This is a genomic window from Chryseobacterium edaphi, from assembly GCF_025628985.1.
Taxonomy (GTDB): Bacteria; Bacteroidota; Bacteroidia; order Flavobacteriales; family Weeksellaceae; genus Chryseobacterium; species Chryseobacterium edaphi.
This window is the reverse complement of record NZ_JAOTEM010000004.1, coordinates 346,029-394,104: the sequence shown is the minus strand read 5'-3', so window position 1 is coordinate 394,104 and position 48,076 is coordinate 346,029. Positions and strand designations below refer to the sequence as shown.

Annotated in this window: 45 protein-coding genes and 1 other RNA gene (1 of these 46 running past the window's edge); 32 read left to right on the top strand and 14 right to left on the bottom strand. The window is 33.3% G+C overall.

Annotation, left to right across the window (positions count from 1 at the left end):
* The first annotated feature begins 602 nt into the window (after nucleotides 1–602).
* Nucleotides 603–2,066: an RNA polymerase factor sigma-54 gene (rpoN, locus tag NZ698_RS16270; protein WP_263004258.1), complete on the top strand. Its 1,464-nt coding sequence runs from the start codon at nucleotides 603–605 to the stop codon at nucleotides 2,064–2,066.
* A 61-nt stretch (nucleotides 2,067–2,127) separates the two neighbouring features.
* Here the strand turns inward: rpoN and NZ698_RS16265 are convergent, their stop codons facing one another.
* Both NZ698_RS16265 and NZ698_RS16260 read right to left on the bottom strand, forming a co-directional pair.
* Nucleotides 2,128–2,802, bottom strand: a complete 675-nt coding sequence (locus NZ698_RS16265; protein WP_263004257.1) for a DUF8845 family protein — start codon at nucleotides 2,800–2,802, stop codon at nucleotides 2,128–2,130.
* Nucleotides 2,795–3,286 (bottom strand): RNA polymerase sigma factor, encoded by a 492-nt coding sequence (locus NZ698_RS16260; protein ID WP_263004255.1) that lies wholly within the window; start codon nucleotides 3,284–3,286, stop codon nucleotides 2,795–2,797. Before NZ698_RS16260 ends, NZ698_RS16265 begins: the two co-directional genes overlap by 8 nt.
* A 132-nt stretch (nucleotides 3,287–3,418) precedes the next feature.
* Here NZ698_RS16260 and rnpB point away from each other — a divergent pair.
* An RNA gene (gene rnpB / locus NZ698_RS16255) (RNase P RNA component class A) lies at nucleotides 3,419–3,746 on the top strand.
* A gap of 88 nt (nucleotides 3,747–3,834) precedes the next feature.
* Here rnpB and NZ698_RS16250 read toward each other — a convergent pair.
* Complete coding sequence (locus tag NZ698_RS16250) at nucleotides 3,835–4,704, bottom strand: polyphosphate kinase 2 family protein (RefSeq protein ID WP_263004254.1); 870 nt, start codon at nucleotides 4,702–4,704, stop codon at nucleotides 3,835–3,837.
* A 125-nt stretch (nucleotides 4,705–4,829) separates the two neighbouring features.
* Nucleotides 4,830–5,297, bottom strand: coding sequence for a DUF1573 domain-containing protein (locus tag NZ698_RS16245; RefSeq protein ID WP_263004253.1), 468 nt, complete (start codon nucleotides 5,295–5,297; stop codon nucleotides 4,830–4,832).
* Between the two features lie 215 nt (nucleotides 5,298–5,512).
* On the opposite strand from NZ698_RS16245, the gene NZ698_RS16240 reads away from it, so the two are divergent.
* From NZ698_RS16240 to NZ698_RS16215, 6 genes are all read left to right on the top strand, one after another.
* Nucleotides 5,513–8,143, top strand: a complete 2,631-nt coding sequence (locus NZ698_RS16240; RefSeq protein WP_263004252.1) for a valine--tRNA ligase — start codon at nucleotides 5,513–5,515, stop codon at nucleotides 8,141–8,143.
* A gap of 72 nt (nucleotides 8,144–8,215) precedes the next feature.
* Nucleotides 8,216–8,857, top strand: a complete 642-nt coding sequence (locus NZ698_RS16235; RefSeq protein WP_263004251.1) for a DUF4241 domain-containing protein — start codon at nucleotides 8,216–8,218, stop codon at nucleotides 8,855–8,857.
* Between the two features lie 60 nt (nucleotides 8,858–8,917).
* The gene (locus NZ698_RS16230; RefSeq protein WP_263004249.1) at nucleotides 8,918–9,808 is read left to right on the top strand and encodes a ribokinase; all 891 of its coding nucleotides are present in this window, start codon (nucleotides 8,918–8,920) and stop codon (nucleotides 9,806–9,808) included.
* 89 nt (nucleotides 9,809–9,897) lie between these two features.
* Nucleotides 9,898–10,740, top strand: coding sequence for an alpha/beta hydrolase family protein (locus tag NZ698_RS16225; RefSeq protein WP_263004248.1), 843 nt, complete (start codon nucleotides 9,898–9,900; stop codon nucleotides 10,738–10,740).
* 83 nt (nucleotides 10,741–10,823) lie between these two features.
* Nucleotides 10,824–11,468, top strand: a complete 645-nt coding sequence (locus tag NZ698_RS16220; protein WP_263004246.1) for an HD domain-containing protein — start codon at nucleotides 10,824–10,826, stop codon at nucleotides 11,466–11,468.
* A gap of 38 nt (nucleotides 11,469–11,506) precedes the next feature.
* A complete protein-coding gene (locus NZ698_RS16215) occupies nucleotides 11,507–12,097 on the top strand; it encodes a hypothetical protein (RefSeq protein WP_263004245.1) in 591 nt (196 codons plus the stop codon).
* 125 nt (nucleotides 12,098–12,222) lie between these two features.
* Here the strand turns inward: NZ698_RS16215 and NZ698_RS16210 are convergent, their stop codons facing one another.
* From NZ698_RS16210 to NZ698_RS16170, 9 genes are all read right to left on the bottom strand, one after another.
* A complete protein-coding gene (locus NZ698_RS16210; RefSeq protein WP_263004244.1) occupies nucleotides 12,223–13,113 on the bottom strand; it encodes a DUF72 domain-containing protein in 891 nt (296 codons plus the stop codon).
* Nucleotides 13,114–13,176: 63 nt separating this feature from the next.
* A complete protein-coding gene (locus NZ698_RS16205) occupies nucleotides 13,177–13,587 on the bottom strand; it encodes an endonuclease domain-containing protein (RefSeq protein ID WP_263004243.1) in 411 nt (136 codons plus the stop codon).
* A gap of 917 nt (nucleotides 13,588–14,504) precedes the next feature.
* Nucleotides 14,505–14,705, bottom strand: coding sequence for a helix-turn-helix transcriptional regulator (locus NZ698_RS16200; protein WP_263004242.1), 201 nt, complete (start codon nucleotides 14,703–14,705; stop codon nucleotides 14,505–14,507).
* Complete coding sequence (locus NZ698_RS16195) at nucleotides 14,702–15,151, bottom strand: hypothetical protein (protein ID WP_263004241.1); 450 nt, start codon at nucleotides 15,149–15,151, stop codon at nucleotides 14,702–14,704. Before NZ698_RS16195 ends, NZ698_RS16200 begins: the two co-directional genes overlap by 4 nt.
* Before the next feature lie 280 nt (nucleotides 15,152–15,431).
* A complete protein-coding gene (locus NZ698_RS16190) occupies nucleotides 15,432–17,090 on the bottom strand; it encodes a ribonucleoside-diphosphate reductase subunit alpha (RefSeq protein ID WP_263004240.1) in 1,659 nt (552 codons plus the stop codon).
* Between the two features lie 399 nt (nucleotides 17,091–17,489).
* The gene (locus NZ698_RS16185) at nucleotides 17,490–17,777 is read right to left on the bottom strand and encodes a hypothetical protein (protein ID WP_263004239.1); all 288 of its coding nucleotides are present in this window, start codon (nucleotides 17,775–17,777) and stop codon (nucleotides 17,490–17,492) included.
* Nucleotides 17,778–17,869: 92 nt separating this feature from the next.
* On the bottom strand, nucleotides 17,870–18,361 hold the full coding sequence (locus tag NZ698_RS16180; protein ID WP_263004238.1) for a hypothetical protein: 492 nt from the start codon (nucleotides 18,359–18,361) through the stop codon (nucleotides 17,870–17,872).
* A gap of 45 nt (nucleotides 18,362–18,406) precedes the next feature.
* Nucleotides 18,407–18,610, bottom strand: coding sequence for a YodC family protein (locus NZ698_RS16175; protein WP_263004237.1), 204 nt, complete (start codon nucleotides 18,608–18,610; stop codon nucleotides 18,407–18,409).
* 17 nt (nucleotides 18,611–18,627) lie between these two features.
* Complete coding sequence (locus tag NZ698_RS16170) at nucleotides 18,628–19,602, bottom strand: ribonucleotide-diphosphate reductase subunit beta (protein WP_263004236.1); 975 nt, start codon at nucleotides 19,600–19,602, stop codon at nucleotides 18,628–18,630.
* Nucleotides 19,603–20,034: 432 nt separating this feature from the next.
* On the opposite strand from NZ698_RS16170, the gene NZ698_RS16165 reads away from it, so the two are divergent.
* From NZ698_RS16165 to NZ698_RS16145, 5 genes are all read left to right on the top strand, one after another.
* Nucleotides 20,035–20,724 (top strand): ABC transporter ATP-binding protein, encoded by a 690-nt coding sequence (locus NZ698_RS16165; protein ID WP_263004235.1) that lies wholly within the window; start codon nucleotides 20,035–20,037, stop codon nucleotides 20,722–20,724.
* A gap of 166 nt (nucleotides 20,725–20,890) precedes the next feature.
* Nucleotides 20,891–22,120: an ABC transporter permease gene (locus tag NZ698_RS16160; protein WP_263004234.1), complete on the top strand. Its 1,230-nt coding sequence runs from the start codon at nucleotides 20,891–20,893 to the stop codon at nucleotides 22,118–22,120.
* A gap of 153 nt (nucleotides 22,121–22,273) precedes the next feature.
* A complete protein-coding gene (locus tag NZ698_RS16155) occupies nucleotides 22,274–23,545 on the top strand; it encodes an ABC transporter permease (RefSeq protein ID WP_263004233.1) in 1,272 nt (423 codons plus the stop codon).
* 71 nt (nucleotides 23,546–23,616) lie between these two features.
* A complete protein-coding gene (locus tag NZ698_RS16150; protein WP_263004232.1) occupies nucleotides 23,617–24,813 on the top strand; it encodes an efflux RND transporter periplasmic adaptor subunit in 1,197 nt (398 codons plus the stop codon).
* A 27-nt stretch (nucleotides 24,814–24,840) separates the two neighbouring features.
* Nucleotides 24,841–26,256: a serine hydrolase domain-containing protein gene (locus NZ698_RS16145; RefSeq protein WP_263004231.1), complete on the top strand. Its 1,416-nt coding sequence runs from the start codon at nucleotides 24,841–24,843 to the stop codon at nucleotides 26,254–26,256.
* A 75-nt stretch (nucleotides 26,257–26,331) separates the two neighbouring features.
* On the opposite strand, the gene NZ698_RS16140 is transcribed toward NZ698_RS16145, so the two are convergent.
* A complete protein-coding gene (locus NZ698_RS16140) occupies nucleotides 26,332–26,679 on the bottom strand; it encodes a hypothetical protein (protein WP_263004230.1) in 348 nt (115 codons plus the stop codon).
* Nucleotides 26,680–26,734: 55 nt separating this feature from the next.
* On the opposite strand from NZ698_RS16140, the gene NZ698_RS16135 reads away from it, so the two are divergent.
* The 19 genes from NZ698_RS16135 to NZ698_RS16045 all read left to right on the top strand — a co-directional run.
* A complete protein-coding gene (locus tag NZ698_RS16135) occupies nucleotides 26,735–27,058 on the top strand; it encodes an ArsR/SmtB family transcription factor (RefSeq protein ID WP_263004229.1) in 324 nt (107 codons plus the stop codon).
* A 58-nt stretch (nucleotides 27,059–27,116) separates the two neighbouring features.
* On the top strand, nucleotides 27,117–27,587 hold the full coding sequence (locus tag NZ698_RS16130) for a DUF6428 family protein (protein ID WP_263004228.1): 471 nt from the start codon (nucleotides 27,117–27,119) through the stop codon (nucleotides 27,585–27,587).
* Nucleotides 27,588–27,714: 127 nt separating this feature from the next.
* Complete coding sequence (locus NZ698_RS16125) at nucleotides 27,715–28,131, top strand: arsenate reductase ArsC (RefSeq protein WP_303649276.1); 417 nt, start codon at nucleotides 27,715–27,717, stop codon at nucleotides 28,129–28,131.
* Nucleotides 28,132–28,240: 109 nt separating this feature from the next.
* Nucleotides 28,241–29,506 (top strand): serine hydroxymethyltransferase, encoded by a 1,266-nt coding sequence (gene glyA / locus NZ698_RS16120; protein WP_263004227.1) that lies wholly within the window; start codon nucleotides 28,241–28,243, stop codon nucleotides 29,504–29,506.
* Nucleotides 29,507–29,643: 137 nt separating this feature from the next.
* Nucleotides 29,644–30,111: a regulatory protein RecX gene (locus NZ698_RS16115; protein WP_263004226.1), complete on the top strand. Its 468-nt coding sequence runs from the start codon at nucleotides 29,644–29,646 to the stop codon at nucleotides 30,109–30,111.
* A gap of 73 nt (nucleotides 30,112–30,184) precedes the next feature.
* The gene (locus NZ698_RS16110) at nucleotides 30,185–33,850 is read left to right on the top strand and encodes a beta strand repeat-containing protein (RefSeq protein WP_263004225.1); all 3,666 of its coding nucleotides are present in this window, start codon (nucleotides 30,185–30,187) and stop codon (nucleotides 33,848–33,850) included.
* A 12-nt stretch (nucleotides 33,851–33,862) separates the two neighbouring features.
* A complete protein-coding gene (locus tag NZ698_RS16105) occupies nucleotides 33,863–34,096 on the top strand; it encodes a hypothetical protein (protein WP_263004224.1) in 234 nt (77 codons plus the stop codon).
* Nucleotides 34,097–34,532: 436 nt separating this feature from the next.
* Nucleotides 34,533–36,515: a polysaccharide biosynthesis protein gene (locus tag NZ698_RS16100; protein WP_263004223.1), complete on the top strand. Its 1,983-nt coding sequence runs from the start codon at nucleotides 34,533–34,535 to the stop codon at nucleotides 36,513–36,515.
* A gap of 79 nt (nucleotides 36,516–36,594) precedes the next feature.
* A complete protein-coding gene (locus NZ698_RS16095; protein WP_263004222.1) occupies nucleotides 36,595–37,422 on the top strand; it encodes a polysaccharide biosynthesis/export family protein in 828 nt (275 codons plus the stop codon).
* A gap of 24 nt (nucleotides 37,423–37,446) precedes the next feature.
* Complete coding sequence (locus NZ698_RS16090; protein ID WP_263004221.1) at nucleotides 37,447–39,825, top strand: GumC family protein; 2,379 nt, start codon at nucleotides 37,447–37,449, stop codon at nucleotides 39,823–39,825.
* Between the two features lie 44 nt (nucleotides 39,826–39,869).
* On the top strand, nucleotides 39,870–41,174 hold the full coding sequence (locus NZ698_RS16085) for a nucleotide sugar dehydrogenase (RefSeq protein ID WP_263004220.1): 1,305 nt from the start codon (nucleotides 39,870–39,872) through the stop codon (nucleotides 41,172–41,174).
* Nucleotides 41,175–41,265: 91 nt separating this feature from the next.
* Nucleotides 41,266–42,702, top strand: coding sequence for a lipopolysaccharide biosynthesis protein (locus tag NZ698_RS16080; protein WP_263004219.1), 1,437 nt, complete (start codon nucleotides 41,266–41,268; stop codon nucleotides 42,700–42,702).
* On the top strand, nucleotides 42,699–43,781 hold the full coding sequence (locus NZ698_RS16075) for a DegT/DnrJ/EryC1/StrS family aminotransferase (protein WP_263004218.1): 1,083 nt from the start codon (nucleotides 42,699–42,701) through the stop codon (nucleotides 43,779–43,781). Before NZ698_RS16080 ends, NZ698_RS16075 begins: the two co-directional genes overlap by 4 nt.
* A 1-nt stretch (nucleotide 43,782) precedes the next feature.
* Nucleotides 43,783–44,502 (top strand): WbqC family protein, encoded by a 720-nt coding sequence (locus NZ698_RS16070; RefSeq protein ID WP_263004217.1) that lies wholly within the window; start codon nucleotides 43,783–43,785, stop codon nucleotides 44,500–44,502.
* Nucleotides 44,490–45,452: a hypothetical protein gene (locus tag NZ698_RS16065; protein WP_263004216.1), complete on the top strand. Its 963-nt coding sequence runs from the start codon at nucleotides 44,490–44,492 to the stop codon at nucleotides 45,450–45,452. The genes NZ698_RS16070 and NZ698_RS16065 overlap by 13 nt, the downstream gene beginning before the upstream one ends.
* Nucleotides 45,443–45,991, top strand: a complete 549-nt coding sequence (locus NZ698_RS16060; RefSeq protein WP_263004215.1) for a GNAT family N-acetyltransferase — start codon at nucleotides 45,443–45,445, stop codon at nucleotides 45,989–45,991. The genes NZ698_RS16065 and NZ698_RS16060 overlap by 10 nt, the downstream gene beginning before the upstream one ends.
* Nucleotide 45,992: 1 nt before the next feature.
* Nucleotides 45,993–46,985: a 3-oxoacyl-ACP synthase III family protein gene (locus NZ698_RS16055; RefSeq protein ID WP_263004214.1), complete on the top strand. Its 993-nt coding sequence runs from the start codon at nucleotides 45,993–45,995 to the stop codon at nucleotides 46,983–46,985.
* A 16-nt stretch (nucleotides 46,986–47,001) separates the two neighbouring features.
* The gene (locus NZ698_RS16050) at nucleotides 47,002–47,682 is read left to right on the top strand and encodes an SDR family oxidoreductase (RefSeq protein ID WP_263004213.1); all 681 of its coding nucleotides are present in this window, start codon (nucleotides 47,002–47,004) and stop codon (nucleotides 47,680–47,682) included.
* Between the two features lie 2 nt (nucleotides 47,683–47,684).
* A protein-coding gene (locus NZ698_RS16045; RefSeq protein ID WP_263004212.1) for a glycosyltransferase family 2 protein crosses the window boundary here: on the top strand, nucleotides 47,685–48,076 show its beginning. The gene runs 490 nt beyond the window's last position; only the first 392 of its 882 coding nucleotides appear in the window; its start codon is at nucleotides 47,685–47,687; its stop codon lies beyond the right edge, outside the window.

The window sequence follows — 48,076 nt, the reverse complement described above, 5'->3', positions numbered from 1 at the left end:
GCGCCGATGGTACTGCGAAAGCGGGAGAGTAGGTCGCCGCCAGTCTTTTTAAATCCTCAATCATTTATTTGATTGAGGATTTTTTTTGCGATAAACTCTAAAAGTAAAACTGAAGCTTTAAAAATCCAAACTCAATACTTAAGTTTCTAATATATACCCAAACAATTAAACTTATAATAATAGTATCATACATTATTTAATGAGAATTTTGTAGCTAATAAATATGAGACATTGAAAAGGCAATCTTAAGCAGAGAAGGCCAAAAACCATAAAAAGTACATAGTGACTTACTTCAATTTAGAAATTTTCTTGAAGCTAATTATACTGAGATCCATTTATATTATATCTGAAAAGTATTAACGAATAGACAAACTTTAAAAAAGATTAAAATAAGTTCAATTCAAAGTTCTAGTATTCGAAGTGAAAATAGTTTATCGAAAATTAATACCGTTTATGTGAAAGTATAAAATTGAAAAAATCTCAAGCTACTTGCTTGAGATTTTTATTATATGATCACTATAGCAAAAATCGTGCTAAAAATTATTATTATCAAAAAATATTTACTAAATTCGTAGAATACCAATTGGTAAATCACAGTCGATATGCTAAAACAACATTTACAACTTAAGTTAGGTCAAAAACTTGCCCCTCAGCAAATCCAACTGATGAAATTGATCCAACTTCACACTTTAGAATTTGAAGAAGAATTGGAGAGAGAACTAGAGGAGAATCCTGCTTTAGAAGTTGCAAAGGAAGAGTCTAAAGAAGAAGAATTTTCTTCATTAGAGGATTCTTATGAAACAGAAGGTACAGAAAGTATCGAAACTGATTTTGATGTAAATGATTACATTTACGATGATGAGCCTAATTATAAAACTGCATCAAGTAATTATTCTGCGGATGATGAGGATTTTGATAACGAAAGTCTCTTAACAGAAGGTCAATCTTTATATGATTATCTGATGGAACAAATCAATTTGATTAATATCAATCCGGAAGATTTAAAGATTGCAGAATATATTATAGGAAATTTAGATACTGATGGCTATTTAAGACGTGAAGTAAAGTCTATCGTAGATGATTTGGCTTTCTCTCAGGGAATTTATACTTCAATCGATAAAGTCGAAGATATTCTGGAAAATTATATTCAGAAGCTTGATCCTTCTGGTGTTGGAGCGAGAGGTTTACAAGAGTGTCTTCTTTTGCAGATTGAGAAGAAAATAAGTTCTGACAAGGCTGTCTCGTTGGCTGCAAATATATTGAGATACCAATTTGATGCTTTGACCAATAAGCATTACAATAAGATCATCCAAAAATATGATATTGAGGAGGAGGATTTGAAAGATGCTTTAGAAGAAATTTCCAAGCTTTCTCCAAAGGTAGGCGGAAATTTTGATACACAAACTATCACCATCAATCAGGAAATTATTCCGGATTTTGTAATTTCGGTAAAAGATGGGGTGGTAATTCCTATGTTGAATAGTAAAAATGCTCCGACTCTGAGAGTTTCTGAAGAGTACAAAGATATTTTAACCACATATTCTCACGATAAAAATTCTTCTGAACACAAACAAGCGGCATTATTTATTAAGCAAAAATTAGATGCGGCAAAATGGTATATTGATGCAATAAATCAACGTCAAAATACTTTATTGCAGACGATTAATGCGATTGTAAAATTCCAACATAATTATTTTATTACAGGTGACGAAAAATCTTTGAGACCTATGATTCTTAAAGATATTGCTGATATTACAGGATTTGATATTTCTACCATTTCAAGAGTTGTCAAGAGCAAATATGCAGATACGCCGAATGGAATTCTTTATCTTAAAGATCTGTTTTCTGACAGTTTGACAAATGATGATGGTGAGGAAGTTTCAACAAAAGAGATCAAGATGCATCTGCAGGAAGTCATCAGTAGAGAAAATAAAAGAAAGCCACTTACTGATGATGCTTTGGTTGTGATTTTGAAAGAACAAGGTTACAACATTGCAAGAAGAACTATTGCGAAGTATCGAGAACAACTAAATATCCCAGTCGCAAGATTGAGAAAAGAATTATAAAGATAAAAAGCATTTCAAATTATTCTGAAATGCTTTTTTTATGTTTTGATTTTGTTTAATTTTATTTTTCTTGAGAATCAATTTCTTTGAGTTGATGAAGATTTTTATCAAGTCTTTTTATTAGAATTCCGTAGACTAGTCTGTAATATGCCCAGATTAAAACCACACAAAGTACAGTGCTGATTATAAAACTTACTGTAAAGGCCACTATCGACGTGTTGGCAAGTGCCGCATTTTGATTTTGAATAGCATAAATTCCAAAAACCGTAAGGGCTGATGTAAATACTATGACAATTAAAATATTTATTAAAATAAAAGCATTGACTGTTTTTTTAAATCGGATTATTCGCGAAATAAATTCTTTTAAATCTTCTTCAACTTTTATTTTTCGGTAATTCTCATAAAATTTAATAACAAAATAACCCGTGACGAATAACGTAAGTACTTTTATAACCAAATAAATATTATCAAGAATATCTTGTAACTGTTCGTTTTTTTCAACTCCTAATTTTTGTAAAGAAGTAAAAAAAGTATTAGATTCTTTATTTTGCAAAATGTAAAACAATCCAAAAACGGTGAAAAATAAAAATTCGATCACGCTTATCCAAAATATATATTTCACATAATTACGTGATTTTGTATTCAACATCTGAAGAATCTCAGCGTTGTCATATTTTGGCTCTACAGGTTGTTCTTGCCAGGTTTTCTTAAAGTTATCTAAATCAAATTCAGGCATGTTTTTCCATTTTTTCTTTAAGGACTTTCTTTAATCTGTTCATTTTTACACGTGCATTTACTTCGGTAATCCCGAGGTTTTCTGCAATGTCTTTGTAAGGAAGATCATCCAAATACATCATTACAATAGCTCTTTCAACGTTCGGAAGGGTTTTTATCACCATATATAACAACGAAATCTGCTGTTGCTTATCGTCATCATCTTCAATGAAATCTCTGTGATTAATATCCAGTTCGTTTGTGGGTAAGCTTTTGCTCTTTTTTCTGAAAAGTGTGATTGCGGTATTAAGTGCAACACGATACATCCAGGTAGATATTTTTGAATTTCCTTTAAATGAATCGTAACTTCTCCACAATTGCAGTACAATTTCCTGGAAAAGATCTTCTTCATCTTCGAGAGAATTGGTGTATAGCCGCGAAACTTTTATAATCAAACCTTGATTATCTTTTATTAGCTGGGCAAATTCTTTCTCTTTAGAAATCAAAATGATGTATAATTGGCACGAAGATAAAATTTTTTTAGGAAATAGATGATAGGTTTAGGATTTAGATTATAAATAATGAAACTATTGTCTAATAACTAAAACCTAAGACCTAAATTCCTATCTTTGCAGCCACGAGAAAGTCGGCTTGTTGATTCTTACTTCGGTAAGGGTAGGAAAGTCCGGACACCATAGAGCAGCAAAGCGGATAACATCCGTCATCCGTGAGGATAGGACAAGTGCAACAGAAAGCAGGTACAGTTCGGCTGTAGTGAAACCAGGTAAACTCTTTGCGGTGCAATGATAAGTATATCGGTTCTTTTCAGTAATGAAAATAGGGGCGGCTCGTCCTGAAAGCCGAGGGGTAATCAGCTCAAGTTTTGCAGCAATGTAAAACGTAGATAAATAACAGGCATCCCGATTCTTCGGGATACAAAATCCGGCTTATAGATTTTCTCGTGATTTTTTTTTAAGCTGGAAGTTTGAAGCTGGAAGTTTTTAATATAATGTTTTTTGACTCCCATCTTCCTACTCCCATCTTCCATCTTAATTTATTCGCTTTCTAATAGCTTTTTAGCGTCATCCAAACCAGCTTTATCTTCTTTCGAAAGTTGTGGAAACTGTAAATCCATTTTTTCTAAAGTATCGATAATGATCTGTATTGCAGACAATCTTGCAAACCATTTGTTATCGGCCGGAATTACATACCACGGTGCTTTATCTTTTGATGTCTCGTTGATGGCAGTTTCGTAGCAATTCATATATTCATCAAATAAAGCTCTTTCGGGAAGATCTGCAGCTGAGAATTTCCAGTTTTTTTCCTGTTCGTTGATTCTATCAAGAAGTCTTTTCTTTTGTTCGTCTTTTGAAATATGAAGAAATATTTTAACGATTGTTGTTCCGTTTTGGGCAAGATGCTTTTCGAAATTTCTAATGCTTTCATAACGATTTTCCCAAAATGTTTTATCAAAATCTTTTACGGAATCCCAAGTTTTTTCGCTTAAATTATATTCAGGGTGTACTTTACAAACCAAAACGCTTTCGTAATGTGAACGGTTGAAAATCCCGATCATTCCTTTTTGAGGTAAAGCCCAATAATGTCTCCATAAAAAGTCATGCGAATATTCTTTTGAACTTGGAGTTTTAAAGCTGGTCACATTGCATCCTTGAGGATTTACTCCTCCGAAAACGTGCTCTATTAAACTGTCTTTTCCAGCTGCATCCATCGCTTGAAGCACAACTAAAAGAGATTTGCTGCCATCTGCATAAAGTTTCTCCTGAAGTTCACGAAGTTTTTCTTTTTCCTGAATTAAAATTTGAGTTCCTTCTTCTTTGGTAAGTTTACCCTTATATTCCGTTGATGCTTTTTTTATTGAAAACTTTCCTTTTATTTGAAAATCGTCTGAGAAATTATTAGCCATATTATTATGATAATTAAAAGAGTTAAGTAGTTTGAGCTTAAAATTCATTTAAATTTCAAACATTACATAAATATAACAAAAAAACCGCCTCTGTTGAGACGGTTAAGTATTATTTTAAAATAATATTAACTTTTTACAGCTACTTTTTTTGCAGCCTTAGCAGCTTTTTTGTCAGCTTTAGCTTTCGCTTTCAATTCCTCAGGAGTCAATGGTTTTGTCTCAGGAGCATTTGCATTTACATCACCTTTAATATAAATTACGCTTCTGCTGTTTACCGGGTCATTAGAAAATACTTCAATCATTTTGTTGAAAGCTCCAGGATTAGCTGTAGCATATCCAACTTTAATTTTAGCAGATTTTCCCGGTGCGATAGGATCTTGGCTAAATTCAGGAGTTGTACATCCGCAAGATGCTTTTACATTTGAAATGATCAAAGGCTTGTCACCTGTATTGGTTACATTGAAAAATCTTGTACCGTCAGAACTTGGTTTGATAGTACCATAGTCAAAAGTAGTTTTATCGAATGTTATTGTTTGCGCAGATGCCAAAGCAATCGTTCCGAATAATGCAATTCCTGCAAATAATGTTTTCATAAGTAGATATTTATTAAATTTTGAGACCATATGTTATCGCCTTTCTAACTTGATTTTTGTTTTACAAGTCGGCTTTGGAGATTTCATATTCTTGAATGTTAATATGTTTGTTAGATAAATTTTGAGAAACAAAGTTAAAAATTATTTTAATTAATGCTTACATTTTTTTACTTTAAACTATTTTTGCAAATTATAAGTTAAAGAAACCAGAATTTATGCAGATTTCAGAAAAATATAACCCACAAGATACAGAACAGAAATGGTACAACTACTGGCTGGAAAACAAATATTTCCATTCAGAACCTAATGAGAAGCCGCCTTATACGGTTGTAATTCCGCCGCCAAACGTCACAGGAATTCTTCACATGGGACATATGTTGAATAATACCATTCAGGATGTTTTGGTGCGCCGTGCAAGAATGCAGGGTTTCAACGCTTGTTGGGTTCCGGGAACAGATCACGCTTCGATTGCTACTGAAGCGAAAGTTGTTGCTAAATTAAAATCTGAAGGAATCAATAAATCTGATATTACCCGTGAAGAGTTTTTGAAACATGCATGGGAATGGACTGATAAATACGGTGGAACAATTTTAGAACAATTGAAAAAACTAGGTTGCTCTTGCGATTGGGACAGAACCCGTTTTACTTTAGAAGATAAAATGTCTCAACAGGTTATTAAGAGTTTTGTTGATCTTTATAATAAAGGACTTATTTATAGAGGATACAGAATGGTAAATTGGGATCCGGAAGCAAAAACTAATATTTCTGATGAGGAAGTAATTTTTAAGGAACAAAACGGGAAACTTTATTATTTAAAATATAAAATTGAATCTTCGACAGGCTCAGATACCGATGAATATTTGTCTGTTGCTACAACGCGTCCTGAAACTATTTTTGGTGATACAGCTGTTTGTATCAATCCAAATGACGAAAGATATGCTCATTTAAAAGGTAAAAACGTAATTGTACCGATTGTAAACAGAGTAGTTCCGATTATTGAAGACGAATATGTTGATATCGAATTCGGAACAGGTGCCTTGAAAATCACTCCGGCTCATGATATTAATGATTATGAAATCGGACAAAAGCACAATCTTCAAATGATTGATTCGTTGGATGACGACGGAAATCTGAATGATCATGGTTTACATTATTCCGGAAAAAACAGATTTGATGTAAGAAAGCAGATCGCAAAAGAATTAGAAGAAAACAATCTTTTGTTGAAAGCAGAAGATTATGTAAATAAAGTAGGAACTTCGGAAAGAACAGGTGCAGTTATTGAGCCTAAAGTTTCTGCTCAGTGGTTTTTAAAAATGTCTGAAATCGCAAAACCTGCATTGGATGTTGTGATGAATGACGAAGTGAAATTCTATCCTGAGAAATTTAAAAATACTTATAAACATTGGATGGACAACATCCGCGACTGGAATATTTCACGTCAACTTTGGTGGGGGCAGCAAATTCCTGCATTCTACTATGGTGATGGAGAAAATGATTTCGTAGTTGCAGAAAATATCGAAGAAGCTTTAAATTTAGCTAAAGAAAAAACCAACAACCAACAACTGACAACCAACAACTTAAAACAGGATGAAGACGCTCTTGATACATGGTTCTCATCTTGGTTGTGGCCAATGTCGGTTTTCGATGGTTTGCTTGATCCTGATAACAAAGATATCAACTATTATTACCCAACTTCAGATTTAGTTACAGGTCCGGATATCATTTTTTTCTGGGTTGCCAGAATGATTATGGCCGGATTAGAATTTAAAGGGGAAGTTCCTTTCAAAAATGTTTATTTTACAGGTATTGTAAGAGATAAGCAAAGAAGAAAAATGTCTAAGCAATTGGGGAATTCTCCCGATCCTTTGGATTTGATTTCTCAGTACGGTGCAGATGGCGTTCGTGTTGGAAGTCTATTAAGCTCTGCTGCAGGAAACGATCTTTTGTTTGACGAAGATTTGATGGTTCAGGGAAGAAATTTCATGACTAAAATTTGGAATGCATTCCGTTTGACTCAAAACTGGAATAAAGAAGATAGATCATTGATTTCTTCAGATACTCAGGCGATCGAATGGTTTGATAATCAATTAAATAAATCAATTGCGGAAATTAATGATCAGTTTGACAAATTCAGAATTTCTGATGCGTTACATCTGATTCAAAAATTAGTGAAAGATGATTTCTGTGGATGGTATTTGGAAGCAATTAAGCCAAATTACGGTGAAGGAATTTCGAAAAAAGTATATGATCAGACGATTGTTTTCTTCGAAGAACTAATGAAACTTCTGCATCCGTTTATGCCATTCTTGTCAGAAGAATTGTGGCAGTTGATTTCAGAAAGAAAACCTGAAGAAGCTTTGGTCATTGCTCAACAGAAGAAAGCTGAAGGATTTGATCAAAGTATCATAGAAAAATTTGAAACTGCAGAAGAAATTATTTCCGGAGTGAGAAATTACCGTCAGACAAAAGGAATTTCGCCAAGAGAAGCCGTTGAAGTTTATACAAACGCTGCAAATTTTGAAAACGAAGCGGTTGTTAAAAAGTTAGCAAGTATTTCTGAAATTCACTTTGGTGAAAAAACAGATAAACCGAGCTTCACTTTCTTGGTTGGATCGACTGAAGTTTCGATTCCTCTAAGTGAAAAATTAGATTTAGAAGAAGAAAAAAAGAAAACAGAAGAAGAAGTAAAATATCTGGAAGGATTTTTAATCTCTGTTGACAAAAAGCTTTCCAACGAAAAATTTGTAGCCAATGCAAAACCAGAAGTGGTAGAAGTGGAACGCAAGAAACAAAAAGATGCGCAGGATAAAATTGCGATTCTTGAAGAGAAATTGAAAAGTTTATAATTGAGGTTGAGACTTAGGCTAAGGTTGACATACATCTTAATCTTAGCCTCAACCTTAACCTAAAAATTAAAAATGACACACCTAGAAAACATAAAAAAACTATTCTCAAAAAATTTTGTAGAAAGTCCGCTTCTCGAAAGTTTTGATGTTGGGAAAATATATCTTCCGACCGGAAAACTGGTTGCCTGCGATCCTTTGATTACAAATGATATGCAAGCTTTTACCGATGATTTTCCCAAAGGAGACTTTGCTGTTTTACTTCATAAAGAGAGAGAAAGCAATTGCGTAGCTTATGCCGAAATTATTTTCAGTGATGCTGAAATTGCATCATGGAAATTAGCGACAACCAAAAGTCAAAATATCAAAGATTTGGCTGAAGGTGAAGTTTTCGGGTATCCTGTCGAAAGCGGAATGGGCTGTTTTATGGATGTCGAAACACAGAAAAGTCTTAATGATCTGGAGCAAAAACTATATCAGAGAAAAGGAGATGATTTTATGGGAATTTACGAAGAATTTTTCCATGAACATTTTTTTGACGAAAACGGTGCGATCGACCAGTACGCATTTCTAAAACCCTCAGAAGAACTTCCGGGAACTATTTTCGGTTTTGAAACAGGCTATGGAGAAGGTTTTTATGCAAGTTATGTTGCTTATGATAAAGCGAATCAACCTGTCAAAATCGTAACTGAATTTATTGAGATTTTAGTGAATTAAAAATATTTAGCTTTTGTAAGGCTAAGTTGTTTATTTTTGTTTTATACTAAAGTACAAAATATGAATTTTACTTCGACACAACCCAAAATAGTCGTTGTTGGCAGCTGCTCATTAGATTTGGTTTTATATACCGAGAAAATTCCGTCTTCCAACGAAACGGTCATGGCAAGTCACTGTGATAATTATTTTGGGGGTAAAGGTGCGAATCAGGCAGTCGGAACTGCGAGATTGGGAGCAAATGTTTACTTTATAGGTTGTGTTGGGGTTGATCCTCTGGGACAGCAAATCATGAGAAATCTTGTCAGTGAGAACGTGAATGTTGGTTTTGTTACTGAAACAGATCAGGATTCTACAGGAACGGCTTATGTTACAAGTTCAGAAGGCGATGCCGCAATCGTGGTGGTTCCTGCTGCGAACAAATATCTTACGACTGAAAACGTTGAAGAGGCAGATCGATATATTCATTCTTCAGATATGATTCTTCTTCAATTGGAAATTCCTATGAATGTTGTGGAGTACACTGTCAGAAAAGCAAAAAGCTATGGTAAAATGGTAGGCATATACGCGTCTCCGGGATTACCCTTAAGCAGTGAAGTTATTGAAAGTGCTGATTTCATCATCGCCAAAAGCAGCGAATTGGAAATTATTTTCGGTGAAGATCAGAAAGAAAAGATTCTGAAGAAATATTTTAACAAAGTTTTTATCAGAGACGAAACCAATTCTACCATTTATTTTGATGGAACAGAAATGAAGTATTTCAGAAATGAAAACGAAAGTATGGTCTACAAAATGGGAATGGGCGATGCTTTTACGTCCGGTTTTGCAATGGCGCTATGTCACCAAAATTCTATTGAAGACTGTGTAAAGTTCGGAAATGAAGTTTCATCAAAGGTTTCATTAGGAAAAGGAGCGCAGACTGCTCTTCCAAAGCTTTCAGATTTTTTTCCTTAAATTATTTACTGCATATCGAAAATTTTAAAATGACTCCAGGTTCATCATAAAAATATCCACTTTTACAGTGGATATTTTATTTTAATCCTATGGAAAAACTGATTCTCCAAACCGATGACGAAATTCAGATTGTCGGGCATCTTTTTAAACCTGAAAAAAGCAATCACAAAGTTTTATTAATTAATTCTGCTACCGGTGTAAAACAGCAAATATACTTTTCATTTGCTCAATTTTTCGCGGAAAAAGGGTTTACCGTTATCACCTATGATTATCGGGGAATTGGTCTCTCAAAGCCACAAAAAATGAGAAATTTCAAAGCTTCCATGCGAGTTTGGGGAAGTCAGGATTATAGAGCTTTAAGTCAATTTGTCATTAAGAATTTTCCCGATCATCAAAAATTTTGTCTCGGACATTCTGTTGGAGCATTAATTCTTGGAATGAATAAAAATTCTGAAATTTTCGATGAATTTTTCTTCGTTGGAACTCAAAATGCATATATCGGACATTTAAATTGGCGTACGAAAATTGAAGCTTTGTTGGGTTTTGGGATTGTTCAGCCGATATTTACAGAACTGTACGGTTATTTTCCAGCACATTGGTTCGGACTGGGAGAAAGTCTGCCAAAAAATTGCGCTTATGACTGGAGAATCTTAATTTTGAACCGGAAATCTACCAACAAATTATTGCTTAAAACTGAGGATTTTTCGAAAGATTTAAAACAAAAGGTTTTTGTGATTCAAGCTGAAGATGATGTTTGGTTAACTGAAAAAGGAGTGAAATCATTATTAAATGAAACTTATCCGAATTTAAAGCCAATATATAGATTAATTAAAACTTCAGAATCTGAAAAAGGAGAAATAGGACACATCAATTTTTTCAGAAGCTATAATAAAAATCTTTGGGAAATTATCTTACAAGAATTTAAGCATTAAAATTCCCCTCCTCCGGAAGGATGGCGAAAATTCAAAGAATTTTTGACGGGTGGTTTAAGAGATAAAATATAAAAAATCAAATAATGAGCAACACTATACAAAACACAGTACAATTCGTAAAAGAAAAACTCGAAGGCGCAGAAGCAGGTCACGATTGGTTTCACATTGAAAGAGTATGGAAACTTTCCAAAAAAATTGCAAAAACTGAAAACTGCAATCTTGAAGTTGTTGAACTTTCCGCTTTGCTCCATGATATTGCCGATCCAAAATTCCATGATGGTGATGAGACTTTAGCTTTAAAAATCTCAAGAGATTTTTTAGAAGGTGAAAATGTGGATGAAGAAATTATTCAGCAGGTTTTATTTGTAATTCAGAATATTTCTTTTAAAAATAGGGGAGAAGCACCTAAAGACTTACCAATCGAACTGAAAATTGTACAAGATGCAGATCGTATTGACGCTATCGGAGCAATCGGAGTTGCCAGAACATTCAATTTTGGAGGTTTTAAAAATAATTTGATGTATCATCCTGATCTCAAACCTCAGTTGAATATGTCAAAAGAAGAATATAAAAAATCAAACGGAACAACGATTAATCATTTTTATGAAAAGCTTTTGCTGCTGAAAGATTTAATGAATACTGAAGAAGGGAAAAAAATAGCCAAAGAGAGACACAATTTCATGTTAAATTTCCTCGACCAGTTTTATAAAGAATGGAATGTTGATTAACATTCCCTCAAAACATCTCTAATGATTATCTTTGCAGTATGGGATTTATCATTTCTATCATTTTTTTTTCATTGATTTTTTCGCTTTTCCTTTATAAAGTGAAATCCGGACAGTTTGCTAAATGGGCGAAGATCTTTCGGATTTTTACTTTGGTATTTTCTATTTCGCTTTTTACATATTGGTTCATTAAAAAAAGTTCGATTGGTATTGTAAGCAATTCTGTTTCATTGCAAGTGATCAATAAACTTCCACAACCGTTGGATTTTTATGTGATCAATGTCAACAATCTTGATAAAAGCGGAACTTTTGAAACGAAACATATCGGTAAAGTTCGTCCCGAATATTATAGAATTGAACACCTCAAACTAACCAAATCTGATCAGTATTGGATTGTCGGCTATCTAGGTAAGAAAAATTTGGTTTACTTTTCCCAACACGCTGTTCCCAACAAAAATATGGATCAGATCGTCGAAGTTCAAAACTACATCATTCAAAGTGAAAAGCTTTCCGAACAGGCAAAAAAGCATGTTGAAACCTATAATTTTGAAAATATGCAGACCGGAATTTGGGTAACGCTTTGTTTTCTTCTCATATTTTTGAATGTTTCTCTGATGGTGAGGAAGAAGTGAGTTTTTTCTAAAAACATCCCAATTTATATAAAAAATGCTCCGTAGGAGCAATATCTGTGTAGAAATAATTAACCATAAAAAATAAAGCGCTCCGTAGGAGCGCTATCTTATTGAGTCAATATATTTTAAAACAAACTCGGCATTTTTTCCTGCCCCATTTTTGGAACGATGATCTCCGTTTTCCATTCTTTATTCATATTCTCTATCAAATATGCCGAAAGCAGTGGCGAAGCTTTTTCAAGATTTTGGTGCACAAAGAAATACAAGTTTTGTAAACCTTCTTTTTTCCATTTTGTAAGATGTTTCAACCAATTATCCAATCTTTCATAATCACTTTCCGCATTGGCTCCAACATATCTGATGAAAGCATTTGGAGTAGTCAGCCTCATGTGAATCATATCTCTTCTTCCGGCGGTGTCGACGATAATGTTTGTAATGTTGTTGTCTTCAAATAACTGACAGGTTCTATCAAAAATTTCTTCATCAGTAAACCATTCCGTGTTTCTGAGTTCTATTGCGAGAGGAACTTCTTTGGGCCATTTATTAACAAACTGTTCAAGTCTTTCGTAATCTTTAGGCTTGAAATTATCGTGAAGTTGCAAGAAAACCATTCCCAATTTTTCATCAAAATTTAAAACAGCTGTTGCAAATTGAGTTACAACATCATCAATATTCAAAAGTCTTCTAAAATGGGAAACCGTATTTGTTATTTTTGGAAAAAACTTAAAGTCAGCCGGAGTTTTTTCTTTCCACGTCAAAACCTGTTCGGAAGTCGGCATTCCGTAAAACGTTGCGTTCAGTTCGATTGAATTGAATTGTGTGGCGTAATACGTCAATTCGTCTTTTGTTCCTTTTGGATAAAATCCTTTTAGGTCTGTTTTATTCCATTTTGCACAACCGATGGAGATGTTTTCAAGACCTTTTTTATTTTGTTTTAAAATTTCTTTTGTTCTTGAATGATCTTTAGGTAATGTAAAATCTATCTTTGACGGGTCTTCTACTTTTCCGAATTGCATTTAACTTGGTTTTAGGAGTTATTGAATGATGCTTCAAACAAAGATAATTAAATTGTAAGAAAACTACTTTTGATTTTCAGCTAAAATTTCATCAATGATTAAACTGATATCAGTAATTACTTTAGATATATCCGTTTTGATTTCATGATTTGTTATCCTGATAATTTTGATACCATTATCCTGTAAAATTTGAGTTCTTTCTTCATCTTTTTCTAGTTGTTCCGGAGCGTTATGATATTCTCCATCAACCTCAATTATTAATTTTAGTTGATGACAATAAAAGTCAGCAATAAACAAACTGATTGGATGTTGTCTTCTGAATTTATAACCTCTAAGTTGATTATCTCTAAGTCTTTCCCAAAGAATTTTTTCTTCCTTTGTTTCATTCTTTCGTAAAGATTTTGCTTTTAGAAAAGAACTTGATGGAGAGCCTTTCCACATTCCATCATCGTAATTGGATTTAAATTTTTTCATACGAAGTGTTTATTCTAAAATACAAAATTTTCTATACACAAATCTAAAATCATTTTCCCCAACCCTAAAGGGAGTGATTTTAGATGTGGGAAATACAACTTTTCATTAAAGATTTTAGATGTGGGAAATACAACTTTTCATTAAAGATTTTAGAAGTGGGAATATTTATTTTTCATAAAACATTTTTGATTACAAACTAAGTTCGATATGAAATTTGCTCCCTTTAGGGTTGGGGAAAACAAATTTCAGGTCTCATAGTATTTTAAATTTTACCCACATCTAAAATCATTTTCCCCAACCCTAAAGGGAGTGATTTTAGATTGTGAGAAATACAACTTTTCATTAAAGATTTTAGAAGTGAGAATATTTATTTTTCACAAAACATTTTTGATTACAAACTAAGTTCGATATGAAATTTGCTCCCTTTAGGGTCGGGGAAACAAATTTCAGGTCTCATAGTATTTTAAATTTTATAGAAATCTAAAATCATTTTCCCCAACCCTAAAGGGAGTGATTTTAGATTGTGAGAAATACAACTTTTCATTAAAGATTTTAGAAGTGGGAATATTTATTTTTCACAAAACATTTTTGATTACAAACTAAGTTCGATATAAAATTTGCTCCCTTTAGGGTTGGGGAAAACAAATTTCAGGTCTCATAGTATTTTAAATTTTACACAAATCTAAAATCATTTTCCCTGACCCTAAAGGGAGTGATTTTAGATGTGGGAAATATAACTTTTCGTTAAGAATTTATAGGTGTAAAATTATTTTCAGATATGAAAAATCTATATAATTCTTAAAAGGTAAATCTTTGATCAAAAAACTAAGTTCGATATGAAATTTGCTCCCTTTAGGGTCGGAGAAACAAATTTCATTGACCAAATTTTCTATTTACTATTCCGGATAGAATAAATTTTAATCCTCATCTTCCAACTCAAAAATATCCTCAACATTCTTACCAAAATATCTCGCAATTTTTAAAGCTAAAACTGTCGACGGAACATATTTCCCCGCTTCCATAGCATTGATAGTTTGCCTCGAAACGTTGATTATTTTGGCTAAATCTTCCTGCGTAATGCTTTTTAAGGCTCTTTCAATTTTAATTGTATTTTTCATTTTTTAAACAATAAATAGTTAAATCTGAAAATATACAAAACCAAAGGCAAAAACATAATAAGAATCATAACCGTAAGAAAAACGCTTCCAAAAACAGTAACAAATAAAATAAAAACGATAGAGTAGGAAACAATTAAACTCCAGAAGACGGATTTTAAACGCAGACTTGAAATATATTCATCCTCAATTTTTTCTTTGGAAAATCCAACCAGAATTCCGCCGACGATAATTAAAAGACCAAATAAATTCGGAAATAAATCAATCTCAGCAGTTTTGAAAAAACCTTGATTTTCATCACTAAAAAATCCTGAATTATAAATCACGGGCAAGGAGATTTCAAAATTCATTACGCCCGAAAGAGAAATCAATCCAAGAATTAATGACGGAATAAAAATAATCCAACCAATCTTTTTAAAGCGGTTTGGGAAAAGTTTTAATGTATTCATGTTTATAAATTTTTAATAAAACAAATGTAAAGAATATTTTACAATGTGTAAAGTTTATTTTACTTTTTTGTTGTAAACATTTTGATTTATTGATCATCATAATACATCGTATCTTTGCTGAGTTTACGTCTTTGCCAACGAAAAATATTTTCAAACATTTAAAAAAAACTTTGCCAACTTTGCGTTTAAATACAAAAAAACCGCAGAAAAAATTTCCACGGTTTTCTATCTTATTAAAGCCAAAAACTTGGCTCTTTTTACTTTTTACTTGTCTCTTCTTTTAAGCTTCACAAGCCGAACAGCTCACAAAATTCACCATCATTTCCTTAGAAACAGACGAACTTCTTTGGTAGTACAAAGTTTTCACACCTTTCTTCCAAGCTTCGATGTAAAGGTAATTCACATCCTTCACAGGCATTGTAGAAGGAATCTGTAAATTCAGAGACTGCGCCTGATCGATATACTGCTGTCTTTGTGCAGCCTGAGAAATAATCTCCATCGGAGAAATCTCTTTAAATGTTTTAAATACTGCTTTTTCTTCGTCAGTCAATTCGTTCAAGTGCTGAACAGAACCATGATTCAACATAATTGTTCTCCAAGTTTCTTCATTATCAAGACCTTTCTCTTCCAACAATTTAGCTAAATATTTATTCTTACGCATAAAGTTTCCTTTCGCCAGACCAGCTTTGTAATAGTTTGATGCAAAAGGCTCAATTCCAGGAGAAGTTTGTCCTAAAATCGCCGAACTTGAAGTGGTAGGAGCAATCGCCATTACCGTTGTATTTCTCATTCCGTAACCTTTCAGAAGTTCCGGCTCACCGTAGATGTTTGCCAGTTCTTTTGATGCGATATCGGCTTGAGTTCTGATGTGTTTGAAAGCTCTTGCATTAAACTGCGTCGCCTCAAAACTCTCAAAAGGAATCATATTTTTCTGAAGATAAGAATGGTAACCCAAAACTCCTAAACCAAGTGCTCTGTGACGCATAGCGAAATCTCTTGCACCTTGTAGATAGTAGTTTCCTTCAGTTTTCTCAATAAATTCAGATAAAACAGCGTCTAGGAAATAGATGGCCAATTGTACAGCATTGGTATCTTTCCACTCGTCATATAATTCTAGGTTCATAGAAGAAAGACAGCAGATGAAAGATTCCTGTCTTGTTGACGGAAGCATAATTTCCGAACAAAGATTACTTGCATTGATGGTCAATCCAAGGTCTTTATAAACCTGAGGTTTGTTTCTGTTTACGTTATCGGTAAAGAAAATGTACGGAAGACCTTTTTGCTGACGGCTTTCCAAAACTCTAGCCCAGATTCTTCTCTTATCTGCATCACCGTCAATCATATCCTGCATCCAGTAATCCGGTACGCAAATTCCGGTAAACAGGTTCTGAATCGGACTTCCAATATCCTTAATTGATAAAAATTCCTCAATATCACCATGGTCAATATCAAGATAAGCTGCAAAAGCACCTCTTCTTACACCGCCTTGTGAAACGACATCCATAGAAGTATCAAACAACTTCATGAACGAAACCGCACCCGAAGATTTTCCATTATCGGTTACTGCAGTTCCTCTGTTACGAAGTTCCCCGAAATATCCTGAAGTTCCGCCCCCGATTTTCGTCTGCATGATCACTTCACCCATTTTGTGGGTAATTCCTTCAATGCTGTCCGGAATATGCACGTTGAAACAAGAGATTGGAAGACCTCTCTGCGTTCCCATATTCGCCCACACCGGAGAAGAAAAACTGATCCATCCTTTCATGATCATCTCCTTAAAAGCCGGCTGCAGTTCAGGTTTGTATAATTTTTTTGCTGCGGCAGTCGTGATTCTGTCGATTGCACCGTCTACGGTTTCCCCCTTCAGAAGGTAACCTCTGTTCAGCATTTGCTCAGATTCTTCGTTGAGCCACCAGATATTGTTGTTTTGTTCTTCCATTTTTTATATTGTAAAATGTACCGAGTACATTGTTTTGTTATTTTTTTAGGAGCAGAAAATTTTGTATTTCTTCTCACTTGTGTACCTGCTTTCCGCTATATCTTTTTTCTGTGTGCCTTCGACTTCGCTCAGTCACCCAGAAAAAAGGATGCCGCTGCAATCAGGGCTAAGATGACGGTTTGTTTTCCCTTACCACTGAATCCCGTTTTTGCGACTACTATGTTATTGCGAGGAACGAAGCAATCTCTTTCAGTCAAATTGATCTTCTCACTCTTTATCAACCTTGTAAAGGTTTTAAACCTTGACAAGGTTCTTTGCGCAAAGTACTTCTCTAAGTTTGGCTAAAGCCAAATGAAGTTTTTCTTTTTGCAAACGGGCTAAAGCCCGTTCCTGTTGATACTAAACAGACTTCAAAAATTCTACTTTATGAGAATCATTCAGTCCGCTTTCGTCTCTTAACCTCTGAAATTCTTTGAAGGACGGAATGTTTAAAATCTCATTCTGCACTTCTTCGTTTTCATAATTTGAAAAATGAACAAACGTAACACCATCTTCTTTTACAAAAACTTTATACTCAAATTTTATCTGATCCAAAGTTTTAAAATCATTTAAAAACTTCTGAATATTACTTTTGTTTTCAGAAACAAATTCAGGTTTTACGGTATAACTTACGATTACGTTAATCATTTTTCATTTTTTGTCATTGAGAAAAACGAAGCAATCGCTATTAGCTTTCGATTTTCTATTTTGAGTACAGTTGATAATATACTTTAAACTTTTCAGAAAAAAAGATGTAAATCTTTTATTTCAACTAAAAATTTAGACGCATTATTTTTACAGTCCTGAATTATATTTTGCCCCTTCTCATTAAATACTTCTTTTGTTTTGTATGTCATTGAATAAATTTCATCTCCCAAATGACTTTCTTCAATATAGTTTTCTTTAGATTTTCTAAAAAAAATATAATTTGTAAGATCCTGATTTACGTGATATTGTGATAATAAATTTATTTTTGATAACTTTTTCAGAAATCTTAGATCAGATTTGTAAACTTTATTTCCTTTTAAAAATAGTAAAAAATCAATTGTTTCTTTTCCACTTTTAATTTTGAAATAACCAAAAATTTTGTCAGCAACAAATTTACCAGTTGGGTCAAATGGAAAATATTCGGGGAGCTGATCAAAAAGTGATTTTGTAAGTTTCTTCTTATTTACCTCAACAACTTTTATGTTCAAGCTGAAATCCGCCACTATGATATCTTTAATTTCCATATCTTTTAAATGTATCAACTTCACTAAACTCCACTCGCGCCCAGACTAATTAAAATAAGCGTCCAACGAATCTTCGACAAAAAGTTTAAGTACTAACGTTGGAAAAGAGTGCATTTCATGTAATGTATGTGTATTGAAATCATACCAAGTACAATTAGCATATGCATTATCATTATAAAACTCTATAATTGTCATTTTAGGACCACCGGATTTAAGTTGGACTACATCCCCTTCTTTGAAAATTTCCATAATTTATGTTTTTAAATTTAAAACAAATCATTCGCCGTAATACTCTTATCATGCTTCGTATAATCCACCGGTCTTTTTGCAAAGAAATCATCCATAGAATTGGCGAAAACTTCCTCTTCAAACCATTTCATCGGGCTGTACTGCTCTGCAGTGGTGTTGTAACGTTTTTCCATGTTGATTTTGGTTAAACTTTCGTCAACACGGTATTTCATAAAGTTAATTAAATCTTGTTTTGAGAATTTATCCAGCTCGCCCATTTCAAAGATCCAGTCAAGAATTTCTCCTTCAAGCTCGATTGATTGGTCTACTAAAGTGTAAATATCTTCAATATCAGAATCAGTTAAAAGATCCGGCTGCTCTTCACGGATTTTATTGATCAGGTAAATTCCACCGTTCGCGTGAATCTGCTCATCAATAGACGTCCACGCAATAATATTGGAAACATTTTTCATGAAACCTTTAAATCTTGTGAACGATAAAATAATTGCAAACTGCGAGAACAAAGACACATTCTCAATCAGAATACTGAATAAAAGCAAAGACGACACATACTCTTTCGGCGTTGCAGAGTTGGCATGTTTCAGCACATTGGATAAGAAATCAATTCTTTTCTTTAGTGCAGGAACTTCTACAACGTGTGTAAATTCTTCGTTATATCCTAAAACTTCCAACAAACGGGAATATGCTTCAGAATGACGAAACTCACATTCAGCAAATGTAGAACCTAAACCATTTAGTTCAGGTTTTGGGAGGTGATGATATAGGTTACCCCAAAATGACTTTACCGAAACTTCAATCTGGGCAATCGCCAAAAGTGCATTTTTTACCGCATTTTTTTCGTGAGGCTCCAGCTGCGACTGAAAATCCTGAACGTCTGCTGTAAAATCAACTTCTGAGTGTACCCAAAATGATTTGTTGATGGCTTCTGTAAACTGAAGAACTTCAGGGTACTCAAATGGCTTGTAACTTATTCTTTTATCGAAAATTCCCATATTATATTGTAATGTCTTTAAAAATTATAAAAAATAGATCATTGTATATTAAACTCGGGAGATTAGTAAGTTTCTGATTTGTTGAAGGTTGTCGTTTTAACTGATCAACATAAAAAATCATTCATCTCTCGTACCGTGCGAAGCACAAAGTTAGACAACGCAGACCTATTTTAAAAGGGGTAAAGACTAAATCACTGACTTTTAACTCTAAAAGTTTTCCACATTTACATGAAACTCGCTCTGATATTGGTTTAGAGATAGTTAACATCTGAAAATCGAAGTTATGTTAAGTTTGAAATTAAACAGTTTGTTATAAATTATTGAAATTTAGGTTTTTATATATTAAACATTAAAATTTTTAAAGAAATTTTTATTCTTGTAACAAAACCAAAATATATACTACTTATTGGAAATAAAAACAGCAATCACTTAATGTTAGTAATTCAGGATCTACATAAATCATACGATACGGGAAAGAGTAAACTGCACGTTCTCAAAGGTATTAACCTTAATATCGAAGAAGGTGAATTTGTCTCTATTATGGGAAGTTCAGGTTCCGGAAAATCAACTTTGTTGAATATTATCGGGATTCTGGATGAAAAAGACAGCGGCGTTTACGATCTCGATGGAATTCCGATTGAACATCTGAATGAAGTAAAAGCAGCTGAATACCGTTCGAAATTTCTTGGTTTCGTTTTTCAGTCTTTTAATTTGATTGGTTATAAAACAGCTTTAGATAATGTTGCGCTTCCGTTATATTATCAAAATGTACCGAGAAAAGAGCGTAACTTAAGAGCAATGGAGTATCTGGAAAAAGTAGGTTTGGCACAATGGGCAACGCATCTTCCGAATGAACTTTCGGGTGGACAAAAACAAAGGGTTGCAATTGCGAGAGCATTAATTACCAATCCTAAAGTTGTTTTAGCGGATGAACCGACCGGAGCGTTAGATTCAAAAACCACTCACGATATTATGAAGTTGCTTCAGGATATCAACAATGAAGGAAAAACCATCATCGTTGTAACCCACGAACCCGATGTTGCTGCTCAAACTAAAAGAAACGTAATCCTACGTGACGGAATTATAGAAAGCGACGAGTTTATTGATCAGATTGTATTGTAGCGGGAAGATGGGCGCTGGAAGCTGGAAGTTTTACGGAGTGTTTAATGTAGCTTTGTTTTCCGCTACGTGTTTGGAGAATCTTTAGAAAGGTAATATTTAAATAAAAATCAGCGATAAGTTTGGAAACTTCCATCACCCAGCTTCCCGCTTCAAATCAAAAAAATATATGTTTGACCTAGATCGGTGGCAGGAAATATTCAGTTCTATTCGCAGTAATGTATTGCGGACGGTGCTTTCAGGGTTTACGGTAGCTTTGGGACTGTATATCTTTATTGTGCTTTTCGGGATAGGAAATGGTTTACAAAATGCCTTTCAGGAAGGTTTTACAAGGGATGCGCAAAATTTAATTACGATTTTTACGGGTCGTACCAATATTGCATATGGCGGACTTCAGGCAGATCGACAGGTGACGTTGAACAACTCTGATTATGATGCGCTGATCAAATCGCAGCCCGAAAAAGTACAGTATTCAACTCCAAGATATTCCACAAATTTTTTAGTTAAATACGGTAAAGAAAGCGGAAGTTATCAGATCTCCGGAGCTAATGATGAAGAGGCTTTTATTGAAAACCGTAAACTGATGAACGGAAGATTTATCTCCAAAAGAGATATAGAAAATGATCAGTATGTTGCTGTGATTGGAAGAATGGTACAGAGAGATTTGATCAAAAATGGTGATCCTGTAGGAAAAGAACTGGAAATCAACGGAAGTATTTTCAAAGTAATCGGCGTATTTAGTGATGATGGAGGAGACTGGGACGAAAGAATGATCAGTGTTCCGATTTCTACGCTTCAACAAGTTAAAAAAGGATCAGATACGATAAGTACGGTATTTATTGCATACGACGAAAAAATGCAGCCCGATCAGGCCATAAAATACGGAAAGGATCTTGAAAAAGAATTGAGAGCAAGAAAAAAAGTATCTCCTGATGATCAAAATGCAGTTGGAGTCAATAACCGTGCAGAAGGATTGCAGGATTCTTTTACTTTCCTGTTTGTGATTACGATAATCGTAGGATTTATTGGAATGGGAACTTTGCTTGCGGGTATTATTGGGATCAGTAATATCATGGTTTATATCGTGAAAGAACGTACCAAGGAAATCGGAGTACGAAAAGCAATCGGAGCTAAGCCAAGAAGTATTGTTGCATTAATTATGCAGGAAAGTATTGTCATTACCGTAATTTCCGGTTTTGTAGGCGTAGGAATAGGTGTGTTGACTTTAGAATTAATTGGAGACGGTTTAGAAAAATATTTTATTAAAGATCCGAGTGTGGGATGGGGATTGATTTTCGCAGCATTTATCAGTCTTGTTATTTCAGGATTGATTGCAGGATTTATTCCGGCATACAGAGCTTCACGAATCAGACCTATCGAAGCTTTGAGAACGGAATAGCGAATGGTGAATAATGGTCAATTGTGAATTTTTTCAATTTGAATTTCATAATTAACATTAAAATTCAAAAAAGTACTAAAATAATTGACTTGCGAAGCAAAATTCACAGCAAAGCAAATTCACTTTTATAAAGAAAAAAACTGACATTTAAAGATGAACATTTTATTTAAAAAAGATACATGGCAGGAAATTTATTATTCATTGAAGAATAATAAGCTCCGTACGTTTCTTACCATGATCGGCGTTGGTTGGGGAATGTTTTTGTTTGTAAGTCTTTTGGGAGCTGCAAAAGGAATGGAGAATGGTTTTGATAAACTGTTTTCTGGTCTTGCAACCAATTCGATTTTTATGTGGGCACAGACTACCTCAATTCCTTATAACGGTTTCCCAAAAGGGAGAGAAGTCAGTCTTCATTTACCCGATATGGATTTATTGCAGAGAAGAATTCCTCAGATCGATTATATTTCACCTCAGAACTCCAGAGGAAGCTTCGGAAACGCAGGTGAACAGATGAGCAGAAACGGAAAAACGGCAGTTTACACTTTAACAGGAGATTATCCCGTTGGAAATAAAATTTCAGAGAAAAAACTGATTTTTGGTCGTTATCTTAATGATGCCGATGTGACCTCAAACAAAAGTGTTGTGATCATAGGAGAAGCAATTTATAAAAACTTTTTTGATGCTAAAAAAAATGAAAATCCCATCGGGAAATCAATTAACATCAAAGGTTTGTTTTTTAATGTAATCGGAGTTTACAAAGTTGCTCAGGCAGGAGGTCCGAATAATAATGATACCACTGCGTACATTCCACTCTCGACCTTTACAAAAATGTTTAATGATGGTGATAAAGTTGATTTTTTTGCGGTTGTGAGTAAACCGGATGCCGATCTCGCGGTAGTAGAAGATCTCGCCAAAGCAGAATTAAAAAAGAAAAACAATGTTTCTCCTGAAGATACCAACGCATTCGGAACTTTTAATCTAGGTAAAATGTTCGAAAAAGTAACTGGATTTTTAACAGGAATGCAACTATTAACCATTATCGTGGGAACGCTGACTATTCTTGCCGGAGTGATTGCAATCTCAAATATACTTCTCATTACAGTCACAGAAAGGACTAAAGAAATAGGAATCAGACGTGCATTGGGAGCAAAACCTTCAGAGGTGAGAAATCAGATTTTATTGGAAAGTGTAGTGATTACACTCGCTTCAGGATTGTTGGGTTTCATATTCGGGATTATGCTGCTGATGATTATTGATATTTTAACCAAGAATCAGGATAAATTTCCTTTTTACAATCCAACAGTAAATTATTCTGAGGTTTTTGCAGCAATGGGAATTATGATTTTGTTAGGATTAATTATCGGAATGATTCCTGCTCAACGTGCGGTAAAAATAAGACCTATCGAAGCTTTAAGAAGCGAATAATTTCACAATAAATTAATTTTTAGCTCTTTAAATCTCAATCTTTATTATAAATTAAAAAAATAAACTACTATATGAAAAAGAAGTTCACCTGGAAAAAAGCTGTTTACATTGTTTTAGGACTATTGTTTGCCTTCGCATTGATTTCCGGGATCAGTTATCTTGTGAAATCAAATTCTAAAGAAAGTGAAGCTTTTCTTACCAGAAAACCGACCGTTCAGAATATGGATGATAAGGTGATGGCAACCGGGAAAATTGTTCCAAAAGAAGAAATTGAGATCAAGCCGAATATTGCAGGAATTATCGATAAAATTTTAGTTGATGAAGGAGATCGGGTAGAAGCAGGTCAATTGATTGCCACGGTAAGAATTATCCCAAACATTGCTGAAGTGAATAACGCAACGCAAAATGTGCAGAATGCACAACTTCAAATTAATAATGCGAAAGCCAACGTTTCTAATATGCAGACGCAGTTTTCGATGTCTGAAAAATTATATAAACAGGGAGTGATCTCAAAACAAGAATATTTAACGGCTCAACAGCAACTATACACGCAGCAGCAAGCTCTTAAAAACGCAAATCAACAACTTGTAACTGCACAAAAGTCTTTACAGATCGTAAAAACCGGTGCTATTCCAGAACTGCAAGGTTTGGCAACGACTCAGATCCGTTCAAAAGCTGCGGGAACAGTTCTTGAAGTTCCGGTGAAAGTGGGAAGTCAGGTGATTGAGGCCAACTCTTTCAACGCCGGAACCACTATTTGTTCAATTGCAGATTTAAATTCATTGATTTTCCAGGGTGAAATCGATGAAGCTCAAGCCGGAAAGCTGAAGCAGGGAATGGATATGAACATCGTGATCGGTGCTTTGCAAAATAAATCTTTCCCGGGAAGACTGACAATGATTGCTCCAAAAGGAAAAGATACCAACGGAACGATAAAATTCCCGGTTGAAGGTGATGTAAATAATCCAAACAACGAATACATCAGAGCAGGATTTTCTGCAAACGGAGAAATCGTCATGAGTTCTCAGAAAAATGCTTTGTTGCTTGATGAATCTTTGGTTCAGTATGAAAAAAGCAACGGAAAAGACAAATCTTTTGTTGAGGTAAAACAACCGGACGGAAAATTCAAAAAAGTATTTGTAAAATTAGGAGCAAGTGACGGGATCAACGTGCAGATTCTTTCAGGAATTGATAAAAACGCGGAGGTGAAAGTCTGGAATCCTTCTGATAAAGACAAAGAAGAATTAAAAGAAAAAACGAAGAAATAATAAACTTTAAAAGTTGACCTTTTAGATATGAAAAAGATATTTTCATTTTTACTTTTTAGTTTGTTGACAAGTATGTTCTTTGCTCAATCTGCTAATGATAAAGCTGCAGCTGATCTTTTTCAGACTCATTATAATTCGGGAAATTATGATGGCATTTTCAATAGTTTTTCGCCCGAAATGCAAAACGCTTTACCGCTTGCAAATACAAAGCAATTTTTATCGGGTTTAAAATTGCAGTTCGGAAAAATGGAAAGTAAGGAATTTACATCTTATCAGGAAACCTATGCTGTTTATAAAACCAAATTTGAAAAAGCTGTTCTGGCGGTGAATATTTCTTTGGATGACAATAATAAAATTAACGGACTTCTTGTAAAACCTTATGAGAAAAAAGAAGAAAAAAAGGCTGATGTAAAAGAAAATAAAACAGTCAATGCATTAAAGGATTTTCCTGGAAATATGAGTGAAACTGTATTTTCAAATGTGAAAGATTTTCCGAATAATACTCAGGTTTCGATTGCTTTTCTTGAAAATGGGGAAACGCATTTTTACGGAATTATCAAACAAAATGACACCGTAAAAAGTGTGGCCAACCAAAATAAAGTCTTTGAAATTGGCTCGCTTACAAAAGCATTTACAGCTACGGTTTTGGCATCTTTGGTAGATGAAAAAAAGATAAATTTAAATGACAATATCAATTTGTATTACTCTTTTCCGTTCAAAGGAAACAATAAAATCAATTTTCTGAGTTTGGCTAATCATACTTCAGGTTTGCCGCGTCTTCCGGATAATTTAAATTTGACTAATGCAGACAATCCTTACAAAAATTATGGGCAGAAAGAAATTGAAGTTTACCTAAAAGATCATCTACAATTAAAAAATAATCCGGTAAAATATGAATATTCAAATCTGGGAGCTGGATTATTGGGATATACATTGGGCGTAAGTCAAAAAACATCGTTCAAGAATTTATTGCAAAAAAGAATTTTTGATCAATACAAGATGAATAATTCTTACACAAGTTCTGAAAATCTTAAAGATAAACTAGTCAGCGGATTGAATGCGGATGGCGAAAAAGTTTCCAATTGGGATTTTGATGTTTTATTCGGTGGTGGCGGAATTTTATCAACAACAGAAGATCTGGCGAAATTTGTGAAAGCACAATTTGATAATGGAAATAAAGAACTTGCTCTGACAAGAAAACCAACTTTCACGGTTAGTGAAAAAATGAAGATCGGATTAGGTTGGCACATTTTGAAAAGTAAAAATGGAAACGAATTTTTATGGCACAACGGAGGAACCGCAGGATATTCTTCTTCACTGGCTTTTAATGCAGAAAATAAAAATGCAGTCATTATTCTATCCAATGTTTCGGCATTTAATGCCAAAATGCAAAACATCGACAAACTGTGTTTTGACTTAATGAATAGTACAGACAAAAAATAAAAAAAATATTTTCTTACAATAAAAAAAGTCCCGAAGATTCGGGACTTTTTGCTTTTGATTAATTCAAGTTTATAATTAACTTAAAAACTTGATCTCTTTATCTTTAAAATTATTTTTCACAACCAGTTTATTCATGGTTTTCATCATTTGTCTGCGAAGTTTGGCTAGTTTTCTTACATTTTTATCTTCGCTGTAATCAAAAATATTATCTTTAAAACTGAATGTATCACCATCCTTAAAAGTGATATTATTTTTCTTTAATTCTCTTTCGATCATAAGGTTGGTCATGCTTTGAAGAATTAAATGTTCAGACTCACCAAGAGATTTTAAAGATTTGAGCAATTGTTTTTTATATTTTTTCTTTCCCATAATTTCCGGCGATTTTTCGCATTTTAAATATTTATACAAATATATATTTTTCATTTAATTATTTCTCACTTAAATTTATTATCGTAATATTGCGATATAAGTTAAGATAATGGGTGCGACAAAAACAGAACATTTCACAGAAAAACAAAACCTGATAGCCAACATAGCAAAAGCATTGGGACATCCTGCAAGAATTGCCATCATTGAATACCTTATGAAAGTGAATGAATGCATCTGTGGAGACATTGTCAATGAACTGCCATTGGCGCAGCCTACGGTTTCTCAACATTTAAAAGAACTGAAAAACGCAGGATTGATAAAAGGGAATATTGAGGGGACTTCAATCTGTTATTGTATTGACGAAAAAACTTTTGATCTTTTGAAAGATTATTTCTCAAATGTGATCTCTGTAACCAAGGGAAAATGTTGTTAAGTATTTTTTTGAATTTATCAATCGTAATATTGCAATAAAACAAATTAAAATAGATAGTATGAAATTATCAGACATAAAACAGATTTTACCTACATTAGAAAATGTAGAGTTTCAACTGGAGAATGGAACATTGGTTCCTGAACATTTCCACGTAATGGAGGTGGGAATGATTACGAAAAACTTTATCGATTGTGGCGGAAAGATCAGAAAAGAAAATGTGGTCAATTTTCAGCTTTGGAATGCCAATGATTTTGAACATCGATTGAAACCAGGAAAATTACTAAATATCATTAAACTTTCTGAAGAAAAATTAGGAATAGAAGATTTTGAGATCGAAGTTGAATATCAAAGTTCTACAATCGGTAAATATGATCTGGATTTTAACGGAACATATTTCGTTTTAAAAAATAAAAACACAGCCTGTTTGGCAAGCGATTCTTGCGGAGTTCCACAGGAAAAGCAAAAGGTAAATCTTAGCGAGATCAATAAAGAAGTTAATTGTACTCCAAATTCAGGATGCTGCTCATGATACTTAAAACGATTATTAAATATAAAAAACCAATAATCATTACATCTTCGGTGATTTTGTTACAGCTAATTTTTGGGTTTGATCCTAAATTCTGCCTTATTAATATAATTTGGTTACTTGTATAATTATGAAAAAGAAAATATTAGTGCTTTGCACAGGAAACAGCTGCAGAAGTCAGATTGCACACGGTTTTTTAAAAACATTTGCTAAAGTTGAAGCTGAAGTTTTCAGTGCTGGAATCGAAACACATGGAGTCAATCCAAAAGCAGTAAAAACGATGATGGAAGAGGGAATTGATATTTCAAATCATACTTCCAACAATATTGATGAGTATAAAAATATTGATTTTGACTTTGTGATTACTGTTTGTGATAATGCGAAAGAAAACTGTCCGTATTTTCCCAGCGCTGCGAAAGTATTGCATTATAATTTTTCAGATCCTGCAAAAGCTAAGGGAACAAACAGGGAAGTTGATGAGGAATTCAGAAAGGTTAGGGAAGAAATTAAGAGATATTGCAAACAATTTGTTGATCAAAACTTATAGTTAAAAGATTTAAACTAAATGACTTCAAAACAAAAATCATCAGAATGCATAAGGATATCTATGCGAAATTCCGTATTTTTGGCATTCAAAATCTAAAATCTAAAAGTAAATGGACATTATTTTTGACCTTATCGAAAAAGAAAGAGAAAGACAATCCCACGGATTAGAGCTTATTGCATCAGAAAACTTTGTTTCTGAAAATGTGATGAAAGCAATGGGAAGTGTACTGACAAACAAATATGCAGAAGGATATCCCGGAAAAAGATATTACGGAGGTTGTGAAGTAGTAGATGAGGTTGAGACTTTAGCAATCGAAAGAGCAAAGCAGCTTTTTGGTGTTGATTACGTAAATGTTCAGCCGCATTCTGGTTCTCAGGCAAATGCTGCAATTTATCTGGCAGTTTTGAAACCCGGAGATAAAATCATGGGAATGGATCTTTCAATGGGTGGTCACCTTACTCACGGTTCTGCGGTGAATTTCTCAGGAATTCAGTACGATGTAGTTTCTTACGGAGTGCACCAGGAAACCGGTTTGATCGATTATGACCAAATGAGAGAAGTGGCTTTGAGAGAAAGACCCAAAATGTTGATCGCAGGTTTCTCGGCTTATTCTAGAGATTTAGATTATGCAAAATTCAGAGAGGTTGCAGACGAAATCGGTGCTACACTTTGGGCAGATATTGCACATCCTGCAGGTTTGGTAGCAAAAGGTCTTTTAAATAATCCATTCGAACATTGCCATGTTGTAACCACAACGACTCACAAGACTTTGAGAGGTCCAAGAGGGGGAATGATCATGATGGGGAAAGATTTTGAAAATACATACGGTCACAAAACTCCGAAAGGAGAAATCAAGCAGATGAGTCAGGTTCTTGACGGGGCTGTTTTCCCTGGAATTCAGGGCGGTCCATTGGAGCACGTAATTGGTGCAAAAGCTGTAGCATTTGCTGAAGCGATTGATGATCAGTTTTTAACGTATGCAAAACAAGTACAATCTAACGCTCAGGCTTTATCTAAAGCGATGGTAGGTTTAGGTTTTGACATTGTAAGTGGAGGAACAGACAATCACTTAATGTTGGTTGATCTTAGAAATAAAGGTGTAAACGGTAAAGAAACTGAAAAAGCTTTGGTAAAAGCTGATATCACTTGTAATAAAAACATGGTTCCTTTTGATGATAAATCTCCGTTCACGACTTCTGGAATCAGACTAGGAACTGCAGCAATTACAACGAGAGGTCTTAAAGAAAACGATATGAATACCATTGCAGAGTTAATTTCTGAAGTAGTTGATAATATCAAAAATGAAGAAGTGATTTCTGAAGTTAGAAAAAAAGTAAACGGGTTGATGGAAGGAAAAGCCTTATTCAATTACTAATCAGCTTTAGACAAATAATACTGAGATGAAGTTTTTCATTTCATAAACATAAAGAAGAGGTGCAAAGTATTTTGTACCTCTTTTTTATAAATTGTAATTTTGAACTATCAACTATCAACTATCAACTACAACTGATTATGCAGCCCGAAAAAAAACTCTTCACATTTGATGAAATTAAACAGAAACTGGTCAACTATTGTGTTTATCAGGATCGTTGTCATTCCGAAGTGGAGCAGAAGATGAGAGAGTTTGTTTTAATCCCTGAAGCGAAAGATGAAATTCTTTTGTATTTAATGAAAGAGAATTATTTAAACGAAGAACGTTTCACAAGAAGTTATATTCGTGGAAAATTCAACATCAAACATTGGGGGAAAAACAAAATTAAAATGCATTTGAAGCAAAAAGGTATTACCGAAAAGCTAATCAACAAAAGTTTTGATGAAATTGATGATGAAGATTATCTAAAGATAATCAGAAAGATATACGAAAATCACTTTTCAAAACAGAAAGGGTTGCAGGTGTATCAAAAAAAATCAAAGACTATTAAATATCTTTTAAGCAGAGGTTTTGAGTATGAGAATATTTTGCAAGTGATTGATAATTAACATTTATGTAATTTTAAGTTCGGTTATTTTTTAGGAAAAATTTATAGTTTTGTCCTCAGAAAATAATATTTATATGAATTTAAAATTACAAAAATTATCAAAGGTGTCTTTGGCATTTTTGATGGCGCTGTTCTCGGTTTGGGGATGGGCGCAGGTAAGTATCGGTAGCTTACCAAATACTTATTCACAAGACTTTAATACTTTAAGTACTACCGTAAATACCTGGACCAACAATTCAACTTTACAGGGTTGGTATGCATCTTCATCATTAATCGTAAGTGATGGATCTGTAAACAGTAATTCTTGCTATAACACAGGAACAGATGCTAATACAGATCGTTCAATTGGAGCTTTATCTACATCATCAGCAACTCATAATTTTGGAGTAAGACTAAAAAATAATTCTAGTCAAGCTGTAACTTCATTTACAATATCATTTACTGGAGAGCAATGGAGACAAAATGCCGCAGGTACATTAACGTTGGGTTACAGAGTTTCTTCTACAGCAATTACAAGTCTTACAACAGGTACATTTACTGATGTTCCTTTGTTAGGTTTTGCCGCTTTAAAGACGGGAACAGCTGTAGCGATAGATGGAAATGATGCTACAAACAGAACTGCATTAACAGCTACAATTAATATTAATGTGCCAGCAGGTTCAGAAATTATGTTCAGATGGAACAAAGCTGGATCAAATAGCCCTGTCTTATCAGTTGATGATTTAACAATTGTGGCAAATCCTGCAATAACAAATACACCTAATTTGTCTATTTCTACTGCACAAAATCACGGTACATCTTGTATTGGTACTTCGACAAATGCAATTACATATACTATTACAAATACAAGTACTTCAAATGCAGACGGGATCTCCCTAGTTTCTTCTGGAGCAAATGCATCTGATTTTGTTGTTTCTAACTTGTCAGCAACAACTATTACTGCAGGTGGTACAGCTACTTTTAATGTTACCTTTACTCCTTCAGGAGCAGGATCACAAACTGGAACAATAACTGCAGCAAGCACAACTGCTGGAAGTAATACTGCGGCGATCAATCTTACAGGAACAGGTATAGGTAGTGTTTCAGGTGCTGTTTCTACATTGGCTGAAAGTAATATTGGAACTGGAACAGTAAGATTAAACGGTAATTTAACAACTTTAGGAACTTGTCCAAATACAATCGAAAAAGGCTTTGTTTGGGGATTGTCTCCAAATCCCACAATTCTAAATAATTCTCAAATTGTAAGTTCAATATCTTTGGGAGCTTACAATTATGATCTTACAGGATTAAATCCTAATACAAATTATTATTACAGAGCATATATAAAAGATTCAAATAATAATTATATATATGGAGTTGATGAAACCGTAACCACATTAGCCTTAGCAAATCATATTTCTTTTGGTAGTGGAATGCCGACTGCAGGTTATACAAATATTATACTTTCACCCTTTGTAAAGGTTGAAGCTTTGAGACCAGACAATACAGTTGATAATAGTTATAATGGTACTGTAACTCTTTCCAAAGCGTCTGGAACTGGTGTGGTTTCGGGAACTTTGACACAGTCATTTGTCAATGGTGTAGCTACTTTTAATAATGTTCAATTTAGTGCAGCCGGTAATTATACTCTCTATGCGGATCATGGCAATTTTGCACAAATTACTTCGGGCAACATCAATGTTACTGATGCTGAAATTTATGCTAAAATAACATCAATCGCCGATTTAACTGATGGTGATTATATTATTGCTGATGCAAACGATGCAGTTATCGCAACAAGTGCTATTACAAATGGAACTTTAGTTACAGCTTCTGCAAATGCAAGTGCGAATCAAATAATTAATCCGGCTTCTTCGACTGTTTACAAAATTAATCAGGTAAATGGAAATTATACGATACAAAATGTTTCAACTAATAATTATTTAGGATATAATACTTCTACAGACTTATCGAGTTCTGCTGCTGTTTCTACTAACAATCAACGATGGAATATTACTTATAATACTACAAATGCATATTTTTCTGTTAGTAACGTCGCAACTACAACTAGAATATTGAAGTATAACGCATCTTTAGGAACGCCTGGTTTCAAAGCTTACACATCTTCTAGTGCTTTACCAGAAATAAGTCTTTATAAAAAAGTAATTGCATCAACTACTTGGAATGGTATTGCATGGTCTAACGGAAATCCGTCATCTACGGTTAATGCTACTATAAACTCAGATTATACTGGAGCCGGATTTGCAGCTCAAACAATCACAGTAAATCCTACTGTAACATTGACAATCAATTCAGGACAAACTGTGACTACCTGGAATACTACCAACAACGGTAATATTATCGTTAATGACGGTGGTAACTTTATTCAGAATGTAGGTGCAACCTATACGGCTGGAACAGGATCTTCTTTTGTAGCAAACAGAAACAGTGCAAGTGCTGTAAACAAATATGTATTCTGGTCATCTCCGGTTGTGGATCAAAATATTTTTACAGCTTATACTTTAGGTTCTTCAGCTACAGCACCAACGTATGTAATGACATATAATACAGGAACAAATTTTTATGATCTTGTAACGAATGCTGATGGAAACTTTGTAACAAATTCAGGGAAAGGGTATTCAGTAAAAGTACCTCAGGCAAATGCAGGAGTGCTTTTCGGAGGTACAAATAAAACACCGAACAACGGAATTGTAAATGTATCATTAGCAGGAACTACAGGAGGTTCAAACAACTTTAATCTGATAGGAAATCCGTATCCTTCAAATTTAGATCTTACATTATTCTACAATGCAAATAATACTGCAATAGGATCTACACTATGGTTCTGGGATAATACAACAGGTAACGTAACAACACAGACAGGAAGTACTGCTACAAATGTTGGGTACGCAACGATTAATGCTGCATCTGGAACATGGACAGAAGCTCCGGGTACGCAATCTTATAATTCTGCTACTCTTAATGGATTAGGAAGTATTGCAAAAATAGGTCAGGGCTTTATTGTAAAGTCTGTTGATGCTGGTCAGGTTTCATTTACAAATGCAATGCGTGCTTCTACTGCTGGTGTAACATTAAACAAGAACTTAGATGTGAATGCAGGTAAATTTTGGATCAAGCTGACAACTTCTTATGGAAATACTGTTACGCAGGCTGTTACATACAGTCAAAATGCATTAAATACTTACGATGTTTATGACTCAAAAGCTATGGGTACAGGTTCAGATGCATTCTACTCTTTGGCAGATGCTGAGAAAGTGATTATTCAGGGAAAAGCTCCTTTTAACATTAATGATGTGGTTCCATTAGGTACTAAACATTTCGAAAACGGAAATTTTACAGTTTCATTGGCTCATAAAGAAGGATTGTTCACAAACGGACAGGCAATTTATCTACATGATAAATCAACAGGAACTTATACAGATCTTCAGAATCAGGCCTACACTTTTACGGCTAATGCAGGAGAATTTACAAACAGATTTGAAATTGTTTACAAATTAAATGTATTGGCTACATCAGAAGTACAAAAGGATTCTTTTGAAATATATAGAGATGGTGAAGATTTCTTTGTAAGAAATAATAAAAACATTGAAAACATTGAAATATTCGACGCTGCTGGTAGAAAAGTTCAAAATATTGACAGCAATTCTAAATTGGTTCGTATTAAATTAGAATCAAAAGGATTATATATAATCAAAGCAAAATCTGCAGGAAAAGAATATTCTAAAAAAGTAATTAAATAAAGTTTTGAAATAATGAAAAAAATAGTAATAATATGTTCATTAGTTCTTTCAGGTTTTGCATTTGCGGATCAGTCAGACAATCCGTATATATATAATGATCAAGAAATGGGAACAATGGCAGAAGGTGATGATCCCGCTGGTCCTGGAGATCCAAGTGGAGCTCCAATCGATCAATTTGTTCCAGTGCTTATGTTAGCTGGTGTGATAATCGCTTTCGCTTACGGAAGAAGAAAAGAAGCAGCTTAATTAGTGCTTCAGCAATTTGAAACTCCTGAAGTTTATACTTCAGGAGTTTTTATTTTTTAACTAATTAAAGATCCTTTAAAAAATAAGTTTAGAAATTGATGTGTGTTTTCTGTTAAATTATTTAAAACTTCCAAATCCTTATTTATTTAACTTTTTGGTAGTCAAAGTAAATTATATCAGTGGATTGCATAGTATCTTGTTAAGATTGTTTTCCTATGTTCTCCGATTTTTGGTAACTACTAAAAAATAAATTAAATTTGCAGCCGATAAAAAATAAGGAAGTATTTTATAAAATATAAAATTCTGTGAATCAGTTGTTTTTAGAAGACTTAGAGGGCTAAATGGGGGTGGTAATGATTTTTAACAAGACAGAGTTCGAAATGACAATAATATACTTATCTTTGCAGATAATTAATACATAAACAATTAATGATGAATGAAAAAGCTCTATGATGCTTTTAAGGCTCTTTATAATGGAGATAATATTGTAAAGATCACGGAAATCAGATATATACCGCGATGGATAGTCATTGCTATAGATGTTCTGATCATCCTTTTTTCGATTTTACTCTCATACTTGTTTTTAGAGAAATTACGGGTTAATCTTAATTTTCCTGAATATATTGCACATCAGATTATTCTTTTAGTGGTAATCAACTTTGCATTCATGTTTGTGTACAAAACTTACGCAGGAATCATTCGGCATTCTACCTTTTTCGATCTCTTTAAAATCATTCTTTGTTCTGGAAGTACATTATTTGGTCTTTTAGTTTTTAATTATATTTTTGAATTGTCGGTTGGTAAACCTCTGTATTTATATCCAATTTTATTTTTAAATTTTTTCATCTCGGTTTCGATGATGTTTTTCTTTAGAATGATCATCAAAAGATTCTTTAATCTGTTGATTGATTTTAAAGGATCATCTTCGAAAGTGAGGGTGGCGGTATTGGGGGTCGGCGATTCTTCGGTTTCGGTGGCACGAGCTATTATGCACAATCCTAGTTATCCATATAGATTAGAGGGATTTCTTACAAATAGATCAGATTCTCAGAGAGCAATTTTATTGGGACACAAAATTTATACACAAGAAGATTTTTTCAAGAATGAAAAGTTGGTAAGAAAGTTTGATGCAATCTTAATTATCAAAGAAATCATGACCAAACAGGAGATGGAAAAGTGGATGGTTTTGGCATTGGATAAAGGTTTAAAGGTACTTAAGGCACCCACATTAAGCAAAATGAGAGATGGGGATCTGGTAAGTGGAATCCGTAATTTACAGATTGAAGATCTATTAAACAGAAGACCTATAAAAATTGAAAATGAAGACCTGAAAAAAAGGCATTTTGAAAAAAATGTTTTAGTTACGGGTGGTGCAGGTTCTATTGGTAGTGAGATTGTCCGTCAGGTTGCTCAGTTTAATCCTTCACTCATAGTTGTTTTAGATCAGGCAGAGTCTCCTCTATATGAATTGGAATTAGAATTATTGGAAAAGTTTCCCGAGCAAAAATTCAAATTTGTTTTAGCAGATATTTCAAATAATTACAGATTAGAAAAATTATTTGAGATTTATAAGTTTTCGATGGTTTATCATGCCGCAGCTTATAAACATGTACCATTGATCGAAGAGAATCCTCACGAAGCAATTTTCGTAAATGTATTGGGAACGAAAAATGTAGCTTTATTATCAAAAAAATATAATGTAAACCGTTTTGTAATGGTTTCAACCGATAAGGCGGTTAATCCTACCAACGTAATGGGTGCATCAAAAAGGACGGCTGAATTATTTGTTCAGTCTTTGCAAAGTTCTGAAGGCAATAAAACAAAGTTCATTACAACACGTTTTGGTAATGTATTAGGTTCGAACGGTTCGGTAATTCCGCATTTCAAAAAACAGATTGAAAAAGGAGGTCCTATTACAATTACCCATCCTGATATCATAAGATACTTCATGACAATTCCGGAAGCTTGTGAATTGGTACTCCAAGCTGGAACTATGGGAGCAGGCGGAGAAATCTATGTATTTGATATGGGAGATCCTGTAAAAATTTTAGATTTAGCCAAAAGAATGATCAGGCTTTCAGGTTTCACACCTGATGTTGATATTAAAATTAAGTTCATTGGATTGAGACCTGGTGAAAAATTATATGAGGAATTGCTAAGTAATGATGCAACAACGATACCTACACATCATGAAAAGATAATGATCTCCAGAGATCCGGTAATAAAATTTGAGGAAATTGAAGTTTTATTCAGACAAATTATCAAGTCGGCAGTTAAAAGAGATAAGATACAGGTGGTAACGTTGCTTAAACAAATTGTACCTGAGTTTATCAGTAACAACTCTGAATATGAAAGCTTAGATAAAAAACAAGAAGTAGGTACTATAGAAAATCTTACTTTAGAAATAGAAAATAATTGATTTTATTTCGTTGAAATAAAAACTAAATCTAAATATAGAAATAAACAAATTTTGTTTATAGAATAATAATCCTATTTTTGTGAAAAAATTTATTAAAATGATTTTAAAAAAGTACTATATATACGCAGCATTGAGTTTGGCAGTATTTTCTTGTGCTCCTAGGCAGGAGATTAACTATATGAAGGATATTGAAAATATAGCCCTAGATAATTCGATAAAAAATAGTCGTAGCACATTGCAGCCGGGCGATCAGTTGGTAATTACAGTTTCAGCTAAAGATCTTGATGTTGTTAAACCTTTTAATCAAAACTATTCTTCTACTGCTACTGTAGCACAGTATTCTATAGCAAGTGGGAATGCCCAATTTCAGCCAGTTCCAACTTCAGGACCGACATATATAGTAGATACGGATGGAAATATAGACTTTCCACAGATTGGCTTAATTAATACTAAAGGTGAAAATATTGAAACATTAAAAGCAAAACTTTCAGGTTTAATTTCTACATATGTTAAAAATCCTGTGGTGGAATTAAAATTAATTAATTTTAAAGTATCAGTATTAGGTGAGGTAGCAAAACCAGGAACCTATGTAATTCCTGATGGCAATGCAACACTATTGCAAGCGTTGGGTTTAGCTGGGGATTTGACTTCTTTTGGTGTGCGCAATAACATTTTGATTGTTAGGAATGTAGATGGTAAATTTACACAACAAACGATTGATTTAACAAGTGCACAATTTATTAATTCACCATATTATTATTTGAAGCAGAATGATATGATTTATGTGCAGCCAAATGCTATCAGAGAAAAATCTGCTAGAATAGACCCTAATACTGGGTTATACATTTCTGTAGCATCAGTAATAGCGTCAATTGCTCTAGGAGTATTAGCGCTTACGAGAAATTAATAATATCAATAATCATTCATTATAGTGGATTATAATCAGACACAAGATCAGACACAAGAAGAAGAGTCTCTCAATATTAGGGAAGTTATAAAACCTTTCGTTTTTCGATGGCATTGGTTTATTATAGGGGCAATTCTTGCAATCATTGCAGCTTGGTTTTTTCTCAGATACACAATTCCTGTTTACAATACAGAATCTACATTGCTAATCAAAGAGGTGAAAAAATCTTCATCTGGTCAGCCTGAGATGTCTGTGCTTTCCGAAATTGGCGGTGTAGGAGGTATGGGCACAAACTCTGTAGATAATGAGATTGAAATTTTTAAATCAAAAAAATTGATGATCTCTGTTGTAAAAGAGTTGGGTCTGGAAACAAATATTTATTCTAATGGAAAGCTAAAAGATACTGAATTATACGGAGATAAGGCTCCGTTCGTTTTAAGAATTGTTAGTGAAAAGTCTACAGGTGTATATCCAGCGAAAGAAGTTTTTGCAACTGTAAAGGGAAGTTCAATCATTTTGGAATCCGAAAGCTTTAAAACTCCAATTGAAACCACTTTTAATAAGGCACTTTCTTTACCATTTGGTATAGTAATGTTTCAAAAAAATCCAAAGCTAATTTACCAAACTGATAGACAAATACATTACCGATTAGAATTTATGTCGGCAATGAGCAGAGCAAGATTACTCCTTTCTGAACTCAAAGTAAGTTTAGTAGAAAAAAATTCTACGGTAATAAAATTAAGTCTTGACCATCCTTCATCTGAAAAAGCGGAAGATATACTGAATAGGTTGGCTGTCAATTACAATCGTGAAGCGATTTTAGATAAAAATTCTGAAGCGCAAAAAACGGCAGTTTTTATTGACGAAAGAATCAATCTTATAGGTGAGGAATTAGGAAAGGTAGAAACACAAAAGCAGAATTTCAAAGTTCAGAATAACATTGCTGATATAGAAACTGAGGCAGGATTATCTTTAGAAACCGCTTCATCTATACGTCAGCAGCAGATTTCAACAGAATCACAGTTAGAATTGATCAATGGATTAATAGGGAATCTAAATAGTAGACAAGGCAATTATGAAGTGTTACCATTAAATGTGGGACTTACAGATTCAGATTCTAATTCAAATATTGCCATGTACAATCAGCTCGTTTTAGAAAGATCTAGGCTGTTACAAAATGCTACTACTTCAAATCCTATAGTGCAGGATATTACAAAGCAAATTACAAGTATCAGAAGTTCGGTTTTGCAGAGTTTGCAGAAAAGCAGATCTGCACTTCAGATTTCCAGAAATAATGTACAGTCCGAGCAAAACAGATTATCTGGCAGAATTTCTAAAATTCCTGTACAAGAAAAGCTTTTTAGAAGTATCGAAAGGCAACAGAATATCAAAGAACAGCTATATTTACTTCTTCTTCAGAGGAGAGAAGAGGCTGCGATTTCTTTGGCAATTGCTGCCCCAAAAGCAAGAGTAGTAGATGATGCTCTAACCATGAGTACTGTTTCTCCAAAAAAACAGATCATTTATCTGGGAGCTTTAGTTGTTGGATTATTAATACCATTTTCTATTATATATTTAATTGAACTCTTTAACAATAAAATTAAATCTAAACAAGATTTAGAAAAACTTGTAAAGGGTGCGACGGTAATTGGTGAACTTCCTTCATTGGAAAAAGGTGCTCCTGAAATAGTACAATTAAATGATATGTCTCCACTAGCAGAAGCATTTAGAATTTTAATTACCAATATCAGTTTCATGTTGCCAAAGAACAAAAAAGGACACGTAGTTTTTGTAACCTCAACAGTAAAAGGTGAAGGAAAAACATTTACATCTGTAAACTTAGCACTCACTTTGGCTACACCTCGTAAAAAAGTGGTTATTATAGGTTCTGATATCCGAAATCCACAATTGCAGAGATACAATGAAAGCAGAAGAGGATTAATCGGTTTGTCGGAATTTATGTATGATGATGAAATGACAGCTTCAGAAATTATTCATCAAACTACATTTAATCCATACTGTGATGTTATTTATTCAGGTGCTATTACACCAAACCCAACTGAACTTTTATCCAACGGAAGATATCAGGAATTGATAGAAAGTTTAAGACCATTATACGATTACATCATTTTAGACACAGCACCATTAATGTTAGTAACAGACTCTTTATTAATCTCTGATGTAGCTGATGCGACGGTGTATGTTACAAGATCTGGCTACACAGAAAAAGAACTTATTGGTTTCATCAATAAACAAATTAAAGATAAAAAGATTAAAAATGTTGGTTTGGTTTTGAATGATGTTAGTAAGATGAACAGTGGTTATGGTTATGGTTATAAGTACGGATACGGATATTCTGAAGACGTAAAGAAATCTTTTTTACCAAAAATTTTTGGTAAGTAGTTAAATAACGAAGTATCAGTAATGATATTGATGTGGAAATATAGATGGACAGAAAACATAAAATCGCAATAGTAGGTTTAGGATATGTAGGTTTACCGTTAGCAAGACTTTTTGCAACAAGATATCCGGTGGTAGGTTTTGATATCAATCAGAAACGTATAAATGAACTAATTGTAGGTGTAGATTCTACTCAGGAAATTTCTGAGGATTTATTGAAGTTAGTACAGATTGATTTTAATCCTTTTGAAACACCCAACAAGTTGGGATTATACTGTTCGTCAAATTATCAAGACATTTGTGATGCAAACGTTTATATTGTAACAGTTCCGACGCCTATTGACAAGTATAACAGACCAGATCTGACTCCGCTATATAAATCCAGTGAAACGGTCGGCAAAGTTTTAAAGAAAAATGATATTGTCATTTATGAATCTACTGTTTATCCAGGAGTGACTGAAGAAGAATGTGTACCTGTTTTGGAGAGAATATCAGGACTAAAATTCAATGAAGATTTTTTTGTAGGTTATTCCCCTGAAAGAATCAATCCGGGAGATAAGGATCATACAGTTGATAAAATATTGAAAGTAACTTCTGGATCAACTCTTGAAGCGGGAAAAACTGTTGACGATTTATACAAATCTGTTATAAAGGCGGGAACTCATTTGGCGCCGACCATTAGAGTTGCGGAAGCTTCAAAAGTAATTGAAAACTCTCAGCGAGATCTAAATATTGCTTTTATGAATGAGCTGGCAAAAATTTTTTCGTTAATGAATATTGATACTCATGATGTTTTAGCAGCTGCAGGGACCAAATGGAATTTTTTAAAGTTCAAACCTGGTTTAGTAGGAGGGCATTGTATTGGAGTCGATCCTTTTTATTTGGCTCAGAAAGCGCAGGAAATTGGATATTATTCTGAACTAATTTTAGCGGCCAGAAGGTTGAATGATTCTATGGGAGCTTTTGTTGCATCACAGGTTGTTAAATTGATGATCAATAATGATATCAAAGTTAAAGGAGCAAAGATTTTGAATTTAGGAATAACATTTAAAGAAAATTGTCCTGATATCAGAAATTCAAAGGCAATAGATGTTATTACAAATTTGCAAGATTATGGTGCGGAGGTTACAACATACGATCCCATGGCAGATCCGGCAGAAGTTATGACAGAGTACGGAGTTGTTTGTAAGACCCACCTTGATCAAAACAGCCAAAAATATGATGCTATTATTCTTACAGTCGCTCACGAACAATTTTTAAATATGGATATAATTTCATTTCAAAAAAATCATTGTGTTGTATATGATGTGAAAGGGATCTTACCCAAACATTCTAGTCATAGAAGGCTATGATGTTACGATAAAGGATTGATGAAACAGAACAAGATTTAGTGCGTCAAAATAATTTTTATTACAATAATTTATATCTTTCTACATCATAAATATGTCTTTAAAAAATCAAGTTTTAAATGGTGCCATATGGACATATGGGCAACAATTTGGCACCCAGGCTATCCAATTTGGTGTGTCTATAATTTTGGCAAGACTTATTACTCCTTCAGATTTTGGTCTTATCGGAATGATAACCATTTTTATTGGATTGGGAAGCGCAGTTTATGAAGGAGGTCTTACCAATTCTCTTATAAGATCGGCAACATTAGAAGAAGATGATTATTCTACGGTATTTATTTTTAATGTGTTAATAAGCGTTTTTGTCTACCTGATCATATTTTTTTCAGCACCTTACATTGCAGACTTCTATAAACAGCCTATTTTAAAAAATATAATCAGAATCTATAGTCTTTCTTTCATCATTAACTCGTTTTCTGCTGTTCATAACACTAGATTGATTAAGGCGATGCAATTTAAAAAAATAGCAATCATTTCTCTGCCTTCTCTTATTGTGTATAGTGTTATTGCAGTTTTTATGGCATATAATAATTTTGGAGTTTGGAGTTTAGTATTTTCATTCATTGCAAGCTCCACATTGTCAACAATCTCACTATGGTATTTTACAGATTGGAGGCCCAAATTGATTTTTAATAAGTTGAAATTTACGACACATTTTGGCTATGGCAATAAATTAATGATGTCTTCGATCTTAGATATTATTTTTACAAATCTTTACAATATTGTAATAGGAAAAGTTTACAGTCCAAAATTATTGGGTTACTACACCAGATCGAATTCATTAATGATGTTACCAGTTCTCAATATTTCTTCGACATTAAATAAGGTTGCATTTCCTACATTTTCTCAAATGCAAGATGATGATCATCGATTGAAGTCATCATATAAAAGAATTATGCTGTTAGTTTTGTTTCTGGTCACACCAGTTATGGTAATCATGATGGTAATGGCGGCTCCATTAGTAGAATTTCTTTTTACAGAAAAATGGTTGCCGATAGTTCCCATTTTTCAAATTTTATGCCTTACTGGAATATTATATCCATTACATGTTTATAACCTATTAATTTTACAAGTGAAAGGTAAATCTGATTTATACCTTTACTTAGAGATTGCTAAAAAAATACTTGCAGTACTTATTTTGGCTATATCTTTTTATTTCGATTTTTATGGGTTACTTTGGGGACAGGTAGTTGCCTCAGTACTTTGTTTAGGAATAAATACACATTATGCGGGTAAGTTTTTAAATTATAATCTTTTCCAGCAGCTTAGAGATATTTTACCTATATTTTTAGTTTCATTTTTAATGGGGTTGTTACTTTACTGGGTTGATGTTTCCTTTTTTCAAGCATATGATGATTTTACCAGACTTCTATTTTCAACGATAATAGGTGTGATTTTTTACAGTTTATTATCAATTTTATTTAAATTTTCGAGTTTTCAAGAGATCAAAAATATAATATTAAAAAAATGATTCCAGTAACAAAACCATTTCTTCCTCCGATTGAAGAATATCAAAAGTATCTAACGGGAATTTGGCAACGTCAATGGTTGACAAATATGGGACCTTTAGCAAGTGACCTAGAAATTAAACTTAAGCAGCATTTAGGTTTGAACCATTTGCTTTTTGTAACCAACGGAACTGTTGCATTGCAAATGGCGATTAAAGCATTAGATCTAAAAGGAGAGATTATCACTACACCATTCTCATTCGTAGCCACAACCAGCAGCATAGTATGGGAAGGTTGTCAACCCATTTTCGTTGATATTGATAAAGACTCTCTTAATATAGATGCTTCAAAAATTGAAGAAAGTATCACTGACAAAACGACGGCAATTTTAGCAACTCATGTTTATGGAAACCCATGCGATGTGATTTGTATTGAAAAAATTGCCAAGAAACATAATCTTAAAGTTATTTATGATGGGGCACATGCATTTGGTGTAAAAGTTAACGGCAAATCTTTATTCGAATATGGAGACATCTCAACATGTAGCCTCCATGCAACAAAATTGTACCATTCAGGAGAAGGTGGATTGGTTATTACGAAGGATAAAGAAATATTAAAAAAATTAGCATTTATAAGAAATTTTGGTTTTAATGGGCCGGAAGCATTTTCAGAACTGGGATTAAATGGAAAAAATTCGGAATTTCATGCTGCGATGGGATTGACCAATTTTTTTCATATTCAAACTATTCATGAAAAAAGAAAAGAGCTTACAGAATTCTACGATGCAAGATTAAAAGGCTTACACGCTAAAAAACCAATTTGGCATAAAGAAGGCACATTAAATTATGCCTACTATCCTATTGTTTTTGAAACTGAAGAACTAATGTTAGCTTGCATGGAAGGATTAAAAGGACATGAAATTTATACGAGACGTTATTTTTATCCATCACTTGCTAATACATTGCCATATCTCGAAAAAAAGAATTTTGAAATTACAGATGATATTGCTAGTAGAGTAATGTGTTTACCTCTATATGTGAACTTATCTTTAGAAGAAGTAGAGTTAATCTGCAGATTATTGTTAAGAATTCAAAATAATTAGTATGAAAGTAGCAGTAATGCAACCATATTTTTTTCCATATTCAGGCTATTTCTCACTTATTCATAGTGTTGAGCACTTTATGTTTTTTGATGACGTACAATATATCAAAAAATCGTGGATGTCTAGAAATAGATTGCTTAATATTGAGAAAGAAGAACCCTATTTTATTAGACCTACACTCATAAAGCCAGATTATAAAGCTTTATTCACGACAGTGAAATTGGATAATGCAGATAATTGGAAAGTTAAATTAATAGAGCAATTAAATGGTTATAAAAATAAAGCTCCCTTTTTTACTCCTATTAAAATAATTATAGAAGAGATTTTAGAATTACAATATGATCATTTAACTGAATTCAATATAAATTCTACAATAACTATAAGTAAAGCTTTAGGTTTAACCACGAAATTTGATAAATATACAGATCATAACTTTTGGTTTGAAGAAAAACCTGGGGAGGGTGACTGGGGACGAATCGTAGCTAAAGAAATTGGTGCAACCCACTACATCAATTCTTCTGGTGGTGAATCTTTTATATTTCCAGAAAAGTTTACAGAAATTGATATGAAACTTGGATTTATTCAACCAAAACTTCAAGTTTATAGTCAATTAACATCTAGCTTTTTGCCTGGTTTATCAATTATTGATGTGCTTTTATTTAATGGTATTGAGGAAACAGCTAGAATGATAGCAAATTATGAAATTAAATGGAAAAATTAGAGAGCGCAATTGGTGGATATTTTGAATTAGAACTTTTAAGTGGCCAAGAATATCATGTCGATTGTGTTTCTTTAAATACAGCAAGAAATGCTTTGGAATATATTTTAAAAACTGAAAAGTTTAAAAAAGTCTATATTCCATATTTTACATGTGATGTTATTTTAGAACCTTTTCATAAATTAAATATTGATTTCGAATTTTATAAAATTGATGAGAATTTGGAGCCTATATTCGATTATGATATTATTTCCGACAATCAAGCATTTTTGTACACTAACTATTTTGGGATTAAGGATCATTTCTGTGAGATAGTATCAAAACAAGTTAAAAATTTAATTATAGACAATGCGCAAGCATTCTATTCAAAGCCAATTGATAAAGCAGTTACATTTTATTCTCCAAGAAAGTTTTTTGGAGTAAGTGATGGATCTTATCTTTATAATGTCAAAAAATTGACTTTTGATTTTGAGCAAGATTTTTCCTATAACAGAATGGCACATTTACTTAAAAGAGCTGATATAACAGCTGAAGATGGATATCAAGATTTTGCTGTAAATGATAAAAGTTTAGAAGGCGAATCGATAAAAATTATGTCTAAAATAACAAAGAAAATTTTAGAATCAATTGACTATGATAAAGCAAGAAAACAAAGGATCGAAAATTTTAATTATTTACATAAATCTTTAAAAGATCAAAATCTTTTACACATTGCGATTTCAGATAATCAGGTTCCAATGGTATATCCTTTCTGGTCAAAAAAGGAATTGAGAAGTAAATTATTGGAAAATAGAGTTTATAGTGCTAAATATTGGCCAAATGTTTACAATTGGTGTGAAAAAGATAGTTTAGAGGTTCAGCTTACAGATGAGTTAATACATCTACCTATTGATCAACGATATACAAAAAACGAATTAGATAAAATTTTAAATATTATAAAAGAATGGAAATAAGTATATTTTTTAGAGCTTTTGAATTAGGTGACGCCGAATTTGTAAGTGATTTGAGAAAGATCAATGAGTTTGAAAACTTGATTGGAGGTAATAAAAGATTTGTATCATCCAGTAGGGATCAAAAATGGATTGAAAGTCTAATTTACAATGATTATCAAGACAAATTTTACCTAGCAGTATGTGAGAAAGAAAGTAAAAATATAATCGGCTATACTTCTGTGTCGGATATCGACCATATAAACAAAGCTTGCTTTTGGAGCGGAATTAAAATTCATCCAGATTTTAACGGAAAAGGATATGGGACACAAGTTGTGTTATTAATCTTAAAATTCATTTTTGAAGAATTAAACATGGAACGATGTACAGGACAATGCTTAGAAGAACATATTGTTGCTAAAAAATTAATGGAAAAAGTTGGCTTTCAAGTAGAAGCATTACAAAGGCATTCCGTATTTAAAAATGGAAAGTATCACAACCAATTTATTCTGAGTATCTTAAAAGATGAGTATCCTTTAATAAAAGAAAAATTTAATATATAATATGAAACAGCTTGTCCGAAATGTGAAAATTATTGGGACTGGTTCTTACACGCCATCAAAAATAATTACCAATGAAAACTTGGCAGAAACTCTTTCTACGACGCCACAATGGATTGAAGAAAACCTAGGAATAAAAGAAAGAAGAGTAGCAAGAGGAGATGAATTCACAAGTGATTTAGCTGCTAATGCGGCAAAAAAAGCTATTGAAAATGCAGGTTTAACAAAGGAAGATATTGATTTAATTATTGTTGCAACAGCAACTCCCGATAGGTTAGCACCTTCCACGGCAGCTATTGTTCAAGATAAAATTGAAGCTTATAATGCTGTAGCTTTTGACATTTCTGCAGTATGTAGCGGTTTTTTGTACGCAATGTCTGTCGCATCACAGTTTATTGCTTCCGGAGTTTATGATAACGTTTTAGTAATTGGAGCTGATACTTTTTCAAAAATCACAGATTGGACAAGAAGAGATGCGGTATTTTTTGGAGACGGATCTGGCGCAGCTGTGCTTTCTCATGCAGATGAGAAAGAAGGCTTTTTGGCATTTAGACTTTATACAAATGGTAGAGGAAAATGGAACTTTACAATTCCTGCCGGAGGTTCAGAAATTCCTGCAACTCAAGATACGGTAAAAGATAAATTACATTATTTTCAAATGAATGGAAGAGCTGTATATGAAACTGCAACAGAAGTTCTGCCAATTGCAATTTCTCAAGTGCTTAAAGACACAGGATTAACAATCAATGATATTGATCTTATGGTTCCACATCAACCTTCAATAAAAATATTACAAAAAACAGCGGAAATAATTGGTTTGCCATTTGCTAAAGTCATGACAAATATGGATAAATACGCCAATACAAGTGGAGGAACTATTCCAATATTATTAGACGAGTTGAACCGAGCAGGAAAAATAAAAAAAGGAGATATCTTACTATTTGCAGCGGTCGGTTCAGGATGGACTTATGGTGCTTCAATTATTAAATGGAATTAAATTATAAAACTACGATATGATTATTATTACAAGCGCTTCAAGGGGAATAGGAAAGTTTTTATTTGAAAAATTTAAGAGCGAAGGCAAAGAAGTAATAGGTTTCTACAATACAACTTTACCCGAAGGAAATAGTGATGGATATTATAAAATAAACATTACAAAAGAAGAGGAAGTAATAGCCTTTTTTGATCAGCATAAAGATTCCTTGAAAGACATTATTTTATTGAATACCGCAGGAATTTCGTATAATTCTTTTGGACATAAAGCCAATTTTGACAATTGGAAACAAGTTTTTGAAGTAAATTTATTAGGAACTTTTAATATGATTAGACTGTCATTACCAAAAATGCGCGAGGATAATTACGGACGCATTATTAATTTTTCATCAGTTGTTGCACAAAAAGGCATTCCAGGGACTAGTGCTTACGCTTCATCGAAGGCCGCACTTTGGGGAATGTCTAAGGCATTGGCTGTAGAAAATGGAAATAAAAATGTAACAATTAACAATATCAATCTTGGCTATTTTAATATTGGAATGATTGAACAAGTGCCTGGAGATTATTTAGAAAATCTTATTCAATCCATTCCGGCTAAAAGACTTGGAACACCAGAAGAAATATTATCTACTGTTAATTTTATAATTAGCACAGCATATTTTAATGGTTCATCAATCGATTTAAATGGAGGTTTAGTATAATTATGGATTCTTATCAAATAATCGATTTAACTTCGGGAGTTCCCGATATATCTATAGCAATGATTACCTATAATCATGAAAAGTTTATAGCACAATCTATTGAAAGTGTTTTGATGCAAAAAACATCCTATACATATAAAATGATTATTGCGGAAGATAAATCTACTGATGAAACAAGAAAACTGCTTTTAGATTATCAGAAAAGATATCCCGATAGAATAAAGCTCATTTTGCAGAATAAAAATGTTGGTGCAAGAGAAAATAATGTTGTTTTATTATCCAATCTTGAAGGTAAATATGTAGCTGCATTAGAATGTGATGATTATTGGACAGATCCTTTTAAACTGCAAAAACAAATCGATTTTTTAGAAGAAAATCAAAATTTTGTTCTTTG

Excerpts from the sequence above, each read along its gene's own strand:
- NZ698_RS16250 (WP_263004254.1), bottom strand. The coding sequence starts at position 4,704 with ATGGCTAATAATTTCTCAGACGATTTTCAAATAAAAGGAAAGTTTTCA.
- NZ698_RS16105 (WP_263004224.1), top strand. The coding sequence starts at position 33,863 with ATGAAAAAAATAGTAATAATATGTTCATTAGTTCTTTCAGGTTTTGCA.
- NZ698_RS16245 (WP_263004253.1), bottom strand. The coding sequence starts at position 5,297 with ATGAAAACATTATTTGCAGGAATTGCATTATTCGGAACGATTGCTTTG.
- NZ698_RS16175 (WP_263004237.1), bottom strand. The coding sequence starts at position 18,610 with ATGGAAATTTTCAAAGAAGGGGATGTAGTCCAACTTAAATCCGGTGGT.
- NZ698_RS16060 (WP_263004215.1), top strand. The coding sequence starts at position 45,443 with ATGGAAATAAGTATATTTTTTAGAGCTTTTGAATTAGGTGACGCCGAA.
- NZ698_RS16185 (WP_263004239.1), bottom strand. The coding sequence starts at position 17,777 with ATGATTAACGTAATCGTAAGTTATACCGTAAAACCTGAATTTGTTTCT.
- NZ698_RS16170 (WP_263004236.1), bottom strand. The coding sequence starts at position 19,602 with ATGGGAATTTTCGATAAAAGAATAAGTTACAAGCCATTTGAGTACCCT.
- NZ698_RS16055 (WP_263004214.1), top strand. The coding sequence starts at position 45,993 with ATGAAACAGCTTGTCCGAAATGTGAAAATTATTGGGACTGGTTCTTAC.
- NZ698_RS16050 (WP_263004213.1), top strand. The coding sequence starts at position 47,002 with ATGATTATTATTACAAGCGCTTCAAGGGGAATAGGAAAGTTTTTATTT.
- NZ698_RS16230 (WP_263004249.1), top strand. The coding sequence starts at position 8,918 with ATGAATTTTACTTCGACACAACCCAAAATAGTCGTTGTTGGCAGCTGC.
- NZ698_RS16110 (WP_263004225.1), top strand. The coding sequence starts at position 30,185 with ATGAATTTAAAATTACAAAAATTATCAAAGGTGTCTTTGGCATTTTTG.
- NZ698_RS16225 (WP_263004248.1), top strand. The coding sequence starts at position 9,898 with ATGGAAAAACTGATTCTCCAAACCGATGACGAAATTCAGATTGTCGGG.
- NZ698_RS16215 (WP_263004245.1), top strand. The coding sequence starts at position 11,507 with ATGGGATTTATCATTTCTATCATTTTTTTTTCATTGATTTTTTCGCTT.
- NZ698_RS16210 (WP_263004244.1), bottom strand. The coding sequence starts at position 13,113 with ATGCAATTCGGAAAAGTAGAAGACCCGTCAAAGATAGATTTTACATTA.
- NZ698_RS16190 (WP_263004240.1), bottom strand. The coding sequence starts at position 17,090 with ATGGAAGAACAAAACAACAATATCTGGTGGCTCAACGAAGAATCTGAG.
- NZ698_RS16165 (WP_263004235.1), top strand. The coding sequence starts at position 20,035 with ATGTTAGTAATTCAGGATCTACATAAATCATACGATACGGGAAAGAGT.
- NZ698_RS16235 (WP_263004251.1), top strand. The coding sequence starts at position 8,216 with ATGACACACCTAGAAAACATAAAAAAACTATTCTCAAAAAATTTTGTA.
- NZ698_RS16070 (WP_263004217.1), top strand. The coding sequence starts at position 43,783 with ATGAAAGTAGCAGTAATGCAACCATATTTTTTTCCATATTCAGGCTAT.
- NZ698_RS16160 (WP_263004234.1), top strand. The coding sequence starts at position 20,891 with ATGTTTGACCTAGATCGGTGGCAGGAAATATTCAGTTCTATTCGCAGT.
- glyA (WP_263004227.1), top strand. The coding sequence starts at position 28,241 with ATGGACATTATTTTTGACCTTATCGAAAAAGAAAGAGAAAGACAATCC.
- NZ698_RS16195 (WP_263004241.1), bottom strand. The coding sequence starts at position 15,151 with ATGAATACATTAAAACTTTTCCCAAACCGCTTTAAAAAGATTGGTTGG.
- NZ698_RS16205 (WP_263004243.1), bottom strand. The coding sequence starts at position 13,587 with ATGAAAAAATTTAAATCCAATTACGATGATGGAATGTGGAAAGGCTCT.
- NZ698_RS16080 (WP_263004219.1), top strand. The coding sequence starts at position 41,266 with ATGTCTTTAAAAAATCAAGTTTTAAATGGTGCCATATGGACATATGGG.
- NZ698_RS16200 (WP_263004242.1), bottom strand. The coding sequence starts at position 14,705 with ATGAAAAATACAATTAAAATTGAAAGAGCCTTAAAAAGCATTACGCAG.
- NZ698_RS16150 (WP_263004232.1), top strand. The coding sequence starts at position 23,617 with ATGAAAAAGAAGTTCACCTGGAAAAAAGCTGTTTACATTGTTTTAGGA.
- NZ698_RS16085 (WP_263004220.1), top strand. The coding sequence starts at position 39,870 with ATGGACAGAAAACATAAAATCGCAATAGTAGGTTTAGGATATGTAGGT.
- NZ698_RS16220 (WP_263004246.1), top strand. The coding sequence starts at position 10,824 with ATGAGCAACACTATACAAAACACAGTACAATTCGTAAAAGAAAAACTC.
- NZ698_RS16180 (WP_263004238.1), bottom strand. The coding sequence starts at position 18,361 with ATGGAAATTAAAGATATCATAGTGGCGGATTTCAGCTTGAACATAAAA.
- NZ698_RS16100 (WP_263004223.1), top strand. The coding sequence starts at position 34,533 with ATGAAAAAGCTCTATGATGCTTTTAAGGCTCTTTATAATGGAGATAAT.
- rpoN (WP_263004258.1), top strand. The coding sequence starts at position 603 with ATGCTAAAACAACATTTACAACTTAAGTTAGGTCAAAAACTTGCCCCT.
- NZ698_RS16265 (WP_263004257.1), bottom strand. The coding sequence starts at position 2,802 with ATGCCTGAATTTGATTTAGATAACTTTAAGAAAACCTGGCAAGAACAA.
- NZ698_RS16075 (WP_263004218.1), top strand. The coding sequence starts at position 42,699 with ATGATTCCAGTAACAAAACCATTTCTTCCTCCGATTGAAGAATATCAA.
- NZ698_RS16145 (WP_263004231.1), top strand. The coding sequence starts at position 24,841 with ATGAAAAAGATATTTTCATTTTTACTTTTTAGTTTGTTGACAAGTATG.
- NZ698_RS16140 (WP_263004230.1), bottom strand. The coding sequence starts at position 26,679 with ATGAAAAATATATATTTGTATAAATATTTAAAATGCGAAAAATCGCCG.
- NZ698_RS16065 (WP_263004216.1), top strand. The coding sequence starts at position 44,490 with ATGGAAAAATTAGAGAGCGCAATTGGTGGATATTTTGAATTAGAACTT.
- NZ698_RS16125 (WP_303649276.1), top strand. The coding sequence starts at position 27,715 with ATGAAAAAGAAAATATTAGTGCTTTGCACAGGAAACAGCTGCAGAAGT.
- NZ698_RS16240 (WP_263004252.1), top strand. The coding sequence starts at position 5,513 with ATGCAGATTTCAGAAAAATATAACCCACAAGATACAGAACAGAAATGG.
- NZ698_RS16155 (WP_263004233.1), top strand. The coding sequence starts at position 22,274 with ATGAACATTTTATTTAAAAAAGATACATGGCAGGAAATTTATTATTCA.
- NZ698_RS16135 (WP_263004229.1), top strand. The coding sequence starts at position 26,735 with ATGGGTGCGACAAAAACAGAACATTTCACAGAAAAACAAAACCTGATA.
- NZ698_RS16130 (WP_263004228.1), top strand. The coding sequence starts at position 27,117 with ATGAAATTATCAGACATAAAACAGATTTTACCTACATTAGAAAATGTA.
- NZ698_RS16115 (WP_263004226.1), top strand. The coding sequence starts at position 29,644 with ATGCAGCCCGAAAAAAAACTCTTCACATTTGATGAAATTAAACAGAAA.